The organism is Flavobacterium poyangense (assembly GCF_011751075.1).
Taxonomy (GTDB): Bacteria; Bacteroidota; Bacteroidia; order Flavobacteriales; family Flavobacteriaceae; genus Flavobacterium; species Flavobacterium poyangense.
On sequence record NZ_JAALLN010000026.1, the window covers coordinates 1 to 55,093 of the forward strand.

At 33.7% G+C, this 55,093-nt stretch carries 53 protein-coding genes, 4 tRNA genes and 1 pseudogene; 33 read left to right on the plus strand and 25 right to left on the minus strand.

Annotation, left to right across the window (positions count from 1 at the left end):
• Positions 1–406 precede the first annotated feature (406 nt).
• From thrS to G3A47_RS21615, 10 genes are all read left to right on the plus strand, one after another.
• Positions 407–2,353 (plus strand): threonine--tRNA ligase, encoded by a 1,947-nt coding sequence (gene thrS / locus G3A47_RS21570; protein WP_166926224.1) that lies wholly within the window; start codon positions 407–409, stop codon positions 2,351–2,353.
• Positions 2,354–2,375: 22 nt separating this feature from the next.
• Complete coding sequence (infC, locus tag G3A47_RS21575) at positions 2,376–2,927, plus strand: translation initiation factor IF-3 (protein ID WP_072974136.1); 552 nt, start codon at positions 2,376–2,378, stop codon at positions 2,925–2,927.
• 98 nt (positions 2,928–3,025) lie between these two features.
• Positions 3,026–3,223: a 50S ribosomal protein L35 gene (gene rpmI, locus G3A47_RS21580; RefSeq protein ID WP_007810722.1), complete on the plus strand. Its 198-nt coding sequence runs from the start codon at positions 3,026–3,028 to the stop codon at positions 3,221–3,223.
• Positions 3,224–3,402: 179 nt separating this feature from the next.
• A complete protein-coding gene (gene rplT / locus G3A47_RS21585) occupies positions 3,403–3,747 on the plus strand; it encodes a 50S ribosomal protein L20 (RefSeq protein WP_007810721.1) in 345 nt (114 codons plus the stop codon).
• Positions 3,748–3,897: 150 nt separating this feature from the next.
• Positions 3,898–4,470, plus strand: coding sequence for a Crp/Fnr family transcriptional regulator (locus tag G3A47_RS21590; RefSeq protein ID WP_166926226.1), 573 nt, complete (start codon positions 3,898–3,900; stop codon positions 4,468–4,470).
• Positions 4,471–4,549: 79 nt separating this feature from the next.
• Complete coding sequence (locus G3A47_RS21595) at positions 4,550–4,984, plus strand: carboxymuconolactone decarboxylase family protein (RefSeq protein ID WP_166926228.1); 435 nt, start codon at positions 4,550–4,552, stop codon at positions 4,982–4,984.
• A gap of 166 nt (positions 4,985–5,150) precedes the next feature.
• Complete coding sequence (locus G3A47_RS21600) at positions 5,151–6,878, plus strand: tetratricopeptide repeat-containing sensor histidine kinase (RefSeq protein ID WP_243860540.1); 1,728 nt, start codon at positions 5,151–5,153, stop codon at positions 6,876–6,878.
• Between the two features lie 7 nt (positions 6,879–6,885).
• The gene (locus tag G3A47_RS21605; protein ID WP_166926229.1) at positions 6,886–8,646 is read left to right on the plus strand and encodes a tetratricopeptide repeat-containing sensor histidine kinase; all 1,761 of its coding nucleotides are present in this window, start codon (positions 6,886–6,888) and stop codon (positions 8,644–8,646) included.
• Between the two features lie 12 nt (positions 8,647–8,658).
• Positions 8,659–9,327: a response regulator transcription factor gene (locus G3A47_RS21610; protein ID WP_166926231.1), complete on the plus strand. Its 669-nt coding sequence runs from the start codon at positions 8,659–8,661 to the stop codon at positions 9,325–9,327.
• A gap of 291 nt (positions 9,328–9,618) precedes the next feature.
• On the plus strand, positions 9,619–10,422 hold the full coding sequence (locus G3A47_RS21615) for an endonuclease/exonuclease/phosphatase family protein (RefSeq protein ID WP_166926233.1): 804 nt from the start codon (positions 9,619–9,621) through the stop codon (positions 10,420–10,422).
• Positions 10,423–10,425: 3 nt separating this feature from the next.
• Here G3A47_RS21615 and G3A47_RS21620 read toward each other — a convergent pair whose 3' ends face one another.
• From G3A47_RS21620 to tgt, 11 genes are all read right to left on the minus strand, one after another.
• Positions 10,426–11,685: an asparagine synthetase B gene (locus tag G3A47_RS21620; protein ID WP_166926235.1), complete on the minus strand. Its 1,260-nt coding sequence runs from the start codon at positions 11,683–11,685 to the stop codon at positions 10,426–10,428.
• 332 nt (positions 11,686–12,017) lie between these two features.
• Positions 12,018–12,683 (minus strand): response regulator transcription factor, encoded by a 666-nt coding sequence (locus G3A47_RS21625; protein ID WP_166926236.1) that lies wholly within the window; start codon positions 12,681–12,683, stop codon positions 12,018–12,020.
• Positions 12,684–12,796: 113 nt separating this feature from the next.
• Positions 12,797–13,621 (minus strand): sensor histidine kinase, encoded by an 825-nt coding sequence (locus tag G3A47_RS21630; RefSeq protein ID WP_243860542.1) that lies wholly within the window; start codon positions 13,619–13,621, stop codon positions 12,797–12,799.
• 614 nt (positions 13,622–14,235) lie between these two features.
• Positions 14,236–15,006 carry a hypothetical protein gene (locus tag G3A47_RS21635; RefSeq protein ID WP_166926238.1) on the minus strand — a complete coding sequence of 257 codons (771 nt, stop codon included), beginning with the start codon at positions 15,004–15,006 and terminating at the stop codon, positions 14,236–14,238.
• A gap of 584 nt (positions 15,007–15,590) precedes the next feature.
• A complete protein-coding gene (locus tag G3A47_RS21640; RefSeq protein WP_166926316.1) occupies positions 15,591–16,079 on the minus strand; it encodes a hypothetical protein in 489 nt (162 codons plus the stop codon).
• A 164-nt stretch (positions 16,080–16,243) separates the two neighbouring features.
• Complete coding sequence (locus G3A47_RS21645) at positions 16,244–16,597, minus strand: hypothetical protein (RefSeq protein ID WP_166926239.1); 354 nt, start codon at positions 16,595–16,597, stop codon at positions 16,244–16,246.
• Between the two features lie 197 nt (positions 16,598–16,794).
• Complete coding sequence (gene dnaB, locus G3A47_RS21650; RefSeq protein WP_166926241.1) at positions 16,795–18,339, minus strand: replicative DNA helicase; 1,545 nt, start codon at positions 18,337–18,339, stop codon at positions 16,795–16,797.
• 140 nt (positions 18,340–18,479) lie between these two features.
• Positions 18,480–19,433: an acetyl-CoA carboxylase carboxyltransferase subunit alpha gene (locus G3A47_RS21655; protein WP_166926242.1), complete on the minus strand. Its 954-nt coding sequence runs from the start codon at positions 19,431–19,433 to the stop codon at positions 18,480–18,482.
• Positions 19,434–19,545: 112 nt separating this feature from the next.
• Positions 19,546–20,433 (minus strand): DMT family transporter, encoded by an 888-nt coding sequence (locus tag G3A47_RS21660; RefSeq protein ID WP_166926244.1) that lies wholly within the window; start codon positions 20,431–20,433, stop codon positions 19,546–19,548.
• Positions 20,420–21,508, minus strand: a complete 1,089-nt coding sequence (locus G3A47_RS21665; RefSeq protein WP_166926245.1) for an LptF/LptG family permease — start codon at positions 21,506–21,508, stop codon at positions 20,420–20,422. Before G3A47_RS21665 ends, G3A47_RS21660 begins: the two co-directional genes overlap by 14 nt.
• Before the next feature lie 99 nt (positions 21,509–21,607).
• Positions 21,608–22,738, minus strand: coding sequence for a tRNA guanosine(34) transglycosylase Tgt (gene tgt, locus G3A47_RS21670; protein WP_166926247.1), 1,131 nt, complete (start codon positions 22,736–22,738; stop codon positions 21,608–21,610).
• A gap of 895 nt (positions 22,739–23,633) precedes the next feature.
• Between tgt and G3A47_RS21675 the strand changes: the two genes are divergently transcribed.
• From G3A47_RS21675 to G3A47_RS21685, 3 genes are all read left to right on the plus strand, one after another.
• On the plus strand, positions 23,634–24,494 hold the full coding sequence (locus G3A47_RS21675) for a polysaccharide deacetylase family protein (protein WP_166926249.1): 861 nt from the start codon (positions 23,634–23,636) through the stop codon (positions 24,492–24,494).
• A gap of 431 nt (positions 24,495–24,925) precedes the next feature.
• The gene (locus G3A47_RS21680) at positions 24,926–25,774 is read left to right on the plus strand and encodes a transketolase (protein WP_166926250.1); all 849 of its coding nucleotides are present in this window, start codon (positions 24,926–24,928) and stop codon (positions 25,772–25,774) included.
• Between the two features lie 75 nt (positions 25,775–25,849).
• Positions 25,850–26,803, plus strand: a complete 954-nt coding sequence (locus tag G3A47_RS21685; RefSeq protein ID WP_166926252.1) for a transketolase family protein — start codon at positions 25,850–25,852, stop codon at positions 26,801–26,803.
• Positions 26,804–26,904: 101 nt separating this feature from the next.
• On the opposite strand, the gene G3A47_RS21690 is transcribed toward G3A47_RS21685, so the two are convergent.
• Positions 26,905–28,011: an FKBP-type peptidyl-prolyl cis-trans isomerase gene (locus G3A47_RS21690; protein WP_166926254.1), complete on the minus strand. Its 1,107-nt coding sequence runs from the start codon at positions 28,009–28,011 to the stop codon at positions 26,905–26,907.
• Between the two features lie 79 nt (positions 28,012–28,090).
• On the opposite strand from G3A47_RS21690, the gene G3A47_RS21695 reads away from it, so the two are divergent.
• Entirely contained in the window at positions 28,091–28,483 is a 393-nt protein-coding gene (locus G3A47_RS21695) for an RNA-binding S4 domain-containing protein (protein WP_166926255.1), read from the plus strand.
• Between the two features lie 122 nt (positions 28,484–28,605).
• Entirely contained in the window at positions 28,606–29,106 is a 501-nt protein-coding gene (locus G3A47_RS21700) for a phosphoribosyltransferase family protein (RefSeq protein ID WP_166926257.1), read from the plus strand.
• On the opposite strand, the gene G3A47_RS21705 is transcribed toward G3A47_RS21700, so the two are convergent.
• Positions 29,098–29,616 carry a shikimate kinase gene (locus G3A47_RS21705; RefSeq protein WP_166926258.1) on the minus strand — a complete coding sequence of 173 codons (519 nt, stop codon included), beginning with the start codon at positions 29,614–29,616 and terminating at the stop codon, positions 29,098–29,100. The genes G3A47_RS21700 and G3A47_RS21705 overlap by 9 nt on opposite strands.
• A 126-nt stretch (positions 29,617–29,742) precedes the next feature.
• Here G3A47_RS21705 and G3A47_RS21710 point away from each other — a divergent pair.
• The 3 genes from G3A47_RS21710 to G3A47_RS21720 all read left to right on the plus strand — a co-directional run bounded on the left by G3A47_RS21710 (position 29,743) and on the right by G3A47_RS21720 (position 30,051).
• A tRNA-Lys gene (locus tag G3A47_RS21710) sits at positions 29,743–29,815 on the plus strand.
• Positions 29,816–29,855: 40 nt separating this feature from the next.
• A tRNA-Lys gene (locus tag G3A47_RS21715) sits at positions 29,856–29,928 on the plus strand.
• Positions 29,929–29,968: 40 nt separating this feature from the next.
• Positions 29,969–30,051 (plus strand) — tRNA-Leu (locus G3A47_RS21720).
• A gap of 730 nt (positions 30,052–30,781) precedes the next feature.
• On the opposite strand, the pseudogene G3A47_RS23910 reads toward G3A47_RS21720, so the two are convergent.
• The 5 genes and pseudogenes from G3A47_RS23910 to G3A47_RS21745 all read right to left on the minus strand — a co-directional run.
• Positions 30,782–31,567, minus strand: a pseudogene (locus G3A47_RS23910) (recombinase family protein); the annotation flags it as partial.
• The gene (locus G3A47_RS21730) at positions 31,464–31,736 is read right to left on the minus strand and encodes a hypothetical protein (protein WP_166926260.1); all 273 of its coding nucleotides are present in this window, start codon (positions 31,734–31,736) and stop codon (positions 31,464–31,466) included. The gene G3A47_RS21730 and the pseudogene G3A47_RS23910, both read right to left, overlap by 104 nt.
• A gap of 293 nt (positions 31,737–32,029) precedes the next feature.
• The gene (locus G3A47_RS21735; RefSeq protein ID WP_166926262.1) at positions 32,030–32,347 is read right to left on the minus strand and encodes a hypothetical protein; all 318 of its coding nucleotides are present in this window, start codon (positions 32,345–32,347) and stop codon (positions 32,030–32,032) included.
• A 29-nt stretch (positions 32,348–32,376) separates the two neighbouring features.
• Positions 32,377–32,715, minus strand: coding sequence for a hypothetical protein (locus G3A47_RS21740; protein WP_166926263.1), 339 nt, complete (start codon positions 32,713–32,715; stop codon positions 32,377–32,379).
• Between the two features lie 11 nt (positions 32,716–32,726).
• The gene (locus tag G3A47_RS21745; protein ID WP_243860544.1) at positions 32,727–33,581 is read right to left on the minus strand and encodes a hypothetical protein; all 855 of its coding nucleotides are present in this window, start codon (positions 33,579–33,581) and stop codon (positions 32,727–32,729) included.
• A 173-nt stretch (positions 33,582–33,754) separates the two neighbouring features.
• Between G3A47_RS21745 and G3A47_RS21750 the strand changes: the two genes are divergently transcribed.
• The 4 genes from G3A47_RS21750 (at position 33,755) to G3A47_RS21765 (ending at position 38,116) form a co-directional block, all read left to right on the plus strand.
• Positions 33,755–34,162 (plus strand): helix-turn-helix domain-containing protein, encoded by a 408-nt coding sequence (locus tag G3A47_RS21750; protein ID WP_166926272.1) that lies wholly within the window; start codon positions 33,755–33,757, stop codon positions 34,160–34,162.
• A 74-nt stretch (positions 34,163–34,236) separates the two neighbouring features.
• Positions 34,237–36,039: an ATP-dependent nuclease gene (locus G3A47_RS21755; protein WP_166926274.1), complete on the plus strand. Its 1,803-nt coding sequence runs from the start codon at positions 34,237–34,239 to the stop codon at positions 36,037–36,039.
• A 455-nt stretch (positions 36,040–36,494) separates the two neighbouring features.
• Positions 36,495–36,884 (plus strand): plasmid mobilization protein, encoded by a 390-nt coding sequence (locus G3A47_RS21760; RefSeq protein WP_166926276.1) that lies wholly within the window; start codon positions 36,495–36,497, stop codon positions 36,882–36,884.
• Positions 36,872–38,116: a relaxase/mobilization nuclease domain-containing protein gene (locus tag G3A47_RS21765; protein WP_166926278.1), complete on the plus strand. Its 1,245-nt coding sequence runs from the start codon at positions 36,872–36,874 to the stop codon at positions 38,114–38,116. The genes G3A47_RS21760 and G3A47_RS21765 overlap by 13 nt, the downstream gene beginning before the upstream one ends.
• 106 nt (positions 38,117–38,222) lie before the next feature.
• On the opposite strand, the gene G3A47_RS21770 is transcribed toward G3A47_RS21765, so the two are convergent.
• From G3A47_RS21770 to G3A47_RS21795, 6 genes are all read right to left on the minus strand, one after another.
• A complete protein-coding gene (locus G3A47_RS21770; protein ID WP_166926280.1) occupies positions 38,223–38,942 on the minus strand; it encodes a hypothetical protein in 720 nt (239 codons plus the stop codon).
• A gap of 17 nt (positions 38,943–38,959) precedes the next feature.
• Positions 38,960–39,574 carry a hypothetical protein gene (locus G3A47_RS21775; RefSeq protein WP_166926282.1) on the minus strand — a complete coding sequence of 205 codons (615 nt, stop codon included), beginning with the start codon at positions 39,572–39,574 and terminating at the stop codon, positions 38,960–38,962.
• A 52-nt stretch (positions 39,575–39,626) separates the two neighbouring features.
• On the minus strand, positions 39,627–40,967 hold the full coding sequence (locus tag G3A47_RS21780; RefSeq protein ID WP_166926284.1) for a hypothetical protein: 1,341 nt from the start codon (positions 40,965–40,967) through the stop codon (positions 39,627–39,629).
• Positions 40,968–41,099: 132 nt separating this feature from the next.
• Positions 41,100–41,594 (minus strand): hypothetical protein, encoded by a 495-nt coding sequence (locus G3A47_RS21785; protein ID WP_166926286.1) that lies wholly within the window; start codon positions 41,592–41,594, stop codon positions 41,100–41,102.
• A gap of 282 nt (positions 41,595–41,876) precedes the next feature.
• Entirely contained in the window at positions 41,877–42,347 is a 471-nt protein-coding gene (locus G3A47_RS21790; RefSeq protein WP_166926288.1) for a hypothetical protein, read from the minus strand.
• Positions 42,348–42,368: 21 nt separating this feature from the next.
• Complete coding sequence (locus G3A47_RS21795) at positions 42,369–42,938, minus strand: hypothetical protein (RefSeq protein WP_166926290.1); 570 nt, start codon at positions 42,936–42,938, stop codon at positions 42,369–42,371.
• Positions 42,939–43,519: 581 nt separating this feature from the next.
• On the opposite strand from G3A47_RS21795, the gene G3A47_RS21800 reads away from it, so the two are divergent.
• Both G3A47_RS21800 and G3A47_RS21805 read left to right on the plus strand, forming a co-directional pair.
• Positions 43,520–44,437 (plus strand): hypothetical protein, encoded by a 918-nt coding sequence (locus tag G3A47_RS21800; RefSeq protein WP_166926292.1) that lies wholly within the window; start codon positions 43,520–43,522, stop codon positions 44,435–44,437.
• A 385-nt stretch (positions 44,438–44,822) separates the two neighbouring features.
• Positions 44,823–45,764 (plus strand): AraC family transcriptional regulator, encoded by a 942-nt coding sequence (locus G3A47_RS21805; RefSeq protein ID WP_166926294.1) that lies wholly within the window; start codon positions 44,823–44,825, stop codon positions 45,762–45,764.
• Here G3A47_RS21805 and G3A47_RS21810 read toward each other — a convergent pair.
• A complete protein-coding gene (locus tag G3A47_RS21810; RefSeq protein WP_166926296.1) occupies positions 45,730–46,152 on the minus strand; it encodes a hypothetical protein in 423 nt (140 codons plus the stop codon). The genes G3A47_RS21805 and G3A47_RS21810 overlap by 35 nt on opposite strands.
• Before the next feature lie 374 nt (positions 46,153–46,526).
• On the opposite strand from G3A47_RS21810, the gene G3A47_RS21815 reads away from it, so the two are divergent.
• The 9 genes from G3A47_RS21815 to G3A47_RS21855 all read left to right on the plus strand — a co-directional run bounded on the left by G3A47_RS21815 (position 46,527) and on the right by G3A47_RS21855 (position 54,945).
• A tRNA-Lys gene (locus tag G3A47_RS21815) sits at positions 46,527–46,599 on the plus strand.
• Positions 46,600–47,222: 623 nt separating this feature from the next.
• On the plus strand, positions 47,223–47,723 hold the full coding sequence (locus tag G3A47_RS21820; protein WP_243860546.1) for a tetratricopeptide repeat protein: 501 nt from the start codon (positions 47,223–47,225) through the stop codon (positions 47,721–47,723).
• A 450-nt stretch (positions 47,724–48,173) separates the two neighbouring features.
• Positions 48,174–49,136, plus strand: coding sequence for an ion channel (locus G3A47_RS21825; protein WP_166926298.1), 963 nt, complete (start codon positions 48,174–48,176; stop codon positions 49,134–49,136).
• Between the two features lie 72 nt (positions 49,137–49,208).
• Positions 49,209–50,108 (plus strand): MerR family transcriptional regulator, encoded by a 900-nt coding sequence (locus G3A47_RS21830; protein WP_166926300.1) that lies wholly within the window; start codon positions 49,209–49,211, stop codon positions 50,106–50,108.
• Between the two features lie 37 nt (positions 50,109–50,145).
• Positions 50,146–51,612: a phytoene desaturase family protein gene (locus G3A47_RS21835; protein ID WP_166926302.1), complete on the plus strand. Its 1,467-nt coding sequence runs from the start codon at positions 50,146–50,148 to the stop codon at positions 51,610–51,612.
• 5 nt (positions 51,613–51,617) lie between these two features.
• Complete coding sequence (locus G3A47_RS21840) at positions 51,618–52,457, plus strand: phytoene/squalene synthase family protein (RefSeq protein ID WP_166926304.1); 840 nt, start codon at positions 51,618–51,620, stop codon at positions 52,455–52,457.
• Positions 52,458–52,515: 58 nt separating this feature from the next.
• The gene (locus G3A47_RS21845) at positions 52,516–52,956 is read left to right on the plus strand and encodes a sterol desaturase family protein (RefSeq protein WP_166926306.1); all 441 of its coding nucleotides are present in this window, start codon (positions 52,516–52,518) and stop codon (positions 52,954–52,956) included.
• Between the two features lie 232 nt (positions 52,957–53,188).
• Entirely contained in the window at positions 53,189–53,656 is a 468-nt protein-coding gene (locus G3A47_RS21850) for an SRPBCC family protein (protein WP_166926308.1), read from the plus strand.
• On the plus strand, positions 53,653–54,945 hold the full coding sequence (locus G3A47_RS21855) for a cryptochrome/photolyase family protein (protein ID WP_166926310.1): 1,293 nt from the start codon (positions 53,653–53,655) through the stop codon (positions 54,943–54,945). The genes G3A47_RS21850 and G3A47_RS21855 overlap by 4 nt, the downstream gene beginning before the upstream one ends.
• Positions 54,946–55,093: the final 148 nt, after the last annotated feature.

Genomic DNA, 55,093 nt, shown 5'->3' on the forward strand with positions numbered 1-55,093 from the left:
GCATTACTTTTTTTAGAACTTTCCTTTCTGTTGACATAATTAATTGGATTGTAGTCAACCTTTTTCAGGACAAGACATATATACAACAAACCCAACAGGTTTTGAAAACCTGTCGGGTTATCGTTGATTAATAAAAGAATCTAACGATAAACCTATTCCACACCTACAACAGAAAGAGATCGGAATTAAATCTTTCATCCCAAAACACCCATAGCCTACCGGATATACACAAACAAAGAAACCACAACAGCTAAACAAGGATCACATTAATCAAAACTATCACCCATCCTTACTACTATATTAAAATCCCAAAATCTTATCTACTCATATATACATATAAAGTTCTACTTACATATTGTAAGTGTTTTTGTAATGCGCTATATTTGCATTCACAAAATTATAAACAATGATTAAGATTACTTTACCCGACGGGTCAATTAGAGAGTTTGCCTCAGGCGTAACTCCGATGGAGGTTGCTAAGAGCATTAGTGAAGGATTTGCAAGAAACGTGATTTCTGCGTCTTTTAATGGTACAACAATAGAAACCGAAACTCCATTGACGACCGACGGTAGTCTTATTTTATATACCTGGAATGATGCGGAAGGAAAAAAAGCTTTCTGGCATTCGACTTCTCACGTAATGGCACAAGCGCTTGAGGAACTTTACCCTGGAATTAAACTAACTCTTGGGCCAGCGATCTCAAACGGGTTTTACTATGATGTAGATTTTGAAGACCAAAAGATAACTGATGCTGATTTCAAAAAAATTGAAGATCGCGTTCTTGAAATTTCAAGAGGAAAACATGAATTCAAAATGCGCCCGGTTAGTAAAGCCGATGCGTTAGAAATGTATAAAGACAACGTTTACAAAACAGAATTGATTTCTAACCTTGAAGACGGGACTATTACATTCTGTGACCATTCTACATTTACTGATTTATGCCGTGGTGGACATATTCCAAATACCGGAATTATAAAAGCGATGAAAATCATGAGCGTTGCAGGTGCTTACTGGCGTGGTGACGAGAAGAACAAACAGTTGACTCGTGTTTACGGAACTTCTTTCCCTAAACAAAAAGACTTAACTGAGTATCTTGAACTTCTGGAAGAAGCCAAACGTCGTGACCACCGTAAACTTGGTAAAGAGCTTGAATTGTTTGCTTTCTCACAGAAAGTCGGACAAGGTTTGCCTTTATGGTTACCAAAAGGCGCAGCACTTAGAGATCGTTTAGAGCAATTTTTAAAGAAAGCCCAAAAGAAAGCCGGATACGAACAAGTAGTAACTCCACATATTGGACAAAAAGAGCTTTATGTTACTTCCGGTCACTATGCGAAATATGGTGCAGATAGTTTTCAGCCAATCAATACTCCTGCCGAAGGGGAAGAGTTTTTATTGAAGCCTATGAACTGTCCTCACCACTGTGAGATTTATAATGTAAGACCTTGGTCATATAAAGATCTTCCTAAGCGTTATGCTGAATTTGGTACTGTATATAGATATGAGCAATCCGGTGAATTACACGGATTGACTCGTGTAAGAGGGTTTACTCAGGACGATGCTCATATTTTCTGTACTCCGGAACAATTGGACGAAGAGTTTAAAAAAGTAATTGACTTAGTATTGTACGTATTTGGTTCATTAGGCTTTGAGAACTTCACAGCTCAAATTTCATTGAGAGATCAGGAAAACAGAGAGAAATACATTGGTTCTGACGAAAACTGGGAGAAAGCCGAAAATGCGATTATCAACGCTGCAGCAGACAAAGGATTGAATACCGTAGTAGAATATGGCGAGGCTGCTTTTTATGGTCCGAAGCTTGACTTTATGGTAAAAGATGCTTTAGGCAGACAATGGCAATTGGGTACTATTCAGGTGGATTACAACTTACCTGAGCGTTTTGAATTGACTTACAAAGGCGCTGATAACGAATTACATAGACCTGTAATGATTCACAGAGCTCCTTTCGGATCTATGGAACGTTTCATAGCTATTTTACTAGAGCATACTGCAGGAAATTTCCCACTATGGCTAATGCCTGAGCAGGCTATTATCTTGTCTTTGAGCGAGAAATACGAAAAATATGCTAAAAAAGTTTTAGATTTGCTAGAAAATCACGAAATTCGCGCCCTAATTGACAACCGAAGCGAGACTATTGGTAAGAAAATCAGAGATGCAGAAATGCAAAAAATACCGTTTATGCTTATTGTAGGTGAGGAAGAGGAGAAAAACGGAACGATTTCTATTCGTCGCCACGGTCAAGAAGGAAAAGGAAATAGTACAGTTACAATTGATGAATTTGTCGCTATTGTAAACGAAGAAATAAAAAAGACATTAAAAGTTTTTACAGTTTAACTTAAATTATAAAGTCATAGCAATAAGAAGCAACAGAGGTTACCAACCTCGAGTAGAAAAAAAAGATGCACACAGAATAAACAATAACATTCGTGGTGTGCAAGAAGTAAGGTTAGTAGGCGAGAACATCGAACCAGGTGTATTTAAGCTTGCTGAAGCTTTACGTTTAGCGGATCAATTCGAATTGGATTTGGTTGAAATTTCACCAAATGCTGAGCCGCCGGTTTGTAAAATCATGGATTACAAGAAATTTGTTTACGAACAAAAGAAACGTGATAAGGTTTTAAAAGCTAAGTCAACGCAAGTTGTAGTAAAAGAAATTAGATTTGGTCCTCAAACGGATGAGCATGATTACGAATTTAAAAGAAAGAATGCGGAGAAGTTCCTAAAAGAAGGAGCAAAACTAAAAGCATTCGTTTTCTTTAAAGGTCGTTCTATCATCTATAAAGATCAAGGTCAGATTTTATTATTGCGTTTGGCAACCGATTTAGAAGAACATGGTAAAGTAGAAGCGATGCCTGTTTTAGAAGGAAAGAGAATGATCATGTTCATTGCTCCGAAGAAGAAGAAATAGTTTTCAGTTTTGAGTCTCAGTAAACAGTTCAATACTGAGACTTTAAACCTGAAACTAAAAATATAAGTAAGTAAGAATAAATTAAAACACTAGGAAAAATGCCTAAAATGAAAACAAAATCTAGCGCCAAGAAACGTTTCAAAGTTACTGGTTCTGGAAAGATTAAAAGAAAGCATGCTTTTAAAAGTCACATCTTGACTAAAAAATCTAAAAAACGTAAATTAGCTTTGACACACTCAGCGCTAGTTCACTCAACAGATATGAAAAGCATTAAACAACAATTAAGAATTATCTAATAATTGTAAAATGTAAAATGTATGTCGTAAAATGTTTTTAACATTGTACAGTATACAAACTACAATATACAATATAAAGATTTTCTTTCGGTTAAAAATTATTTATATAACCTTGGAGTATGGCCATTAAGTTCCTTTGATTTAATTCAGGACGCCTGCTACAAAAACACATTAAAATTATGCCAAGATCGGTAAATTCAGTTGCTAAAAGAGCAAGAAGAAAAAAAATAATGAAGCAAGCCAAAGGTTTCTTTGGTAGACGTAAAAACGTTTGGACAGTTGCTAAGAATGCGGTAGAGAAAGCAATGTGCTACGCTTACCGTGACAGAAAACAGAATAAAAGAAATTTCCGTGCTTTATGGATTCAACGTATCAACGCTGGAGCTAGATTAGAAGGAATGTCTTATTCTCAATTCATGGGTAAAGTTAAAGCTAACGGAATCGAATTGAACCGTAAAGTTCTTGCAGATTTAGCTATGAACCACCCTGAAGCTTTCAAAGCAATACTTAACAAAGTAAAATAAACGTTTTATAAACTCAATTTAGATTTACTTACTTATCATAGAAAAACCAGTCAATTGACTGGTTTTTTGTTTTAATACAGATCTCAAAAAATCTCTCTTTCACAAACTAAAATTAAGAAGTACATTTATACAAAAGAAAAATAAAGCAGCATGTCCCAACCTCTTCTTGACCATATAGCAAAATTTATAACATTAGAACCTTCAGAGATCGATACTCTGGAATCTTGCTTAAGTATGTCTAAAATAAAGAAGAAAGAACATCTATTGCAAGAAGGTCAGGTTTGCAACACTAGCTACTTCATTGTAAAAGGATGCATGCGACAATACATTATTAACTCAAAAGGAACTGAACAAACGCTGCAATTTGGAATTGAAAACTGGTGGCTTACTGATTATTTAAGTTATCATAGTCAGATTCCATCACATTTTTATATTCAGGCGGTTGAAAATTGTGAAATCATTGCAATTGAAAAACCCGTACTTGAATCACTATTCATTCAGATACCTAAACTGGAACGGTACTTTAGAATCGTTTCTCAGAAATCTTTCGGAGCGGCACAGATGCGTATCAAGTTTTTATTTACCATGTCGGCCGAAGAAAGGTATCATCATTTCAACAACCTGTTTCCCGAATTTGTACAACGTGTCCCTCAGTATATGCTTGCCTCCTATCTGGATTTCTCTGCTGAGTTTATGAGTAAAATCAGAGCCGGAAAAATCTAATCACCCTTTCTTGAACTACTTCAAGTTTTTTAAAGCAGTTATAATCGAACTTTGTATCAAACTTTAAAAAACAAGTACAATGAAACCAAGAATCGTTATTCCCAAAGCAGCTCCGGAAGCTTATCAGGCCATGTTAGGTTTAGAAAAATACATCGCTTCAACATCACTTACTCCGATTCACAAAGAATTAATCAAAATTAGGGCCTCCCAAATCAATGGCTGTGCATACTGCATCAATATGCACACCACGGATGCCCGTAAACTTGGACTTAGCGAACAGCGTATTTATTTACTAAGTGCATGGCGTGAGGCTGATGTTTACTCCGAAGAAGAACAAGCTATCTTAGCATTAACAGAGGAAGTCACTCTAATAAGCAATCATGTTTCTGAAGAAGTATATCAAAATGCTGCAAAGTTTTTTGATGAAAAATATCTTGCCGAAATTATAATGATGATCATCACTATCAATGCCTGGAACAGGATTGGAATTACTACAGGTCTGAGAGCTGTATAATTTTAAAGATAATTTTTACAAAAAAATACTAATGCAAACCCTCACCACTGAGGGTTTGTTTGTATCTAACTGTATATGAGAAATCAATTTCACGCATTTGAAAAAAAACACAAAATACCGTATTTATACGTGTTGTCATTTTATAGAATTTTCTATTTTTGGCGCAATGATACCACAAAGAATACAAACTTACCTCACTCTATTCCTTACCCTGCTTGTTTTCTCTTCTTGTCAAAAGAAGTCGGTTGTCATCTCAAAAAAAGCTAAAACCGAAACTGAAGTTCGACCACTTATTACAACAGCTGATCAATTTAAGACAAACAAGCAACTTGACAGTGCCTTCTTCTATTATAATAAAGCCAAAATTAATTGCAATCCGGCTGTGCATAGTAACGATTATGCCTATTGCGTAATGAACATGGCCGAAATACAACAAACTTTGGGCGATTATCTCGGGAGTGAAACTACCATAACCAAAGCACTGCCTCTTTTAAAAAATCTAAAGAATCCTGATTCTCTCTGGAAAATCTATACTATACTTGGTACCAGCTATAGCAACATTTACAATTACGATGATGCTCTTTCGTACTTTTATAAAGCGTTACATTTAAAGACTGACTTCATAAAAAAGCTAGCTACAAAAAACAATATTGGAGCCGTTCTGATAAAACAGAAAAAATATGATGCCGCCTTGCAAATTTTAGTGCCATTAAGTATAACCAAAACCACTCTCGAAAATCGGGAGTATTATTCTAAAATACTTGACAACATTGGTTTTTGTCATTTTAAACTTGGAAAAGATGATGCGTTGCTGTATTATACTAAAAGTCTGGAACTAAAGTCTGAAATAAACGACAGTTATCAATTGAGCAAAATCTATTATCATCTTGCTGAATACTATCAAAAACGCAATCTGCCTTTATCAATAAAATATGCCCAATTAAGTTACGCTAAATACAGTGCTTCAGATTGTACAGATAATACACTAAAAGCCCTTGCCTTTCTTATAAAAAACGATTCCGGTAAAGAACTAGAGCAGAATGCCATTACCTATGTAACATTGACAGACAGTATTTCTGAAATAAAACAGAAGGCAAAAAACTTATTTGCAAGAATTAAATACGATTCTAAAAAAGAAAAAGATGAAAACTTAAAGCTCAAAGTCGAAAAAATCAAAAATGAGCTTCAACTGGAAGAGCAAGAAACAAAAAATAATATCTCTTACATCATCATTTTGCTGACTTTGGTTCTTATCCTTATTTTGTATTTCTACCTGAGTTCAAGAACCAATCGAGAAAAACTAAAAGCCACTTATCACAGCGAAACCCGCATTTCAAAAAAATTACATGACGAACTTGCTAATGATGTTTATCATGCCATGGCTTTTGCAGAAAACAGAGATCTTTCAATAACAGAAAACAGAAACAATTTAATAAATAACCTTACTGATATCTATTCCCGAACCACGGATATTTCAAAAGAGGACTGCCCAATCTTAACCGATATCAATTACATCTTTTCGCTAAAAAATATGATTTCGGGATTTAACACTTCAAATGTAACCCTTGTCCTAAATGGTTTAGATACCATTCTGTGGGACGAAATTGACAAGACAACAAAAATAGCAATCTACAGAATCCTACAAGAGTTGCTCGTTAATATGAAAAAACACAGTAAGGCAACCTTAATTGACATTACAATAAAAAAGACAGCTGATACTATCCTAATTAATTACGGCGATAATGGACAGGGTATTGATCTCAAAAAAATAGGATTTAAAAATGGACTGCAAAATATAGAAAATAGAATTTCTACTGTAAAAGGAAGTGTTACTTTCAACTCCAACCCAAAAGAAGGCTTTAAAGTTTTTATTAAACTCCCATTACACCACTAATAAAAACATGAATATTTCTACAAAAGGATGTCCGTTAAAGCATCTTCTATTAAAAATAATTATTCTGGTATCGGTTAGTCTAACTGTACAATCCTGCAAGAGAGAGGACCGTGTTAGTCCCAAAAAAGACTCTCATATTACTCAGATCAGGAAAATTATGGACACTGCAGATGTTTTATTAGACACTAAAAAAAGAGAAAGTGCCTACTATTACTTCAATAAGGTCCTGCCTTTGATTGATCCCAAAAAAAATCCGGACGAATTTGTTTACACCTTGATGTGTATGGCAGAAATACAGCAGTTTGAAGGTAATTCCTTTAAAAGCGAGTTTTATCTAACTAAGACTATGCCTTACTTAGAACAAACAACAGATCGCGAATACAAATGGTCGGTGTATACGATTATGGCTAAAAACTATCATACTACTTATGACTTAAAAAATGCTCTTTTGTATCATAAAAAAGCATTGAGCCACACCTCCACTACTTCAAAAAGGAATCAAACCTTACACAATATAGCATTGGTATATTGTGATCAGAAAGAATACGATACTGCGATAAAAATATATTTACCACTACTTGCAAAAGACAATACAAATACAGAAAATTTAGATCTCAGTAAAAAAAATTATGCCATGCGATTAAACGATCTTGGGCATTGTTACTACAAAACTCAAAATCCTAAAGCATTAGACTGTTTTAATGAAAGCTTAAAAATTAACCGGCAAATTAAAAATCAGGAAGGAACAATGTTCAATCATTGGTTTATTTCTCTTTATTATTTCGAAAGCAATCCAGAATACGCTTACAAACATATTAAGCAGGCTTATGCTATCTCTTGCCAAAATAATTACACAACAAAAAGAATCAAATATTTAAGCGCTCTTGTAAAATGCAGCCACGGATCTGAACAAAAAAAGTACACTCTCGCTTATATACATCTATCAGATAGCATTAAGGAGATGAGATTACGAACAAAAAATCAATTTTCTCAAATTAAATATAATTCGAAACTTGATAAAGCAGAAAATTTACAACTCAAAACTCAAAAGGCAGAAAACCAATTGCAACTCGAACGAGAGAAAAACCGCAATATAATTTCCTATATCCTTATCTTATTCATTCTGATTCTTATATTATTTCTTTCTCTTTATTTAATTATAAAAGGGAGGAGAGAAAAAAGCGATGCCATTTATGATAGCGAAATGCGCATCTCAGCAAAATTAAAAAATGAGCTTTCCAACAACATTTACAATGTGATTTTATTTGTAAGCAATGAAAATCTGGAAATCGAGGAGAACAAAGAACAGTTACTAAACCATTTAGAAGTTATCTATTCCCGCACCAGAAACATTTCAAAGGAAAACAGCAGTATTTTAACCAATGAGAATTATACTTTCGTTTTAAAAGAAATGATTTCTGAATTTAAAACGCAGGACATTAACATTTTTGTCAGTGGTTTAGATACCATTCCGTGGAAACAAATAGACAAAAACAAGAAAATAATTCTCTACAGGGTGCTTCAAGAGTTATTTGCCACTATGAAAACCCATAGCAAAGCCACTCTGGCCAGTTTAACTTTTAAAATAAAAGATAAAAAATTAATCGTAACTTACGCAAATAATAGCGTTGGGACTACAAAAAACAACACCGCTCTAAAAAATAGACTACAAAATATGGAAAGCCGTATAAAAACTATCAACGGAACTCTTATTTTTGACGCTTATTCTCAAAGCGGGTTTAAATTAAGTTTTACCTTTCATTTATAAAAAATAGAAATTATGTTTAAAAAAGTTTTAGTTGCCGAAGATTTAGACAGCATAAGCATAACAGTTATTAAGGTTTTGGAAGATTTAAATATCCCGATCATTGATCATGTAAAATATTGTGATGATGCCCTATTAAAAATAAAAAAAGGGATAGCCGAAAAAGCACCATATGATTTAATTATAAGCGATTTATCTTTTAAGTCCGATCACAGGAAAGTAAAATTATCTTCCGGAGAAGAACTTATAGTTGCCATAAATAAAGTACAGCCTACGATAAAGAAAATTATATTCTCAATAGAAGACAAATCGTATCGCATACAATCTCTTTTTAAAGATCTAGCCATTAATGCTTATATCTCAAAGGGAAGAAATAGTATTGACGAACTAAAAAAGGCAATTGAAAGAACTTTCAAAAATGAAGAAAATATAGTATCGTCTAATTTATCTATCAGTTTTAATGACAAAGCGGTCATTGAAATAGAAGTTTATGACATTTCGATTCTAAAACTTCTGGCAAAAGGTTTTACTTTAGAAAACATTTCAAACGAATTCAAAAACCTGTCGATTACTCCGAACGGCACTAGCAGCATTGAGAAAAGAATCAATAAATTAAAAACATTCTTTAAAGCCAACAACAATGTGCATTTAATCGCTATTGCAAAGGATCTTGGTTTAATATAATTTCCATTTTATTTACGGCTTTCCTTATCCCAAAATAAGACTATCAAAGGACAGCTCTATTTTTTACTTATAGTTTATTTCGCCTTTTTATCAGAGAAAGCAGTGCGACTAAAAGTACAATAGAACATCATTTTTATCCCTATTCTTTTTGTTCTATAAACAATAGTTATAGCTTGAGCATTAAAAAACAGATTTACAAGACATTAAAAAAACTTATCTATGGTATTTTTTTTTCTCTTTTTAACAAAGTGACAAATTATAGAATACTATATTTGATGCTTTCCCTTCCTCATGAAAAATATTCTCAGCCTTCTTGTTCTGTTCGTCACTTTTCAGTCCTTTTCTCAGATAAAAATTCTATCGTGGAATATAGAGAACTTTGGAAAATCAAAAACAGCATCTCAATTAGATTTTATTGCCAATACAGTTCGTGACTATGATATTATCGCCGTTCAGGAAGTTGTAGCGGGTTATGGGGGTGCGCAGGCGGTAGCCAAATTAGCCGGTGTCCTGAATAAAAAAGGTTCAAAATGGGATTATCGCATTAGTGATCCTACGAGTGGTAACAGTTATAAAAAAGAGCGCTATGCTTTTATCTGGAAACTCAATAAAGTTCAATTGAAAGGAAATGCCTGGCTTGAAAAAAAATACGGTCCGCAAATTGATCGTGAGCCCTATTTTGCCAGTTTTGAAATTAACAAAAAAACAATCACAGTAGTAAACTTTCATGCCATTACCAAAAGTAAACAACCAGAAACAGAAATAAAATATTTTAAATTTTTACCGGAACAGTACCCCAATCTAAACTTAATTTTTGCCGGTGACTATAATTGCCCACAGTCGCATACTGTTTTTAATCCTTTAAAAAAAATGGGGTATGCTCCTGTTTTTCAAAATCAAAAAACCACTTTAAAACAAAAGTGCAAGGGAGAAACCTGCTTAGCATCAGAATTTGATAATATATTTTATAGCACCAATACCTTATCACACCACAATTCGGGAGTGATTTTGTTTTACAAAAGATTTAATTCCTTAAAAGAGGCTCGAAAAATATCGGATCACATTCCTGTCTGGATGGAATTCTCCGTCAAATAAATTTTATGTTTTCAACTTTTTCTTTCTCGCAGCAGGAAAAAGCACATTATTTAAAATCAATCGGTAACCCGGAGAATTGGGGTGCAGGTCCAGAACGGTTGGCGGATCTCCAACCTGATGCTGAAAATCCTCAGGATCATGGCCTCCAAAAAAGGTAAACATTCCTTTTCCTTTCTCGCCGTGAATGTATCTTGACTCCCCGTTAAGTTCACAAACCCCCATCACTAAAACGTTCGATTTTATTAAAGCGGAATCAAAAGAAGTAGTCTGTCCCATGAACCCTTTTACCAATTGCGTATGATTCTGACATAACATACTCGGAATTGGATCCCACTTTGCAGAAAATTCCATCAGTGAGAAGTAATCTTTTTCCATTGGAACCCTACGCTTGGAGGTCATGTCAATATCTGAAAACTCATATACTTCAGGTTTTCTTTCTAATGTAAAATTTTTAAAGGCAAATGAATTTGAATAATTCAGTTTTGACTGATAATTGGGTTCGCTGGCATCACCATCAAACATTGCTTCACAAATATCAACTCCGTCTGCAGAAAGCGCAATATCAAAACTATCGGTTGCCGAACACATGGCAAACATAAACCCTCCGCCTATCACAAAATCACGTATTTTTTTTGCAACAGCTCCTTTTTCCTGTGATACTTTGGGGTAACCTAATTTAGCCGCCAATGCTTCTGCATCACTTTTTTGATCAATGTACCAGGGTGTATTTTTATAAGCAGCATAAAATTTACCGTACTGACCTGTAAAATCTTCATGATGCAAATGCAACCAATCATAAAGAAGCAATTGATCACTCAAAACTTCCTCATCGTAAATTGGTGTAAAAGGTATTTCGGCATACGTTAAAACTAAGGTTACGGCATCGTCCCAAGGTTGTTTTCCTTTTGGCGTATACACCGCAATTTTTGGTGCTTTCTCCAACACAACCGATTCCATATTTTGTGATGGACTCGAAATCTCGTTTAAAATTGAAGCTTCTTCGGCATCTGAAATTATTTCAAAACTAACTCCTCTAATTTTACATTCTTTGCGTATTTCCTCTGCATCGGGCAATAAAAAAGAACCTCCGCGATAATTCAGTAACCAGCTGGCCTTGTAATCTTTACTCAGACACCAGTAGGTAATTCCGTAAGCTTTCAGATGATTTTGTTGTGTAGATTCATCCATCGGCAATAGGATAAACGAAGCCTTAGCAGTTAATGAAAACAGAAGTACAACAATATAAACTAAGCTTTTATTCATCAGAAAATTATTTTAGTAAAGATATAAAGGAAGCAGTAAAAAACACAATTGCCTAACCAATTTATTCCGCTCCCCACGCAAAATCAGGAAACTGTAAAAAGAATAACAAAATCACGTAAAAACACCTGTATTTTAACAATTCTTTCTATTTAAATTTGTTCACCAAAATAACCATTTTTTACTATATCGATGAAGCTTTTAACTATGAAATCCAATGAAGGTAACAATAAGCAAAAGAAAATAAATATAATACGAAGAATAGGTATTTGTGCTCTTATTCTAACTATAATTCTATATTACGTTTTATCTATTCAGTTTTTAGCAAGCTAAACTTAAATGGTTAAAACTGCAATTTCATTTTGAATTGCATATACTACTAATCCGGCAATATTTCTGGATTCTGTTTTTAGCAATAAATTATTGCGGTGTCCTTCTACAGTTCTTGGACTTAAAAAAAGTTGATCTGCAATTTCAGAAGTTGTTTTTTGCAGACAAATAAGTTGTAGAATTTCTATTTCCCTAGGTGACAAAAACCCGGTTTCTAAGTTAGATTTATTATTTTTTGAAGAAATGATAGTATCCTGAATAGTCCTTAAAACAGTCTGACTGTAGTAAAACCCTTTTCGCGCTACTTCATTAATAGTATGGATTAAATCCTTTGGTGTGGTATTTTTTATGAGGTATGCAACGGCGCCCACCTGTATCATATTAGCGATAAATGATTTTGTATCATAGCTCGTTAAAGCAATTATCTTAATCTCCGGATAGGTTTTGCGAATAATTTTGGTGGCTTCAACCCCATTTAAAACAGGCATTTTCAGATCCATGACAATAATATCGGGTCTTACCTCATTGTCTTCTAAGCAAAAAATCAGATCTTCTCCATTTGAAGCTTCGAAAATAATTTCAATATTATCCTCCTTTTGCAGTAAAAAAGAAATTCCTTTCCGAAATAAAACTTCATCATCGACTAAAGCAATTTTAATAGCGTTACTCATTTTTTACTAGATTTGGGCGTTTTTAGTATACCGAAATTACAAAATATGCTTTGAAAAACAGCGAAAAGCCTGTACTTATTGGAAAAAAAATGCTTTTTATTTCAAAATAGACATTAAAAAGTAAAGATTACCGCAATACCACTGCCAATTTGAGAGTCAATTTTGATTGTTCCGTTAAGAAAAGACACCCGACTGTCGATGTTTTTCATACCAAGTCCATTTTGATTTTCTAATTTCCCGATATCAAAACCGACTCCATTATCTTCATAATGGCAAACATACATCTCATTTTCAATTTTAAAAGCAATTTTTATTTCATTGGCCTTTCCATGTCGCAGCGAATTATTCATTAATTCCTGCAAAATTCGAAAAACATGTAAATGGCGATCCATATCATTATGATCAAACTCAATTTCATTTTGATAACATACCTTAACAACTTTACAGCTTTCGAATTCTTCACACAATTCTTCAACTGCTGCATGAAGTCCAAATTTTTCGAAAACCGGTGGCAGTAAATTATGCGCAATCTTTCTTGAATTCTCTAAGGCCTTTGTCGTTAGATTGATAATATTTCCGGTAATTTCTAAAGTTTCTTTTTCTGTTAAATTGGGAGCCCTTAATAAATGGCTGTTTAAAGATACTATATTCAGTTTAGAACTAATATCATCATGCAAATCCAGTGCTATTCGTTTACGCTCTTCTTCCTGAGTAAGGATTACAGCAAGCAATTGTTCTTTTTGATAATGAATTTCTAAGTTTTTCTTTTCTACTTCTTCTTCTATGATTTTTTTCCTTGAAAAATAGAAAAATACGACCAAAGCGATTGCCATCAACATCAAAAAAAGCGATGTGTACAATATTATGATCACAATCTCTTTTTCAGGAATTGAAATTATACTTCCGGAAACCATTAAAATTTCATTTTTTTGAATCATTTATTTTGTACTCTACGAATCAAATGTATTGCATTTTACTTAATTTCAGACAGAACATCTCAAAAACTTAAAATAAAAATCTCTGTCAGATTTTTACCCTGACAGAGATTTTGTTTCCTGATTAAACTTCTTTATCACTCATTATCCACAGGATCAGAAAGATCACCCGATCGAAGACATGATTGCAAAAAACATAAATATCAGCTACTAGTCTTGACGTGTGTATTGTTTTTTAAATAACATTGCTTTGTCTAAACCTTTATTTTGAATCTTAAAATTAAGTAAAATGTATACTGTGAGATGTAAAATGTAAGATGTGAGATGTGAGATGTAAAAAGTAATGAGTTTTGCTCAGCTGATTACTATCTTACCTTATACAAACATATAGTTATGTCAGATCACTGAAATAGAGTAACCATATACCTAAATTCTAGTGATTTGCTTAATCTGCTATTAAAACATACGCCCTTTCAGACTAGCATATCACACTATACATTTTACATTTTACATTTTACATTTTACATCTTACAATATACATTTTACAGTATACATTTTACAGTATACATTTTACAGTATACATTTTACAGTATACATTTCACAACCAGCAACTTAAATTAATTAGAGGATTTACAATCTCCGTAGGGAGGACATGGGCGGACACCATCAAAAATGCTAACTGCAATATGAATATCGGCTCTTATTCCCTCTGTAAGCTCTCTTACGGCATTATTCTTGTCAAGCCCAATTAAAATAGTAGTCACCTTTCCTTTTGGATTAAGTCCAAAAAACAAACCAATGTTTGCTATATTTTCGTTCTCGACCATAGCCGCTATGACCTCCGCTTCTAAGCTAAAATGATAAAAACGTGCCCCTTCATAAGAAGTAACTTCGTCCAGATCAGTGACCGAATTTAATTTTTCCTGCCAGGCTTCTATACCTGCAAAAGCATCTTTGGGAAACAGTAAATGCTCCTCCACTACTTCTGATCTTCTCTCAGTTGTACTAACAGACAATTCAGTAAGTCTACTTAGCTTTTCTTCATAACCCGGTTCTTTTAACAGATTAGAATTAACAAATCCTAATTCTTTTCCGGACTTATCGACCCCGACTATACTAATCTGAATCGTATGGTCTTCATAGCCGAGAATAAATCGAACTTCGCTTATATTTGGTGTTTTTACCAACGCTCTCATTTCATCAATTGGGAACAAATAAGCGGTAACCTTCTTTTGGGAACTGGCAAATTTTGCATCGAGTTTTGCCGTTAACCAATTTTCCTTCTGTTCTGCAGACATGGACTTGTTTTCTTCCTGAACGTTTTCTTTTTGACATGAAGTCATAAAAAACAGTGCTAGCAGAGTAGCGCATAAAGTAATTTTTTTCATGGTTGATTTAGTTTTAAATGGGTTAAAATTTATAATAAAAACAACCCGTTGGGCGAAATTCAGATTTTGCTTTGTATTTTGAAATACGAAAGAAGTACTTGCTCAACGCTGATTAGACGTATTTACTTCTTAAAGCAGCAGGTATAAACTGATTTTTCTTTTGTTAACGTAATTGTAGCATTCCTTTTACCCGTTTTTAAGTAAACTGAATGTCTTATCTAGCTTGCAAAATCAGGTTTTTACTCGCTAAAACAATTTCATCCAATGGGGCACTAAAACATTTATTTCCTTTAAAAATATTACTAACTCTAAAAAAACAATTAAACAATATTTTCCAATACTGCCATCTCGGCTGTAGAAAACAAATAGGTAGTTCCCTACTTTTATGAACTGGCAAACTTAACATCCGGATTTACTGTTAGCCCATTTTCATTTTGTTCTGTTGACACAGCCTTGTTGTCTTCCTGAGCACTTTCTTTTTGGCATCAAGTCATAAAAAACAGCACCATCGTAGTGGTGCATAAAATATATTTTTTCATAGTTATTTTTTGTTTGTTAGTTAATAACAGAAATTCATTCCGTTTTCAGGGGTGTTCTTTTTTACAAAAACTCACTTTGCATTCGTACAAGTACAATAATTGCTGTACTACAACCAGTAAGGCATTCAACTGCCACGAAACATATTTAAAATCGTCGCTTAAATTCTCAGTCAAATTCCCTATTAAGTACAGAACAGTACTTGGTAGCATATAAATTATGATCCCTATTGTTATAAAATAATATATTTTTTGAGTCGCCAATTGATTATACAGATGCATCAACGCATAACAAACCAGTAAAAGTGAGGTAAGCGAAATGGCAAACAAGTTAAAATCAAACAACAAATTGTAATCATACACATACTGACAAGCGATTAAAAACAAAGCCAAGTACATACTAAACTGTACATATTTTATTTGTTTTTTGTTTGTAAAAAGTGATTTAAAAAACAATCCCAGTAAAATAAACTGTATTATAAAAAAGGTATTTACTATTATTAAATTATGAATGGCCAGTCTGTACAAGACTTCCATAGAAAATTGCATAATGCAGCTGGACACTATATACGCTACAAAAAAAGCATTAACTTTTTTCTTTCGAAAAAAGCTAATGCTGTAAAAAATGAGATTTAAAAATAGAACTACATAAACTAAGTATATTAAAAAATCATCCATATTTTTACATACTCTATTTAAAATCAATAAGGAGGGCTAGGACGAACACCGTCATAAACAACATCTCCGGTCGAGTCAAGACCTTTATTTGCCGTCGTTGGTGGTCCGTAAACATCTATGTATTTTCCGGTTTTTTCATCCAGTTTTGCTCCAACAAAAAGTAAAGTTTTTTCTTTTTGATCATTAATCCCGATATAAGCGCGAACCGCTTCGGCATCAAGTTGCAGAACCAATTCTAAACTTTCTCTCGGGATCAGAAAAGATTTTACTTTTTTGTCGTTGTCTTCAATGGTTTTGTCATCCTCGTATCTTTTCTCCCAAGCTTCAGCTGTAGCTAAAGGAATTTGAATAGGATTCGGAAAGGTTTCTTCATTCATAGTTTACAAATTAAAAATTAGTTAATAGTATTAGATTTGTTAAATGGTACTGCTAAACTACCGAATTAATTCTTATATAAGAAATATATTCGTATTAAATTGCGGTTGATAATTAGGTAACTATGAATTAAAAAAAAATCCTTACAAGTTGCTGAAACTCGTAAAGATTTTTTTACAATTTATTGATTTTGAACTAACTAAAACGGAACATCACTATCGTCATCATCCTCATTCAGGTTACTTCCAAATGCTTCATTAGGCGATGGCAGACTTTTAGTAGCGAACGGATTATCATCGTGATTCATCTTAGAAGGCAAATCATCATAACCTCCTGTAAAGTCTTCGAGGTTGTCAAACTTACCTAAATGTCCAAGGAATTTTAATCGTATATTTTCAAGTCCACCGTTACGGTGTTTGGCTATAATAAACTCAGCCTGACCAGCTGTAGAAGACTGTTCATCATCATCCCACTCCTCAATTTTATAATATTCCGGACGATAGATAAACGAAACGATATCCGCATCCTGCTCAATTGCTCCGGATTCACGAAGATCCGATAGTAAAGGTCTTTTACTGGAACCACGCGTTTCAACGGCACGGGATAACTGCGAAAGTGCAATTACAGGAACGTTCAACTCTTTTGCCAGTGCTTTTAAGTTTCGGGAAATAGTCGAGATTTCCTGCTCACGGCTTCCTCCGCCTTTTCCGTTTCCTCCTGCAGTCATTAACTGCAAATAATCAACGATGATTAATTTAATTCCATGTTGTGAGGCCAAACGACGGCATTTTGCACGTAAATCAAAAATAGATAACGAAGGTGTGTCATCAATAAACAACGGGGCCTTTTCTAAATCTTTTACTTTAGTACTCAATTGCTCCCATTCGTGTTTCTCTAGTTTACCTGTTCTTAATTTCTCGGAAGACAATCCTGTTTCTGACGAAATCAACCTGGTAATCAACTGTACCGACGCCATCTCCAGAGAGAATACAGCAACACCGTATCCGAAATCAATTGCCACGTTACGTGCCATAGAAAGTACAAACGCGGTTTTACCCATACCCGGACGAGCGGCTATAATAATTAAATCACTTGGCTGCCATCCCGATGTTACCTGATCTAATTTCTCAAAACCGGTCGCAACACCACTCAATCCTTCTTTTCCTGCAATTTCTTCAATACGTTTCTTGGCTTGTAAAACTAAACTCTGAGCCGTTTCGGAGCTTCGTTTAATATTCCCCTGCGTTACTTCGTATAATTTTGATTCTGCTTTATCCAGCAAGTCAAATACATCGGTCGTTTCATCATACGATTCTTCGATAATCTCAGAAGAAATGCGAATCAAACTTCTTTGAATAAATTTTTGAAGGATAATACGTGAGTGAAATTCAATATGCGCCGAAGAGGCAATTTTTTGCGTAAGCTGAATTAAATAAAAATCTCCTCCCGCTAAATCTAATTTTCCATTCTTTTTGAGCTGAGTCGAAACCGTTAATAAGTCAATCGGTTGTGTTTCAGTAAAAAGCTGCACAATAGCTTCAAAAATAAATTTATGCGCATCTTTATAAAAAGCATCAGCCTGTAAAATATCAATTACATCATCAACCCCTTTCTTATCAATCATCATCGCACCAAGAACAGCTTCCTCTAAATCAATAACTTGCGGAGGAAGTTTTCCTTTCTCTAAATTAATAATTGCGGTTTTATCTGCCTTTGCAGGGTATACATTTTTGAAATTTTCCATAAAGCGAAAATAGCAAAATTTAAAAAAAACAATGCTATTGAGTTATAACTATTAATTGTTTATAAATAAGTTTTTTTGTTGATAACCAAAAAAAAATCCGAAACGACAAGGCTTCGGATTTTAAATAATTTTGTAAGAATTTACTCCTTGAACTCCCCCATTTGACTATATTTGTCCATTCTTTGGGCAATTAAGTCGGCTGTTGATAAGTCTTTCAATTCATTATATCCTTTTGTAATATATTCTGCTACAGTTTTAAAAGTAGTTTCACGATCATAATGTGCACCTCCTAATGGTTCAGGGATCACATCGTCAACTAATTTTTGTTTTTTCATGTCTGATGAAGTCAATTTTAACGCATCAGCTGCACGCTCTTTGTATTCCCAGCTTTTCCATAAAATAGAAGAACATGATTCCGGAGAAATTACAGAATACCACGTATTTTCCAACATATATACCTTATCACCAACACCTATTCCTAAAGCTCCTCCAGAAGCACCTTCACCCACGATAATAGTGATAATTGGCACTTTTAAGCGAACCATTTCGAAAATATTTCTGGCGATAGCTTCTCCCTGACCTCTTTCTTCCGCTTCTAATCCAGGATAAGCACCCGGAGTATCTACCAAGGTTAAAACCGGAATACCAAATTTCTCTGCCATTTTCATCAAACGCAAAGCTTTACGATATCCTTCCGGGTTTGCCATACCAAAATTACGGTACTGACGTGTTTTAGTATTAAAACCTTTTTGCTGACCGATAATCATGAAAGATTGTCCATTAATCTTACCTAAACCGCCCACCATGGCTTTGTCATCTTTAAAATTTCTGTCTCCATGAAGTTCTAAAAAAGTTTCGCCACAGATTGCTCTGATATAATCTAAAGTATACGGTCTGTTCGGATGTCTCGACAATTGTACACGTTGCCAAGCCGTAAGGTTTTTGTATATTTCTTTCTTAGTTTGTTCTAGTTTCTTGTTGATTTCCTTACAAGTTGGCGTAACATCAACGTCAGATTCTTTTCCAATTATAACGCACTTTTCTAACTGTTCTTCAAGTTCTTTTATTGGAAGCTCAAAATCTAAATATTCCATGGATTTTTGAATTTTGTTTGTAAATCGAACCGCAAATATAAAAATATTATATCATTGGAAGAATTAAATATTGTTTAATGTATAAAAATGTAATTTAAAAATAAGTAAAATATTACTCTTCTTTCTTATTTTGATAGTGTTTAAAGACGCCATTTAAAATAACTGTAATCACAATTATTATGGCTCCGATATAAAATTCAGTACTCATTTTTTCTTTTCCTCCAAGAATAAAATAAGCCAGGATAATTCCGTAAACAGGCTCTAAGTTAGTAGTCAGCATCACGGTATATGGCGTTAATCGCTGCATTACTTTTACAGAAGCAGTAAAAGCATAAGCTGTGCATACGGATGCTAAAACGAGTATTAAAATCCAGTTGTTGAATGACATTGAAAAAAAATCGGCATTAAATTTTCCAGTACATAAAAAATAAACGGAAATAAAGAAAACACCAGCTCCAAATTCATAAAAAGTAATTACTGAAGGCTCATGATCGGCAATTAATTTACCGTTCATCAACGTAAACAATACGCCCAGAATTATAGACGCGAGAGCATAATAGACTCCGTGTAAATATTTGATTTCTACCTGTAAAATCAAAGCCAATCCACCAATGATTATAAGTCCGAAAAAAACTTCATACCATAATATCTTACGACCGAAAAAGATGGGTTCCAGTAAAGAGGCAAAAAAAGCTCCAAGAGAAAATATAGATAGCGTGATCGAAACATTGGAAATATGAATCGCTTTAAAAAAGAAGATCCAATGCAGGGCGATCAAAAGTCCGACAAAAATTAGTTTAAAAAACTCTTTTACCGGAACCTGAAAAGATTGTTTTTTATAAGCAATAAAAAAACCTAGAAAAACACCGGCAAGAAGCATTCTGTACCAAACCAAATTCTCGGCATCAATGGTAATTAAAGCACCTAAAATGGCTGTAAAGCCCCAGATAAAAACAATTAAATGTAAATTTAAGTAACTTTTTAAATTATCGTTTCGCATTACGTAATAGGTAAACCGCCAGAATTCCGAAAACTATATTCGGGAACCAGACAGCAAATAAAGGTGAGAAAGTAGATTTTTCGGCCAGGGTTCCGAATATTTTATCAAAAAACACGAAAGAAAACGCAATTGCAATTCCAATAGCCAGATTGGTTCCCATCCCTCCACGACGTTTCATCGAAGAAACCGCCACGGCAATAATGGTTAAAATAAAGGCCGATACCGGAACACTGTATTTTTTATAAAGTACTACTAAATACGTATTTATATTCCCGGAACCACGTTTTTTCTCTTTGTCAATAAATTGGTAAAGTTTGCCCAGACTTAATGTTTCTGCGATATAAACTACAGGCGTTAAATCCTCTAACTCAAATTTGAAGGCTACATTTTTCTCAGGGACTTTTTCAATAACATCATTTAATTCGCCTACCGTCCTTTTAGTGTAATCGTACAAAGTATAAATTTTCTTTTTCGGATCCCATTTGATACGACTTGCCGTAATTTTATACGTCAGCATATCTTTATCAAAATGCTCTAATGTAAAATTAAACGCTGTTTTAGACTCTTCATTAAAACTATTGACATAGATAAAATCATTATCATTAATTTGTCTGAATACGTTCGTATTTTCTCCACGCATCAGCTGTTTTCCATTTCCTTTGAGATAGGTATATCTAAAATTATTAAACCCTTCACTGGCCGCAGGAACAATAAAAAAACCCATCAATAACACAAAAACAGACACTATACTGGCGCCGATAATATACGGCCTCAAGAATCGGCTAAACGAAATACCCGAACTCAAAATAGCAATAATCTCGGTATTATTTGCCAATTTTGAGGTAAACCAGATCACCGATAAAAACAAAAATATCGGGAATAGTGAATTAGCAAAATAGACGGTAAAATTGTAGTAATAGATTGCAATATCCGTAAACGGAACTTTGTTCTCCAACATTTTATTTACCTTTTCAGAAACGTCAATTACGATTCCGATTGGGATAAATAAGAGTATCATCACCGAAAAAGTGGCTAAATATCTTTTTAAAATATACTTGTCTATTATCGTCAGCATATATTTTTTTTAGTTTGAAAGATTTTTGCTTCAGGTTTCAAGTTTCAGGTTACTTTAAGAAGACCTGAAACTTGAAACCAAAAAAACTTGAAACTCTTTTTAAAGTCTTTGACTCATATTTTTAACCATCATTTCTTTCCAAGGTCTGAAATCTCTGGCTAAGATATGTTTTCTGGCTTCACGAACCAACCACATATAAAAACCAAGATTATGAATCGTTGCAATTTGTTTCCCTAAATATTCGTTAGCAGCGAACAAGTGACGTAAATAGGCCTTTGTATACTCTGTATCTACAAAAGTATGTCCCATCTCATCGATTGGAGAAAAATCAGCTTCCCATTTTTTATTTTTGATATTGATCGTTCCGTTTGCTGTAAACAACATTCCGTTTCTTGCATTACGCGTTGGCATCACACAATCGAACATATCAATTCCTAATGCGATATTCTCTAAAATATTAATCGGAGTTCCCACTCCCATTAAATAACGCGGTTTGTCTTCCGGAAGGATTTCACAAACTACTTCTGTCATCGCATACATTTCTTCAGCAGGTTCTCCTACTGACAATCCGCCAATAGCATTTCCTTGTTGCCCGGCATTTGCAATATATTCTGCAGATTGACGACGCAAATCTTTATAAGTACTTCCCTGAACAATCGGAAAAAACGTTTGTTCGTACCCGTATTTATAAGGAACTTTATCTAAATGGTTGATGCAACGATCTAACCAACGGTGCGTCATGTGCATCGAACGTTGTGCGTATCTGTAATCGCAAGGATATGGCGTACATTCATCAAAAGCCATAATGATATCGGCTCCAATGCTACGTTGAATTTCCATTACACTTTCCGGTGAAAAAAAGTGATAACTTCCGTCAATATGTGATTTAAACTTTACTCCTTCTTCTTTGATCTTTCTGTTATTAGAAAGCGAGTACACCTGATATCCTCCGGAATCAGTCAAAATATTACGATCCCAATTCATAAATTTGTGCAATCCACCTGCTTTTTCAAGAATTTCAGTCTGTGGACGTAAATATAAATGGTACGTGTTTCCGAGAATAATATCGGGATTAATATCGTCTTTTAGCTCTCTTTGGTGCACACCTTTAACCGATGCAACAGTACCAACAGGCATAAAAATAGGAGTTTCAATAACTCCGTGATCTGTAGTAATACTTCCCGCTCTTGCTTTTGATTGCGGATCTCTTTGTAATAAATCAAACTTCATATAGGCGTTTTTCAGTCGGCAAAGATAGGCTAATTTGAGGAAAATTTAATCACAAAACAGAATATCCTTTTTTGAGGTGTATAAAACGGATTTGCTTTGTACAAACACTTATAAAAGTTGGCTATATTTCATTCTTTTGTTCTTCAAAAATTCATCTGATAGAATAACTGACTACCTGAAGCAGTTTATTGGATGTGGTGCGTAAAAATCATATTTAACACATAGAAACATAGATTTTACTTAAAAAAAGAAGAGGTTCACTAAATTTGTTTTGCGAATCAATGCATAAGATTAGGAAATCTTTTTATATGAATTAGCCTAAAGAGGGTATGTCTTTTTTTTGAATTTTTGATTGGCCTGTATCAATTGCCTCCAGTTTTTAACTGGAGGTAAAGAATTGATTAATAACAAAGAGGCTTTAGCCAAACTCTTTGAAGGTTCGGCTAAAGCCTTTATCCCCTTCTTAATAAACAACCTCCAGTTAAAAACTGGAGGCAATTCAAATAAAACTTACATTATTCGCATTCGAATTACAAGTAAATAAAGTGATCAACTAGCAACTTGAATTAATTAGTGAAACGCCTTTTTATAAATTCCTACAAACTATGTTCCTATGTGTTAAAAATTAAGCATAACTAACGCGGGTTGCTTTATTTTCTTAAACATTCTCACTACAAGTCCCTCTAAACAAGCGCAACAAAACAGCTCAACAGCAAGACTACTACCATCAAGGAATTATTATTCTGCGAAAAAAAAATCAAAATCTAGTAGAAAAATTAAATTTCAAAAGCAATTCATCCTAAAAAAATCAGGAATTCGTTATAATTTAAACTTTAACAATCTTGCGCGAAAAATCGACTAAATTTGAAACACAAAATTGAACATAACTACCACAATGAACTTATCGCAAAAACTAGGATATCCGCCAGACACTAAATTATTACTAATACATGCGGACGATGCCGGATTAGCACATTCTGAAAATCGTGCTACTATACAAGCACTTGAAGCAGGAATAGTCAATTCTTGCAGCATCATGATCCCTTGCCCGTGGTCTTTTGAAATGGTTAACTATGCCAAAAACAATCCTCAATTCGATTATGGAGTTCACCTGACTCTCACCTGTGAATGGGAAGACTACAAGTTTGGCCCCGTTGCTCCTCTTTCAGAAGTTTCCTCATTGACAGACCAAAACGGTCACTTTTACAAAACCAGAGCTGATTTTTTCAACAATGCAAAAGCGGAAGAAGTAGAAAAAGAACTTCGTGCTCAAATCGAGAGAGCATTACATTTTGGTTTACAACCTACACATCTCGACTCTCATATGTGCAGCGTTGGCGTATCTCCTGAGTTTTTAGAACTATACAAAAGCCTTGGTAAAGAATACAACTTGCCCGTTTTACTGAATAAAACTTTTATCGAATCTGTCAACTTAACAAAAGAAAGTTTCGATTTTGAAAATGATATACTGGCAGAGCATCTTCATATTGGCCATTTTGATTATTTTATAAAAAACGAACAAAAAAATTATTACAGTTCTGCTCTGGACACTATGCCATCAGGATTCAATATTATTCTGATACACCCGGCTTTTGATGATACTGAAATGCAGGCTATAACCAAAAACCATCCCAATTTTGGTTCTGAGTGGAGACAAATAGACTTTGACTATTTTACCAGTGAAGAATGCAGAACTAAACTTAAAGAAAACAACATACAACTAATCACCTGGAAAGAAATACAAAAAATTATTTGATTTTCTAATTGAAGAATAATTCCATTCGTTGAGCACAATTGCTTCGTCAATTCGCTTTATTCGGGTCGCAAAAAATATAATTAACACATAGAAACATAGATTTTCTTTCCGCAAAAAAGAGCGCAAAAAGAGAAACACATTTCTGTCACATAGCTAAAGTATGAGGTCTTCGACTTCGCTCAGACTGACAATTGAGATTTTAAGCAAGTCAAGCACCTTTCATTTTTAAAACTATGCCTCTATTTGGTAAAAAATTGCACCCAACAGATTTAAACCTTACTCCATTACGCTTTTATATCATTTAAAGCATTGAAATACAGGTTTCGGATTACTCAAACAGCTATCAATCTATTATCATATTTCCTTAAAAATCATTTGTCTTACCGCAAAATAAAAATTACTTTTGCAACAGTTTAACTTTTACATATAAAATGAAGCCTAACACACAACAATTAAGCGATTTAACTATCCAAGTAAGAAGAGATATTCTTCGTATGGTACATGCTGTCAACTCTGGTCACCCAGGCGGATCACTAGGTTGTACTGAATTTTTGGTTACTTTATACCAAAATATTATGGACCGTAAAGAAGGTTTTGATATGGACGGAATTGGAGAAGATCTTTTCTTCCTTTCAAACGGGCATATTTCTCCAGTTTTTTATAGCGTTTTAGCTCGTAGCGGTTATTTCCCAGTTTCGGAATTAGCTACATTTAGACTATTAAATTCTCGTTTACAAGGACATCCAACGACTCACGAAGGATTACCGGGTGTTCGTATTGCTTCCGGTTCATTAGGACAAGGTTTATCTGTAGCTCTTGGAGCGGCTCAGGCGAAAAAATTAAATAACGACAATCATATCATTTACAGTTTGCATGGTGATGGTGAATTGCAAGAGGGTCAAAACTGGGAGGCTATCATGTATGCATCTGCTAAGAAAGTAGACAACATCATTGCCACTATCGACCTTAACGGAAAACAAATTGACGGAACAACAGATGAAGTTTTAGCAATGGGAAGTCTTCGTGCTAAATTTGAAGCTTTTGACTGGGATGTTCTTGAAATTAAAGAAGGAAACAACATCGATGCAATCCTTGCAGGTCTGAATGACGCAAAATCAAGAACTGGAAAAGGAAAACCGGTTTGTATTTTATTGCACACTGAGATGGGTAACGGAGTTGATTTTATGATGCACACTCACGCTTGGCACGGAAAAGCACCAAACAATGATCAATTGGCAAGTGCTTTAGCTCAAAACACATCAACTTTAGCAGACTATTAAAAAAAAGCTATAAGCATGAAGCAATACGTCTTACGCCTATTGCCTGCAGCTTATTGCGTTTAGCAAAAAACAAAAATGAAAAAATACACAAATACAGGAAGTAAAGATACTCGTTCGGGTTTTGGAGCGGGAATGACAGAACTAGGTCAGAAAAACGAAAATGTTGTGGCATTATGTGCCGATTTAATTGGATCATTAAAATTTGATGATTTCAAGAAAAACCACCCGGAGCGTTTTTTCCAAATCGGTATCGCAGAAGCGAATATGATTGGAATTGCAGCCGGTTTAACAATTGGAGGAAAAATTCCATTTACAGGAACTTTCGCCAACTTCTCAACAGGAAGAGTTTACGATCAAATTCGTCAGTCCGTTGCTTATTCTGATAAAAATGTAAAAATCTGTGCTTCTCACGCCGGTTTAACACTTGGTGAAGATGGAGCAACACACCAAATTCTTGAAGATATTGGTTTAATGAAAATGTTACCTGGAATGACTGTAATTAATACTTGTGATTACAATCAAACCAAAGCGGCTACTATTGCACTAGCAGACCACCACGGACCTGCTTATTTACGTTTTGGACGTCCGGTAGTGGCTAACTTCACCCCTGCTGATGAGCCTTTCGTAATTGGAAAAGCTATTTTATTAAACGAAGGTACTGATGTTACGATTATAGCAACCGGGCATCTAGTTTGGGAAGCTCTTATCGCTGCCGAGGCTTTAGAAGCTAAAGGAATTTCTACTGAAGTAATCAACATACACACGATTAAACCACTTGACGAAGAAGCGATTCTAAAATCTTTGGCTAAAACAAAATGTGTGGTTACAGCAGAAGAGCACAACATCCTTGGAGGATTAGGAGAAAGCGTTTCAAGAGTATTGGCTTTAAACAATCCGGCTCCGCAAGAATTTGTAGCTGTAAACGATAGTTTTGGTGAATCAGGAACTCCTGAGCAATTGATGGAGAAATACAAACTAAACAATCAGGCTATTGTTGAGGCTGTAGAAAGAGTTATTAAAAGAAAATAAACTCAGATTTAGATTTTAGATTTTAGATTTTAGATTTTAGATTTTGCATAAAAAAACCTCGAAATTGCTTTCGAGGTTTTTTTGTATCTATTTAGTGATCCTTATGGTTTAGGCTTATGATGCGCTTTATCAAGATGAATCCTTAACCTGGTCGGAGTTGTATAATCCGGTTCTCCCGTTGCTGCAAACGCAGGAATACCTCTAGGCTCTGTTTCATCTACATTTGGCGTTTCAGGATTATCTAAAACAGGCGCATGGAAAGGATAAGTTTTACTTATCCCAAAATTAAAGAAACTGCCATCTGGTTGTTTAACTATACCAACCTGATCAGCCGGTTTGGTAATTTCCAGAAATGTACTAAAACCATCTCCATCATCATCTACATCTATAAAATCAGCAAGGCCATCCTTATCTGTATCATCTTCTAACCACTCCTTAGGTGGATTTGGGTATTTCGTTGTATTTCTAACATCATACAAATAACCATCTCCATTTATATCTTCATCAACATCTAAAATACCATCAAAATCATGATCCAATCTTTGAACACCAACTAGTTTAAAACTAAACACCAGACAAGAATAAGCCGGAATACTAGTTTGTCCCGAACCATAGTAAGCCAATCCTGAAGGCAGAAACATTACACCGGCTCCAAAATCTTCATACTTTATCGTACCACTACCATCAGTTGCCTTTGTAACAGTACCCATCTTAAACTGCGGGAAAATTTCTGACCAGCCTTCTATCACAGAACCCAATAAATAAGGCTCTAAACTAAAATCTCTGGGCACATTATGAGAGGTATCAAAAACTTTTCCGTTTAAAGTATTCCCTGAATAAGACGCAGAGATTTTATCATAATTAGTAGGAGATATACCTGTTCCTTTTCTTAGAGACAAATAATATACTACATAATCAACACCATTACTGTAAACTTTTCTCTCTTGCAAAGGATATACTTTCTGGTCCCATATTGAAACCTGCGTACCTCCTGCCGGAATTTTTGATATCTTAATATCAAAATCAGCACTAACACTTTCAATATAATTCGTTTTTAAATATTTCATAATTGAATCCGTGTCAGCCTTATATTGTACATTATAGTCTCTTAAAGGAACCGTCTCCACATCATTATCATCATTTTTATTACAAGAAACGATAGCAACACCGGCAAGTAATAAAATAAAATAATATTTAATTTTAGTCATTATTCTTAAATTTTTAAGTGCGCAAGATACAATATTGATTTATTTTTGTAAAGAATTTAACTTCTATTTTAGAAAAATTATGAGAATAGATAAATACCTGTGGTGCGTACGTTATTACAAGACCAGAAACATGGTTACTGAGGCCTGCAAAAAGAACCATATTACTGTAAATGGGCAGGTTGCAAAACCATCAAAAGAAGTTTTCCCAACGGACAGGATCACCTTTAGAAAAGACCAGATTACACAAATCATAACCGTACTTGATATTCCGGAAAATCGTGTCGGAGCAAAACTTGTTGACATCTATCGCAAAAACGAAACACCGGCCGAAGCTTATGCCCACTTAGAATTACTAAAGTTATCTAAAGAACACTATCGCAAAAGCGGAACCGGAAGACCTACTAAAAAGGACAGAAGAGATATTGATGAATACGGGAATGAGATTTTTGATGATGAAGAAGATGATCATTAAATTCCAATTTTCTAAAATTCCAAATTCCAAACCTCAGCATTGGAATTTGGAATTTTAGAAAATTGGAATTTGATTATTTTTCACATTGTAATTTAAACTGTATTTTAGCAAAAAATTAAATCATGGACAAGAACATCATCTTAACGAATCAGGAAATCGAACATAAAATAAAACGTATCGCCTATCAAATTTATGAGACTTTTGTTGACGAAGACGAAGTTGTGATAGCCGGAATCGCTTCCAATGGATCTGTTTTTGCTCAAAAACTGGCAGTAGTCTTAGAGAATATATCCAATTTAAAAGTTTCTCTTTGCGAAGTTAAAATCGACAAACTAAATCCTCAATCGCCAATACAAACCTCGCTATCGGCCAGCGAGTACTCTAATAAAGGATTAGTACTTGTTGATGATGTTTTAAATTCCGGTACTACTTTAATATATGCAGTTCGTCATTTCTTAGACGTTCCGCTTAAGAAATTCAAAACTGCAGTACTTGTAGACCGAAACCATAAAAAATACCCGGTGAAAGCTGATTTTAAAGGAATCTCTCTTTCAACCTCTTTATTAGAGCACGTTCAGGTTGTTTTTGACGAAAACGGAGACAATTATGCTTTTTTAAGCTAGAACAGCTATAATATCCTGAACCGTTTCTTCGATCGACTTATCATCAACCGTGACTTTATATTGTGCCTGGTTGTAATAAAAGCTTCGGTCGAATAAATGTTTCGCAATAAACTCTCTCATTTCTTCTTCATTCATATCAGCAATCAAGGGACGCTTGCTCTTGTTATGAACTAACCTATTATATAAGGTCTCTATGGAAGCCTTTAAATAAATTGACGTTACATCCTCTCTCTTCAATAATTCATGGTTATTTGCATAACATGGTGTTCCTCCACCCAAACCAATTATACTATTTTCCGGAGATTGGAGTAATTCTATAAAAATTTCGCGCTCTAATTTCCTAAAATAGATCTCACCATGTTGCTCAAAAATTTCATTTATCGATAAATTCACTCTATTTTCGATACATTTATCCAAATCTAAAAACGGAATATTTGTAATTTTTGACAAATTTTGGGCAATTGTTGACTTTCCGCACCCCATATAACCTAATAACACAATTTTTTTCATATCAATAAAACCTTAAAAACTAACACATTGAAAACTTTTCTAAAAAAAAGGCAAATTTATAACAAAAATGCTTGGAAACTTCGAAAATAACTCCTTATATTTGCACCCGCATTCAAGGAATTAAATGACTCGATAGCTCAGTCGGTAGAGCACATCACTTTTAATGATGGGGTCCTGGGTTCGAGCCCCAGTCGGGTCACAAATTTTGTGATTAACAAATTAGATTCCTTGAAAGCAATGACTCGATAGCTCAGTCGGTAGAGCACATCACTTTTAATGATGGGGTCCTGGGTTCGAGCCCCAGTCGGGTCACAAAAGGTTGAGTAATATAAATTACTTGACCTTTTTTTTTGGCCACGTGGAGAAACGGTAGACTCGCCATCTTGAGGGGGTGGTGCTCGTAAGGGCGTGTGGGTTCAAATCCCACCGTGGTCACTTGACGGGACAAAGAAGACTTTTTCTTCTTTGTCCCGTTATTCTTTGGGTCTAATTCCTCATTAATTAAGTAAACTATCTGAACAACCTCATTTATTCTTGCGGTTCGAAACTGCTTTTCTTCGATTGTGAATTTTTCAGGATATATTGAACCAATAATGTTTCGAAAATGAGTTAAATCCGCTTCGCTACAGCATTCGTTAAGTTTCATCAAATTTTTAATTCCTGTTTTTAATAAATCAGAAATACTAATATTCTCTCCAGCTAGATCTGCTAATTTAATTTCAAGACGATGAATTTTATTATCATAATCCGTTTTCATTTCTGTGTAATCTTTAACTTCAATCTTTCTTGAAGCAAGCAAATCTCTGATATAGGAAATCTTCTGTTCAAATTCTTTCAGCTGAGAAATTACTCTGTTCTTTTCTGCGATTGATTCCTTATTAAAATCATTAAAGTATTCTTTGACAGCTGTAATGTAAATCTTTTCTGTTTCAGGTTTTGGAATATACTTTCTCAGCTGATCATAGAAAATGCGGTTAACCTCACATGATCTAATTCTGTAATTACAGCCTTTATAGCAATGATAATATGAATAATGACTGTTTCTGCCTTTAGATATGCTTGCAGTTAAAATTTTATCGCATAAAGGGCATTTAAATAAGCCTCGAAGCGGAAACGGCTCGGAGGTTACCGACTTAGTCCTGAAATTTTTTCTTCGTCCGTCTAAAACATCCTGAACAAGATAAAAGAGCCCTTCAGAAATTAAAGGCTCATGCGATCCCATTACATATTTTGCTTCCTCATCCTTATATTTGGGAATTAATATTTTTCCGCAGTAAACAGGATTACGGATCTGTCTCCAAAAATTATTTTTACTTGTTTTAAGTCCTTTTCTTTTTGCCTGAAGAAAAATCTGTTCTGTATTAAAAATATCTTTTGCAATTTCTTCAAAACACCATTTTAATATGGATGCCTCAGGCTCGTCAAAAGTTATATACTTCTTACCATCCTCGGTTATTTTATTTATGTAACCTGAAGGAGCCAGTCCCATATATCGCCCCTCTTTTCTAGCTCTTCTCATACCGTGAAAAGTATTTAATGCCCGTCTGTCATTTTCTACTTCAGGAGCTGCCAGATAAAAAGCAAGCATCATTTTGTTTTCTGGAATAGACAAATCTAAAGGCTGTTCTATTGCTTGTGGCTCAACACCGACTCTTCGTAGAGTATTGATCATCTGGTATGCATCGCCAGCATTTCTGCTGAACCTATCCCATTTGGTAAATAAGATCAAATCCGTTTTATTTTTATACCTTTTAATTGTTGCCAGATAAAGTTTCCATTTGGGTCTATTAAACGTTTTTGCAGAATGGTCTTCATAAATAACATCCCTTACAGCAATAGAATTAATCTCACAGTACTTTTTTAGCATTTCCTCTTGATTTCTTTGTGAGTAACCTTTTTCCGCCTGTTCGTCTGTACTCACTCTCACATATAAATCCGCTGTCTTTTTCATCCCTCTTTTTCTTTAAATAATTCAAAACCGTTACTTTGGCAAGCAGTCGTAAAAAATCCAATACTTTACCTGCCTGTTCAAGCGTTACATCTACATTTTCATCTTTCAGCATTTTCATGGCTTGCTCTGCCGTCATTTTTCCTCTTTCATTCTCATCTTCATTTCTCATTTCACAATTCCTCTTCATTAAAAAAAGACCGAGCCTCGGTCTTTTTTGTTCCACAATCATTCATCGCTATAAAGTTATGACACTTTTTTCATTTTATCCTGATCAAAATATGGTGGGGATAATACAAATATAAAGCCTAATCCACTGAGGATCATAAGCAAAATTTACCGATCATCACTCAATCCATTTTCAGATTCTTCCCAAAGATAAATCGCTTTTCTGTCAATGTCATGGACATAATATGTACATGGCAATTGTTCTATCATTATTGATAGACTTATTTAGTTTAGTGTTCATTTATCTTCGCTCTTGTCATTCACCATTCTGTATATTTCATCCAGAACCTCTATTTCGGCACTTGGAATCAGCTGAAGTGCAAGCTCCAGAACAGAACCTAAATATATTTCCCTGTTATCAAGTTCATCCGAATAAACCACATTCAGGCACATTTTAATGAGATTCACTCCCAGACAAGTCATGTCTGTGTAACCATAAAATCTTATCTCACGTATTGATTCCCCATCTTTGTCCTGAGCGGGTTTCAGCAGTTTAAAATGATAGGATGCAAAATCTTTAAATTCTTCCAGTGTTTTTATTTTGTCAGTTTCCATAATTTTAAAATATTAAATCTTAATCTGTGCTATTCTGTTTCTTCATTATTTTCTGAAAACAGATCCGTAAGCTCATTTAAAAATTCAAATTCGTCAACTGGAAACAGCTGAAGTGCAATCCCCAGTATAAGCCCAACATCAATGTATTGATTTTCAATCGTGGGCGGAACTTCTGCGCTGTCATGATCTAAAGCAATAATACAGAGCTTCATCAGGTTTCTGATCACAGAACCGAGTTCGCAATAGCCATAAACCCTGATCTCTGCATTATACATCCCCTTTTTATCCTCTGCTTTTTTCAGGGCATTAAGCAGTTTTCCGCTTAACACCCTGATGTCTTCCAGTTTTTTGATTTTATCGGTTTCCATAACTTCTTTTTTTATGCTGATAAAGTCACATCCTGATGAATTTCCGCAAGTCTCTCCAATTCTTTCTGGATCATAACTTCTGCATCTTTCATAAAATCACGGCATCTGTCTTCCATTAGCTGATAGTACAGATAATCAGAGCTGTTTCTTCTGCTGAATCGAAGTGTGTTCGGATTCTTTTTCAGAAGTCTGAACATATTTTTTTCATCCCTGCTGTTTCGGGGGAAGTAATCAGAAGTTATACTTGTAAAGTATTCACACAGTTCAAATAAGTAGCCCATAGAAAAATGGTTAGGCGTGTACCCCAGAAACACCCTTATAAGTGAAAGGCAAATCTGCTCTACGATCTGATGAAGGGAACTCATTCTCACTTCATAGGAAAAATACTGGTCATTATTGTAAATAAGATCCCAGATTGATGCAGAAACACTGCTTCGGTCTCCAGCATATAATGTGGTGCTTTTTACATGGCGTATCCCAGAATCAATGTCAATTTTAGGATGCTTTTCGACATCAATAAACAGAGCCTGCGAGTTCTTAATAATATTGGATAAGAATAACTGCTGATCACCGTATAATTTCACAATATTTCGAAGGCTGTGCATGAGAATGGTGACAGTTATCAGACCTTTCGATCTGCCCTTTATCTTATCGGTAATGTCATTGGCAATGTTATCCTCGAACTCTTCCGCTATGACCAGCAGATAAAGATGTATATGCTTTTCTTTCTGGACGGGCTTTTGAAAAGGCTCATTAAAAGTATATTTGCTTTTCTTCTCTGCAAAACAGTAAATGCCTATCGGATCGATGTTTTGAGAAATAACTCGATAAATTAAATCGGATGCGGTGTTTTGAATTGCTTTCATAATTTTATTCATTTTAGTTAATACTTGTCTGAAAAATTGTATTTTTGTTTAACACACAGGCAAGTAAGCAATTACTTGTACCGTACCGTATCAAATTTTACCGTACCGTACATGAGATTTTTTGTATCATACATGAATCCCGCTTTTTTATTCTTAATTATTATCTTTGAGCTATGAGTACATTAACAAAACCAAACCACATGGGGCGCAAAATCAGCCGTATCCGTGAACTGAAAGACATGAAACAGGAAGCACTGGCACAGGCTATGGGAACAAACCAGCAGACTGTTTCGATATTAGAAAATAGTGAAGATATCGATGATGAAAAATTAGCAGAAGTGGCAAAAGCCTTGGGAGTAACTGTTGAAGCAATTAAAAATTTTTCTGATGAAGGTGTAATCAATTACTTCAATACTTTTGGTGATAACAGCTTTACAAATGGAGCCTTTAATGCTAGCCACTGTAATTTTAATCCTCTTGATAAATTAGTAGAAGTTTACGAAGAAAACAAAAAACTTTATGAGCGTCTTTTAGATGCTGAAAAAGAAAAAAATTCTTATTTGGAAAAACTAATTAAATAAAATACTTTTTTGTCAAACAATTATATTAAGACTGTTGCAATACAGTCTTTTTTTTATAGTAATTTTAATTCAATATGAAATTCAAAGAATTCAAGATCAATAATTTTAAGGGGATAAATAGTATAGTTGTAAGTTTAGACAAATCTCCAAATGCTAATGTATATACCTTAATTGGACTGAATGAAAGCGGTAAAACTAGTATATTGGAAGCTATCAATTTTTTTGATCAAAATAATGAAGCTTTGAGAGCGTTAGATTTGCCTGGATCAAAAATAGAAGATTATAATTCAATTATTCCGATAAGCAAAAGAGATAATTATACAGGAATATCATCTATAGAGGCAACAATAAAATTTGAATCTGATGATATTGATAAAATAAACAATTTTATAAGCGAAAATACTAAATACGAGAAAATATCTACAGTTGACGAGATAAGGATAACTAGAAATTACGAATTCAAGGATTCAACATTTGTGAAAACAAATAATAACTGGACTGGTATTGATTGTCTACAAAAAAATTCTACAGAGATATGCAAATTAAGTAAAGAAGAAAATAAGAAAATAGCTGATTTTTGTAAAGGATTAATTCCTAGTATACTTTATTTCCCAAATTTTTTATTTGATTTTCCGTCTAAAATTTACCTTGAAAGTAATGAAGATCTTACTGCTAAAGAAACATTTTATTTTGAGTTAATTCAAGACATTTTATTTTCTTTGGAGAATGACACTACTATTGAAACACATCTGATTGCAAGAATTAAAAGTGTTGATGAAAATGATAAGAGAAACTTAATGACTTTATTAAAAAAAATGAATAATAAAGTCACTGCTGTTGTTTTTGGAGCGTGGAATGAAATTTTTTCTAAAAGTTTAACTGGTACAAAAGTTCAAATTAGCTATGGAACAGATAAAAAAGGCAGTTTTCTTCAATTTGACATTGAAACTGGAGATGGCATCTATAAAATCAATGAAAGATCATTAGGATTTCGCTGGTTTTTTACTTTCTTACTATTTACACAGTTTAGACCATTCAGGAAAGACTCTACCCAAAACATAATATTCTTATTTGATGAACCGGCGTCAAATTTGCATTCAAATGCGCAAAAACAATTATTAAAAAGTTTTGAAAATTTAACCAAGAATAATAAAATTATTTATGCGACTCATAGTCATCATTTGGTAAACTCGAAATGGCTTGAAAGTACATACGTAGTAAAAAACGAGGGATTAAATTTAGAAAATATTGAGGATTTTAATATAAAACAAACAGACATTAAAATTATACCTTATCGAACTTTTGTTACGCATCATCCCCATAATACTGCTTACTTCCAACCTATTTTAGATGTGTTAGATTATGTTCCAAGTGATTTCGACAATATTAATAATGCAATTTTAATGGAAGGAAAAAATGATTTCTACACTTTGCAATATTTTAAAGACATCATATTAAATGATAACAATTGTTTTAGTATCATACCAAGTACTGGATCAGGAAATTTAGATACTCTAATTAGTTTGTATATTGGATGGGGAAAAAATTTCATCATTCTTCTTGATTCAGATAAAGAAGGTCATTTACAAAAGAATAGATATATTTCAGAGTATGGAATATACATAGAATCTAAAGTTTTTACCTTAGGCGACATTGATCCATCATGGAATAATTTTAACATGGAAGATTTATTTACTGCAAATGATAAAATAAATTTACAGTTATCTAAATATTTTGAAGCAAAGAAATATAAAAAAACTATATTCAATAGAACTATCCAAGAGTACTTAATAAATAAAGAATTCTACGAATTTGAAAATACTACAAATGAAAACTTTGCTAAAGTTTTAAATTTTTTTAGTACTAAACTATCATAAATAATATTATTTTTTTTGATTGAAAAATTTGATCAAGCATAGTTCCTTAATAGACTTCAACGCAAAAAAAGCAAAGCAAGGTATTGGACACAGCCAGAGAAGTGCGCATAACATTTTTCTTCGTTCCTCAAAAAATGCCCTTCGGGACTTATAGCACTTCACCTGTATGCTTGTCCAATTAAAGACTGCTTTCTTTTTTCCCTTTTTCTTTTTTTAAACATTTATTCATTGTAACAGCCTACAGCCATCATGCACATATTTTGCGCATGATACATATAGATATTTTCCTTAAATTAGAAGCCTGCTTTTAAAAATCTCCAAAGATTGCCACGTTCCTGCAATCAGCAAGATGAACGGTTGTTTAACAACCGCCTATCTTGCCACCCATTGCCTCGGAACTCGGCGGTGGAGAAACTTAAAAGATAAGAGTTTGATAATAATGAAAATGAAAGATTATGAAAAGAGAAAATTCAAACAGAACACGAATCGTGGGACTGCGATTCACTCCCATGGAGTATGCCGAACTGGAAAAAAGATTCAGAGCAAGCACCTGCCGAAAATTAAGTGATCACATCAGAAGCCACTTATTCAACAAACCAATTGTAGCCATTTACAGAAACCAGTCTTTAGACGAACTGATGGAAGAAACAGCTGTACTCACTTCCGAATTACGGGCAATAGGCAATAATATCAATCAAATTGCCAGAAAGATAAACACGCTCAAAACAATTCCCGATTTCAAAGGACACCTTTATCTATTCGAAATCCAAAGAGAAAGGCTTTTTGATAAAATGGAAGAAGTCTCAAGTCACACCCAGAAAATCGCAGAAAAATGGTTGCAGTAATAAAAACAAGCTCGTCCATAAGAGCCATTCTGAATTACAACGAAAATAAAGTTGAGATCGGAAAAGCGGAATGCATAAGTGCTGTGAATTATCCGCTTGAACTGGAAAAACTGAGTTTCACTTCAAAATTAAACCGCTTTCTAAAACTGGCAGAACTCAATACCAATGCGAAGCGGAATACGGTGCATATCTCTCTCAATTTTGATCCCGCCGAGAATCATTCGAAAGAAAAACTGGCTGAAATTGCGGATGTCTACATGGAAAAAATGGGCTTCGGCAGACAGCCTTATCTGGTGTATCAGCATTATGATGCAGGGCATCCGCACTGCCATATAGTGACAAACAACATTCAGAGAGACGGAAAAAGAATCGATCTGCATTTACTGGGAATCAGAAAATCAGAACCTGCCCGAAAAGAAATTGAAGAAATGTTCGGACTTATTAAAGCAGAAGGAAGAAAACAGAAAGAACAATTTTCGTTAAATCCGATAGATGTCGGCAGAGTCCAATACGGAAAAGCAGAGTCCAGAAAGGCTATCAATTCAGTTTTAAACAAGGTTTTATTTGACTATAAATATTCGAGCCTGCCTGAACTCAACGCAGTCTTAAATCTTTATAATATCCATGCTGACAGAGGAAGCGAGGAATCGAGAGTTTTTAAAAACAATGGACTGCTTTACAAGATACTTGACCAGAATTCAAAACCGATAGGCGTGCCGATAAAAGCCAGCGAATTCTACAGCAAACCTACCTTAAAATTTCTAGAAGCAAAGTTTAAGTCTAATGAAGCAGAGAAAGAGTCTTTTAAAAAATATGTAAAAAATGCGATAAAACTGGCTTTCTTTCGTGAAACCATAACTTCTCCCGAAATATTATCCAAAGTACTGGAAAGAGAAAGCATTCATACGATATTAAGAAAAAGCAGGGAAGGACAGCTTTACGGAATAACTTACGTTGACCATAAAACCAGATCCGTTTTCAACGGAAGCAGTCTTGGAAAAGAATTCAGTGCAAAAGGAATTCAGGAAAGTTGTGCAATAATCATTCTTGCACTTGAGAAAAAACACAAAAACTCTGTCTCAATAAGTTCTGAAAACTTCCAAAATCTTGAAGCGAAAGATTACATAAAAGAAAATCTGTTAGATATTCTACTTCGTGGAGAAAAAGTAGCTGATTATGTTTCGAAACAGTTTAAACAAAAAAAGAAAAAGAGACTTTATAAAGGGATTTAAATAATTAAGGGTGCAAAAATGCACCCTTAACTTTGTCTCCACTTTGTGTTAGCACATCCAAATTAAGCCTAATACCCAAATTGCTTGTAGAGTGTGTTAGGCACAGTTATTCTTCTTCTTCTACGTTTAATATTTTTCGAAATCTGTCTTCTATTTCATTTATTTTTAGTGGTAAATTTTCTTTTAGTTCTTTGGAGATTTTAGACCTTTCTTCTGAGTAATGTTTGAAATATTCTTCCGTTAATTGACCACTCTTTACTCTTTCTTGTCCATAGCCAAATTCCCAATTTTTATCCCAATATTCTTTAAAAACTTCGTCAATATAATTACAGAAAGCTTTTGAAAAGTAGAGTTTATTTATTAGATAAAAGTTTTTAAATTCATTTATTGCAATGTTTGCTCTGTTAGTTCTTTCTTGACTTTCTTTTTCTGCATCTTCTATGATTGGATGCATAAAATTTGTCCAATCAACCATTGCAGAATGAAGTTCAATTAGTTTTTTATAAAGCTCTAATATAATTTTAGCCCTTTCTTGGTGTAAGAAGCTGAACTGAATTTGGTGTGTAATATTTGCTTTTGCTAGATCTGACTTTAAAGGTTCAATTTTTAAAGTGAGTTCTTCACTTAATTTACTCTTATAAACTTCCATTTGTTCTTGAAAATCTTTTTTCACTTTTTCGGTCAAACGTGTAAGTTCTTCGGCAGTTGATAGTTTTGCAACTTCTTTTCCAAGTGATGCAAGCCAAGATTTGTAAAATATAAAATATGATGCAATTAAAAATAGAATTACCTCTATCACAATTTGAATTATTTGTTCTTTAGTCATAATTTTTGCTAAGTCAGTTATTTTTCCTTTTTAAGAGTGCTATTTAGTTTCAACATTTCTATTTCTTTTGCTTGATTGATATTTGTAGTTTTTTGTTGATTCAACTCATTCTCAATCTTAGTTTTATCATATTCCGCTTTGTATAAGCCAAAAAAATATGATAAGCCACAAGAAATTGTCAATATTGTCCAAAAGAGTGCAGATGAAAATATATCTTTTTCCTGAAATGGATTTGGTGTGTGTGATTTTGGTAAGGCCAATTTTTCAGTAAATTCATTTTCAATGAGTTCTAAAAGTATTAAAAATTTATTTTTATCTTCTAGCCAAGCCTCATTATTTCTATAATGGAACGAATTCCATAATCCTTCTTTAGGTCTAAAATTAATTTTTCCCAAAAGAGAATAATAATTACTATTATCTTCCAAATGGACAGCAAAAAAGCCTAATAACTTTCTTTTTATCTTTTGGGTTTCTTCTAATCGTTTAAATTGAAGATCAACAATTTTGTCTTTTTCTTCTTTGGAAGTTTCATTATTATAACTTGTAAATTCTTCGTTAGTATAGATTTCATTAGGAAGATCTTCAACTTCGTGCCTAAAATCTTTTATTCTGTTTAGTGTTTTTATATCCAATTTTTCGGTTTTTTGGTGTAATTGTGCCTAACGGCTGGTAACAGCCGTTTTTTTATTTATTAAAATCACTTTCTGAAATATTTTGCGAGTTAAATGAATTTGAAATACCACTTGAAACAACATCAAGGCTTAATTGATAACTTGGAATACTTCTTCCATTAGTATCTCGCTGAATATTAAAGTCTAAAATGTCTTCTCCTTTTTCATATAATGGGTTTTTAATGAATTTGCCAACACATTGTTCATTTTCAACTTTAGACAGCCAATCTTTTCCATATGCAATTTTTAAATAATATTTTCCTTCTGGAATATTTTCAATACTATAAGTTGTTCCGCTATTTATGAAAACATATCTTATACATTTTTCGGTTTCCATATTCATAAGCTTTATAGAAACGTCCGTTCCACCACCAACAATTACCTCTAAACGATTCTTTATTTTCCCTTTAGTTGGTTTGAAGTTGTAACAAGATGAAAGTTGCCCATTTTCAATTTCTTCTTCTTTCCAACCTTCTGAAATTAACTTTTCTTTCTCTTTTTTATATGTATCTTCACTTTGCTTTTTTAAAGTTTCTTGACCTACAAAAGTTTTATCTAAATCTCCATTTTTTGGTTTTTCAACAGTTTGATTTATTGTCTCTGATTTAATATTCTCATTCCATAAATCTGTAATATCTTCACTTAATATTTTTTCTCCCAACCATAATATTTCTTTTTGATTTAACGGTTTTGAAGTAAATATTCCAAAAGCTTTTACTGTTCCTGAATAAAATTCATTTGAATATTCAAGATTTAAAGTTTCTTTTGTCTTACCCATATTATTATAGTTGATGGAATTTTTTGCAGTAATATAATATTCTATTGTTACGTTTTTTGGAGTATGTATTTTTAGAATTTTTTTTTCGTATCTCGAAGAAAAATTAATTACATCATTTAAATTTAAGTCCAAGGTTTCATCTTTATTCCAAACTTTATTGTTTTCCAATAAAATATAAGGTTTTATATAGTTGAATGTTTTTTCGTTTTCAAAAGTATATTTTATCAAAATAGTTAATTTACATTTTTCTATTATTTGATTTGAATTGTTTTTAATGCTTATTTTGGATTGAATTCCTTTTAGTTTTTCTTTAAAAAACCTTTCTTTCAGGTCTTGAACTTCTTCATAACTTGGTGAGTCATATCTAGGGTATTGATATCTAGAGTCTAGATATCTAGAGTATTCATTTATAATAAAATTGTCAACTGCTTGTTGAGTGATTTTTAAGTTTGAAATATCATCATTTTTAATGAGCCTATTTTCGTTAGAAATAATTTCAAACTCGTTGTTTTTACAAGAGGAAAAAAGTAAAATAATTACGAGCAAATAAAAATAGTTATATAGTTTTTTTTTCATTTTGGTTGTTTTTGTTCTGGTACTACAGTGGGTTTGGGACTAAATTAAGCCCTATTTTCGGATTTGCCAAAACTTCCAAATACAAAACCATTTTTTCATTAAGCTCAATGCCCAAATCCGTTGTAGCGGCTGTTACCTGCTGGCTTTATTTATTGCTTCTTCAATATTCTCAATTGGATTCACTTTTGACTTTAACCAATTCTCTTTTGTAAAACCATTATCTATCATCCAATTTTTCATAAACTTTAGTTTCTCAATTTGATTGGAATTACTCTTGTTAATGAAAAAACTAAAATATGAAATATCAAATTTGTGGTTAATGTCGCTTAATGAAATAAATATGTCAAGTAAAAAGTTTCCAGCATTTGAAATTGATTTTTTATCAAGACTTGGAGTAAACATTCCATCAAACCCGAAAGCGATTGATTGTATGACGGTGTCAACATAGTCACTATTCCATTTAATAATTTCTATTTTAAAATCATTCCAATCTTCATCAAGAAATGTGTTTAGTATATTCTGGATTCCATTACTTCCACCACCTAATGACCAATAGTCACTATCAACAGATTCATTCTTTAGGATGAAATTATAGATTGATTTAACTTTATGATTTTCGCTTTGCATTATTTCCTAGTTCAGTTTAGATGGAACGTTCTTTAAGCTTGCAGGTAACGTTCTGGCGCTTGGCGAGGTTGGGGATTAAAGATGCGAGATTTTCGGTTAAACACAAATTTTCCAAATGCAAGACCAACTTTCCATTAAGCCCAAAACCCCAATCTCGCCAACGGCTGTTATGCCTTCGGTTCTTTATTTATTGTAATTTTCACGTTTCAATTTTCGGTTTAGTTTCTGCACCGTTTTAAAGTCAGAAACACTTTTAAAATTAATTATTATGTCAAATTTTTTTTAAGTTGGTTTTACGCAAAATAAAAAATTACTTGTATTGAAGTAAACACCAAAAAAATGCAGAATATTCAGAATGCTATCGATGGCAACAACAATTGCTCCAAAAACCATCCAACGATTTAACCGAACAAGGGAAGCAGACTGTTTCCTCTGTTCGTTCTTCAAATCGTCATACTCGTTTTCTTTTCTTTGGGCTTCCAACAGAGCCTGATGATAACCACCTTTTTTGATGAAAAATATACCTTCAAATGATATATTATATATGTTCCCGCTTAATGATCCAATTTTTTGAAGATCTTCATATACATAATCATCTTTGACTAATTTTAGTAAAGCAGAATAAAGTATTTTGTCATCAATATCTTTTAAAAATGTAGATTTATTTTTGACATCACTTTTTATGAATTGGAATGTATTATGTTTAGTATCTTTAAGATATGTTAAAAGAGCATCTAATATTTTAAGTTCCATAAAGATATATTTTTTTATTGTTTAGTAGTTTGAAGTATTCTCAAAAATAAAAATATCTTTATTTGTTAAATTTGTTACGGTTAATTTGCCATCATCCGTAAAGCCAAAAGTGAAGTATTCATCATAATTGTCTCCTTCTATTCTCTCATACTTAAAAAGTTCAACACCATTTTCTTTACCCAAGTATGTGTGCATTAGATATGGACTTCTACGATTTTCATTTTTAGATGTTGTAAATGCTAATATTAATGTATTTCGATTTTCTCCTTGAAAACTTACTGTTGCAATAGTATTTATCCATTTTCCTTTCATCCCTTTGGGTTTTATTAATACTTTATCGTAATGAAATATTTCATCTTTTTTGTCAGTATGATACATTCCGTCTGTAGTTTGTTCATTTGTAGTTGTTTCGGACTCTTCTATTGCTTGATTTCTGTTCGACATTACTGTGTCTGAAACTTCGTTTGAATATTGTTCTGAATTTGTGTCGTATTCGTAAGTTGGTTCTGGTGTTACGGTACTTGCTTCCTGTTTACCGCAAGAATAAAAGCAGAAGAGTAACATTAATGATGCTGTTGCTTTTTTAATCATCTTTAAATTTAAGTATTATGAAAAACGTTCTTTTTTCTGCGTAGGTTCTGATGAACTGAGGCATAACTTGTATATACTACTGACAACATCAGACTTATCATCCCAAAATTGGGTAGATAATCTGACAAGGGTCAGGGTTTATTTATTATCAAATATATAATAATAAACTTATAAATAATCAAAAGAACTTTTAATTCGTTGAATGCTTTTGGTAATGACAGTGTATAAAATTCAGTGGACTTGCTGTTTAATAGAATCAACGCTAACACGGTTTTTCAGTAGTAATATTAACGTCGAATCAAAAAATTAAACATCACTTAAAATTTTCAAATCTTGTATTAAATGGTTCGAATTCTGTACCGTCAAGGTCACTTTAAAATTTAAAAAGCCTGAGAATCTAGATTCTCAGGCTTTTTTATGATTCGAAAATGATTTTCAAAATTTTTGATTTTTTGTAATATCAGTATTTACAGCAAATTCCTGCTCGAACTCCAACACAGATCTAAGTTCCAGGATTACTATTTATTTGTACATCGAAAATAAAGCTACTAAACTCCCTTTATCTAATAACTTGAAACATTTTGAAACAAGAAGTAATAAAAAATATATCTACAGAAAACGGAGCAAATGAATTTCAAATTCGTTTGCTTAAAAATGAAGGTGTTGGACTTTTGACAACTAAAAATGAAGAAAACTACCTTATCCTTGACAGTATAGACTTCTGGTATGACTTAATACAAAGCGAGTATCCAAAAAAGAAAAAATGCAGTTGTAAAAGCGAGTGGTTTAATATTGCATTTAATTACATACCAAGAACAGGAACGAATGATTTTAGGGAAATACAAATTATAACAACTTGCGTCCTTTGCAATAAAATCTCTAAACCAGTTTCAATAGACATTGATTATTCTCCAACTGAAGAATTAATCGAAAATCCCATTACTTTTTGCCCGAAACCAAAGATTAAATATAAATTCCAAGAATTAAGTAGTTTTTGGTCAGGAGAAAATTTAAACGATCTTTTGAAGTTTATTTTCCACGACTTAAATCTTAATGTCTATTGTTGGTTTTCTCAACACCCAGAAAATAAAAACAGATTTGAGAAAGTATCATTTGAAAAGGCAATACAAATTATAACAGTTAATCACAGATACTTAAACTTCTATTTTTCGGAAAAGGAATTGGAAACCTCGAACTATATAAAGTTGATTAATGACAATGGAGTATATTTAAAAGAAGGGATCTGGCGGAGAGATGAAATAATACAACTAACTGCTCCCTTTGTAATTATGGGTTACGGCCTTTCGTATCACATAAATTTCTGTAATCAATATCTTGACAAAGGAAACGTAAAAGATAAGTCCAAACAATTTGAAACAGTAACAACTCAGCTTAAAAATTGGCTTACAGAAAAATTTATAACTAAGCGAGGACCAAATTGCTTTGACGGACAAGCAGCATATGAAAAGCTTATGGCAAAGAAAAATTTAAAAAGATAAAAATAGCCGCAAGTAATCCATAAACCTCAGACAAAATGTACAAAGTTTAGGCTAGGCAGGACTTGGAAGTACTGAGTCAAATAGACTTAAAAGTTGTTATTTAAAATCTTCTAACAAACGGCTCGAATTTTGTCCCGTCAAGGTCACAAAACAAGAAACCTATTTCAAGATGAAATAGGTTTTTTTATGCTAAATTTTTCCGCAATCTTGTCCTTTAGATATAAGAACAAAGTAATTCAATTCAAAACTTTGATTCACACTTCACTATTTTACTTCAAAAGATGATTTTACAAAATATAAAAAATTGGATCATTCATTCTTAACTTTGTCTCAATATTAGCTTACAAACAAAATTGAGTTAAGAAAACACGATAGATAAACAAACATGACAAAGGAAGAGTCAATTAAAGAATATTACTTTAGAATCAACAAAAGCATAGATTACATTAAAGAAAACCTTCATGAAGAACTTTCTTTAGAAAAGTTGGCTATTCTTTCTAATTTCTCAAAATTTCACTTCCATAGAATATTTAAGTCAGTAACAGGGACAACTATCAATGAGTTTATTAAAAATGCAAAGATAGAAAGAGCACTGTTTTTCTTAATGAACAATCCTTCAAAAACAATTAGTGAAATAGCCAATGATTGTGGTTTTTCAAATATTTCGTCTTTTTCAAGAAGTTTTCGTGAAATCAAACAGACAACACCAAGCGAATGGCGAAAGCAACATAAAAATAGCAATATTGGTATAACGGATAGCAATATTGGAAAAATTCAACCCAGAATCGAGAACTACCTTGCGCTCAAATTAAATAATTTAAAAAAAATTGAAATGAGCGAAATTGTAAAACTTGATTTTGAAATTAAAAAACTTGAGGCGTTTAATGTTATTTACATCAGAAATCTCAATATTCACAATCACGACAGTGAAACATTTGAAAAAATGTTCAAACAGCTTTTTAATTGGGCTTCTCCCAGAAATCTAATAAATTTTCCTGAAACCAAAGCATTAACTGTTTACAGAAGCAATGCCAACTTATCAGGAATGCTTCAAGCGGACGTCTGTTTATCTGTCCCTGAAAAAATAACAGGAGAAGGCATAATCGGTAACACAACAATAAGCGGTGGATTATACGCTATTTTTCACAAAGAAGCCCCAATGTCTGAGTGCTTTAAAACCTGGAATTATATTTACGATGTTTGGTTTGAAGAAAATGGCTATCAGCCTGACAACAGAAACTTCTTTTTAAGTCATTTAAACGACCCTAAAGCACATCCCGAAAAACTTCATATTATTGATATTTACATCCCAATAAAATTACTTTAACAATTGCAAAATTTATAAGCCTCAACAAAAACGAACTAAATTTAAATTCGATGAAATTATTATTTAGTGTCTCATTTTCTGTTGTACCATCCGGTTTAAGCTTGTACAACTCAATACTGGCCATAGCGATTTCATCTCTTACAAATAATAAAAAGGCTTTTTCAGGATCAGAATATCTTGAGAAATATCTTTTATAATCATCAATCATCTTATCACTGAAATCTATTCCCACATTAATCCCGTAATTGACTCCTATAAATTTTAACATATAAGTACCGGAACTTGTAACCATAGTGCCATAAACATCAATTGGAAATTGTTTGAGTTTAATAATTCGCAGATAAGATTGCGCAACGTAGACAAGACAACCAATTACCTCTATTTTCAAAAACAATAAAGGCTGATAGCTTACTAAAATTCGAAATTCTTAAGATTTTCGACTCTTTTCAAACTTAAAAACAATCCTTTTAATCGGTGAAATCTGTGGCAAACTAAAAAAAGTAACCTTTGATTTCACCATTTAAAAGTTTTTTTTGATTGGAAAGTATTATTCAACACCCCATTTTAGCCCCCATAGTAAGAAATAGCCCACGGAATTAGTTGATCCGAAATAAAAAATGAAAAAAAAAAACAGCCTCCAAACCGCACGTTTTCAGAAAAATAAAACCGTATTCGGGAATATAAAAATTTAAGTACGCCTAAACACTTGGAAACTTCAAAAAAAACTCCTTATATTTGCACCCGCATTGAAGAAGTCAATACGACTCGATAGCTCAGTCGGTAGAGCACATCACTTTTAATGATGGGGTCCTGGGTTCGAGCCCCAGTCGGGTCACAAAAGGTCAAGTAGAAATTACTTGACCTTTTTTTATGGTCAATCGGGAAAAATTCCAAGTTTTTTAAAAATTCCAACTTTTTTAGAAACGTTATCCCGGGGCGAAGTCTAATCTTCGCAAGCAGTGCATTTGTTAAAACGCAAGGTTCCCAATATAAAAAATAACAGTTTCGATAAAATCTTTGCGAACTCCTATGTTTGCAGTGAATTTTTTTCATGTAGATTTGCTTCGCCAGTTCGCTATCGCTCAGGTAGCAGATTTATTCAGATTGTTTTTATCTGAGCACAAAACAAATATCGGCTTAATCTGCAAAATCTGCGTGCAAAAGACTTTGCTTTATGTTAACACTTTGCGCACTTTGCGATCAACACAAACAAAAAAATCCTTGCGTACCTAGCGGTAAAAAAACACATAAAGTTTGCCGAAATTTTCGCTAACAGGTTTTCTTATTTATCCGGAATGTCCCCCTAAGCGAAGTCGAAGGGTCGAAGGGCTTTACAAACCACAATTACAAAACTTTTACATTTATTAATTATAATTTTACGGAAGTACTTCTCTTAATAATAAATCTTCCCTAAATTCGTTTCCTAAATAAATTAACCTACTAATCCCAAATTAGTCCATGAAAAAATTATTACTTCTATCATTTATGATGATTACGTTTTCGAGTTTCGCACAATCTGCAACCGGTTATTTTGACAAAGCCCTAAAGAAAGCCGAAGCCGGAAACACTAAAGGTGCCATTGCAGATTACACCAAAGCCATTAGCATGAATTCCAAATTTGTTGAAGCCTATCAAAACAGAGGAGTTGCCAAACTAAAACTGAATGATTTAAAAGGAGCTGCAGCCGATTTCAGTAAAACTATCGATTTAGACAGCATGAATGCGGATGCCTTTACAGGAAGAGCCAATGTAAATTACAAACTGCAAAATTACCAGGGTGCTATAGATGACTGTACCGCTTCTCTTGGTTTAAATCCAAAAGATTATATCGCTTACAATCTTAGAGGTCTGGCTTATAATAAAATCGGCGATAAAAAGAATTCTTGCAAAGATTTCGCAAAAGCGATAGAGTTAGGCAGCCAAAGCGCCATCAAGAACAAAGCCTCTTTTTGTAAATAAATACCAAGCGGTACTCTTACATACAACACACAAAGCAATCTGCAGTTAAAACAACCGCAGATTGCTTTTTCATTTTACAAAAACCTGTGGAAAAATAGAATTCTTAGCTTTATGTTGCTTAACCGCAATGTTCGCAAAGGTTTACGCAAAGTTCACAAAAGCCTATAATACAAATTTTAATGGATTAAACTGTTATTTTAGTTTTACACTTCCCGCAAAAATAACCTGAATAGATCCGCATATAAAAAAAACCGACAAACATAAGAACTTGCTAAACTAAAAAACACCTTTCTGATAAAGCTTTGCGAACTTTGCGATCAACACAAACAAAAAAAATCTTTGCACACTTAGCGGTTAAAACCACACATAAAATTAGATGTCTAGGTGTTAAAAAAACAATTACTCCCAATATGCCAGATATTATTACATTTGTGATCAAACAAAATAACAATGGTACTTCTTAAGAAAATAAACAGCAAAGCAAAAACAAATCAAAATTCCGGCTTTGGAACCAATGCAAACAGTTATGGCGGAAGGTTCGTAAACAAAAACGGGACGGCCAACATCGAAAAAAGAGGCATGCATTTGCTACGTAGAATCAGTTGGTACCATACTATGATCGAAATGCCAAATTGGAAATTCCTTTCGATTTTATTTGCTTTTTATATTGCAATCAATTTTATTTTTGCCCTGTTATATTACGCAATTGGCATAGAACATCTGGACGGAATAACAACCTCCGGCAGTGTACTTAACCAATTTGGTCAAGCTTACTTTTTTAGTGCGCAAACCTTCACTACCGTGGGTTACGGACATATTAGTCCAACCGGATTTTTAACAAGCGTCTTATCTTCGGCTGAAGCTTTAATTGGTTTGTTGTGTTTCGCCATTGCAACAGGTTTGTTCTTTGGAAGATTCAGCAAACCGACCGCCTTTTTAAAATTTTCACACCATGCACTAATCTCACCTTATGGACAAAGCAAAGCCTTAATGTTACGACTTGTCCCTTTTAAAAATACCAATTTTACCGACGCTACAGCAAAAATAGCCCTGGGGATGAGCATCGAAGAAAACGGCAAAATGATCAACAAGTTTTACAACCTCGAGTTGGAACTGGATCATATAAATGCACTCTCGTTAAGCTGGACATTAGTACATCCTATAACTGAAAACAGTCCGTTGTATAATTTTACAGAAGAGGATTTTAAAAAGATACATGGCGAAATCATGGTCTTCATTAGCACTTTTGATGATATGTTCAGCAATACTGTAGCAGCAAGTACTTCCTATACTTTTAATGAAATTGTTTACGGTGCCAAATTCGAAACCATGTACAACAGAAGCGAAGACAGTACTAAAACCATTCTACATTTAGACAAACTTAACCACTTTGAGGCAGTTAACCTGGCTTAATCTATCATTTTAGCATTGTTTTAAGCCAGTATCCCGGATTTTAGTTTATTTTTGTTTACTTAATCACCAAAAATGGTAAACAACATAAAAACTGTTTTCAGCATAAAAGATCTTGAGAACTTATCCGGAATAAAAGCACATACGATTCGTATCTGGGAAAAAAGATATAATATTCTTGAGCCCATGAGAACGGACACCAATATCAGACTTTATAATCTGCAAAATCTTCAGAAGCTTCTAAACATAACATTATTACACGAATACGGTTATAAGATTTCTAAAATCGCCACTTATCCTGATGAAAAGATTCCGCAGTTAGTTCGTGAAATCATCTCAAAAAAGAATTCACAAAACTATGCCATTACTTCCTTTAAAATGGCCATGATGAATTTTGATCAGGAACTATTCTTCAATACTTTTGATTGGCTAATTTCAGAAAAAACATTCAAAGAAGTTTTCAAAGAACATTTTCTTCCTTTATTAAAAGAATTAGGCTTTTTATGGCAATCAGAAACCATAACTCCTGCAAATGAGCACTTCATGAGTCATTTAATCAAGCAGAAAATACTAATTTATACCGAAAGCCTACAAATACAAAAGCCTACCAAAACCGATCGCATTTTTGTTCTTTCCCTACCCTTAAACGAAATTCATCAAATCGGATTGCTTTATCTTCAATATGAAATTCTCTCAAAAGGATACAAAACTATTTACTTAGGCGAAAGCATGCCAGTTGAAAACCTGCAGGATCTTACAAAACATTTTGACAATATCACTTTTATATCCTTCATGACTGTTCAGCCGGATCGCAGTGTTATCAACCAATATGTAAAATCAATGGGACAAAAATTACTCCTGAAAAACAACGAAATCTGGCTTATGGGAAAAATGGTTGAACACATAGACCAAAAAAATTTACCGGACAGAATCCGCATTTTCGATTCCATGGATGAAACAATAGAACGAATATAAATATTTTGTTTAAAGTTTTTGTACATTTGTTAAACAAATGAAAAAAAACATCATCATAATTGGGTCCGGCTTCTCTGCATTGGCAGCCTCCTGTTACCTTGCCCGGCAAGGAAACAGTGTAACTATTTATGAAAAAAATGAAACCATTGGCGGAAGAGCCAGACAGTTTAAAAAAGAAGGCTTTACTTTTGACATGGGGCCAAGTTGGTATTGGATGCCCGATGTTTTTGAACGTTTCTTTAATGATTTCGACAAAAAAACTTCCGATTATTACGAGCTTGTTAAATTAAATCCGGCTTACAGGGTTTACTTTGGTATTGAAGATTTTATAACTATTTGCGACAACCTGGAAGCCATACAAGCTACTTTTGAATCTATTGAGACCGGAAGCAGTAAAAAATTAGCCGCTTTTATCGAGAAAGCAAAAAGCAATTATGACATCGCCATTAAAGATTTGGTTTACCGTCCCGGCGTTTCTCCTTTAGAATTAATCACACCTCAGACCGCTTTAAAACTAAATCAGTTCTTTAGTACCGTCAGCATTGATGTCAGAAAGAATTTCAAGAACGAACGTTTAATTCAGATTTTAGAATTCCCGGTTTTATTTCTCGGAGCAAAACCAAGCAAAACTCCTTCTTTCTATAATTTTATGAACTACGCCGATTTCGGCTTGGGAACCTGGCATCCGAAAACCGGCATGTTTGATGTTGTACGCGGAATTGAAAAATTAGCGATCGAACTGGGTGTGACGATCAAAACCAATTCTTCCATTGAAAAAATAGTTATAACCAATAAAATAGCAACCGGAGTTCGCATCAATGGAGAATTAATTGAAGCTGATATTATTTTAAGTGGTGCTGATTATCAACATACCGAAACACTATTAGACCAACCACATCGCTCTTATCCTGAAAAGTATTGGGAAAGTCGTGTTTTTGCTCCTACTTCCCTTCTCTTCTTTGTGGGTTTTAACACAAAAATAGAAAATTGTACGCATCATGCGTTGTTCTTTGACGTTGATTTTAACCAACACGCCATCGACATTTACGACGAGCCGAAATGGCCTGATGCTCCGTTATTCTATGCTAATTTCCCTTCAAAAACAGATACAACTGCTGCGCCGGAAGGAATGGAAAGTGCCTTCTTTCTAATTCCGTTGGCTCCCGGAATTGAAGATACAGAAACGCTGAGAGAAGAATACTTTGAAAGAATAATCACTCGATTTGAGCAAATCACACAGCAAAAAATTAAAAATAATATTATATTTAAAAAGTCCTTTTGCAAAAATGATTTTGTAGCAGATTATAATGCCTACAAAGGAAATGCTTACGGAATGGCAAATACCCTATTACAAACCGCCTTCTTAAGACCCAAACTGAAAAGCAAAAAAGTAAAAAATTTATATTTCACAGGACAATTAACCGTTCCGGGACCGGGTGTTCCTCCTGCTTTAATATCAGGGAAACTAGTAGCAGAATTAATTCATAAATCTATTAGATCGTAAAAAAAATGAAATCATTATTTGACACTGTCTCTTATCGCTGCAGCAAATTGGTTACCAAAAACTACAGCACTTCTTTCTCCCTTGCTGTACATATGTTGGCACCGGGCATTAGAGAAGCCATTTACAGTATCTATGGTTTTGTTCGTTTTGCAGATGAAATTGTCGATTCTTTTCATGAATACGACAAAGAATATCTAATAAATGATTTTGAAAAAGAATATTACAAGGCAATGGAAATGGGCATTAGCTTAAATCCTATTTTAAATTCGTTCCAGCGCACCGTAAAACAATACAACATTACCGATGATCTGATTCAGGCGTTTTTAAAAAGCATGAAACTCGATCTCGTAAAATCTGTTTACCATACACAAACGGAATATGAAGATTATATTTATGGCTCTGCCGATGCCGTTGGCTTAATGTGTCTCAAGGTTTTTGTTGCAGGAAAAGATCAAAAATACGAGCAACTCAAGGCAGAAGCCATGCGTCTGGGTTCTGCCTTTCAAAAGGTAAACTTCCTGAGAGACTTAAAAGAGGACAATCTGATTTTAAATCGAAATTATTTCCCCGGAATCAACTTAAACTCTTTTGACGAAAATGCCAAAAATGCCATTATCAACGAAATCGAAGAAGACTTTAAAATTGCTTATCAAGGTATCATAAAATTACCCATTGAAGCTAAATTTGGAGTGTACACCGCTTTTATCTACTATAAAAAACTATTGCAAAAACTCAAAAACACCCCTTATCATGAAATTGGAAATTCAAGAATCCGGGTTTCAAATTATACAAAAGTCGGGCTCTTGGCGCAATCGTTCGTCACTTATAAATTAAAACTAGTCTGATACGTTAAGGATATTTATAACCATTTTATTGACAACTTTATTATATAAAAAACATAAGATGATCTCTTTTCTACTTTTTCTCGGTGTTTTTCTGTTTATGGAATGTGTTACCTGGTTGACGCACAAATACATTATGCACGGCTTAATGTGGTACTTTCACGCAGATCATCACCAACCAAAATACGAACATACTTTTGAGCGTAACGACATCTTTTTTGTCATTTTTGCTACTCCAAGTATCGCTCTTTTTTATTTTGGTGTTCAGGGCGGGTTTAACTATTTGTTTTTTATCGCTTGCGGTATTACTCTTTATGGTGTTTGCTATTTTTTAATACATGATGTACTAATTCATCAACGTTTTAAATGGTTTAAAAACACCAAAAACAAATACCTCATCGGCTTAAGAAAAGCCCATAAAGTGCATCATAAACATTTAGGAAAAGAAGGCGGAGAATGTTTCGGGATGTTATTCGTTCCTTTTAAATATTATAAAATGTAACCTATTTATTGGGTGTCCTTATTTTTTTAACACATAGAAACATAGTTTTAAGACGAAAAAAAGGCGTTTCACTTGTTTAAAATTTCAATTGACAGTCTAAGCGAAGTCGAAGACCTCATCGTTTAACCATCATCCAGAAATGTATTTCTTTTTTTAGACTCTTTTTTGAAGAAAAATCTATGTTTCTGTCTGTCAACTATACTTTTTATGAATTTGCGCAATACCAGATACTATGAAAATATATAAAATAGAAACTACACAACATATAAATGCAAGTATAGAGAAGTGTTGGGATTTCTTTTCCAGTCCTAAAAATCTTCAGACTATCACTTTAGACAGCATGCGTTTTGAGATTTTGGATTTCGACAACAAACGCATGTATCCCGGTCAAATTATCACCTATACCTTAAAACCTCTTCTGGGAATTAAAGTGTCATGGGTAACCGAAATTACCATCTCAAAAGAAAACCACTATTTTGTAGACATACAACTCGTTGGTCCCTATAAATTATGGCACCACAAACACTTCTTCGAAGCCACCGAAACAGGTGTAAAAATGACCGATGTTGTACATTACGCTTTGCCATTTGGCTTTTTAGGGCGTATTATTAATAAGCTGCTTGTAGCAAACAAACTAAAAACTATTTTCAAATACCGCCATAACAAAATCGAAGAGCTATTTAACACGAAAGTACAATGAAACAAAAAGTAACGATTTTCTGGTTCCGACGTGATTTACGGCTGGATGATAATATTGGTTTATTTCACGCATTACATTCCTCCTACCCGGTAATTCCTTTATTTATTTTTGATGAAGATATACTGGACAGTCTGCCAAAAAATGATGCCCGGGTAAGTTTTATATACGATTCACTTGAAAAGATAAACGCAGCTCTTCAATTAGTTGGGTCTTCTCTTTTAATTAAAAAAGGAAAAACCGCTGAAGTCTGGCAGTCTCTACTAACTGAATTTGATATCCAGGATGTTGTATGCAATAAAGATTACGAACCTTTTGCCATAAAACGCGATTTAGAAATCACCCATTTATTACAACAAAATAGCATTACTTTTTTGTCATATAAAGATCACGTGATTTTTGAAGAAAAAGAAATCACCAAATCAGACGGGCTTCCGTATACCATTTACACGCCTTATAAAAACAAATGGCTGGAGAAATATCATTTGTTAGGAACGGTGACTGAATGTGACACCAAACCACTGTTCTCTAATTTTGCTAAAAATCAATTTCAGTTTCCGGAATTGGCAAAAATAGGCTTTGAAACAAGTACCATAAAAGTACTTCCGCACAACTTAACCCAAATTAAAACGTATAAAGAAACCCGTGATTTTCCGGCTTTAGACAGCACGTCGTATCTTTCTCCTCATTTGCGTTTCGGAACTGTGAGTATTCGGAAATTAGTGAACTGGGCCAACAAAACCAATCAGACTTTTTTGAGTGAATTGATCTGGCGTGAATTTTTTATTCAGATCCTCTTTAGCTTTCCTAATGTGGTCAATCATAATTTTAAATCGGCTTATGATGGCATTCAATGGCGAAATAACGAAGCTGATTTTAAACGCTGGTGTTCGGGAACAACGGGTTATCCTATGGTCGACGCCGGAATGCGTCAGCTTAACGAGACCGGTTATATGCACAATCGGGTACGTATGGTCGTAGCGAGTTTTCTTTGCAAACATTTACTCATCAACTGGCAATGGGGAGAGGCTTACTTTGCCGAAAAACTATTAGATTTTGAACTGGCATCAAATGTAGGCAACTGGCAATGGGCTGCAGGAACAGGTTGTGACGCAGCACCATATTTCAGAGTTTTCAATCCCGAAATTCAACAAAAGAAATTTGACGATAAAGGAATCTACATCCGTCAATGGATTCCAGAATTTGATCTGGGTTACAACGAACCTATGGTAGATCATGCCTTTGCACGCGATCGGGCTATTGCCACTTATAAGGCGGGAATAATTAAATGAAAATTTCAATTTGTTTGGGCGTAGTTTTCCTTAGATTTATTCTCACCTCTGTCATTTCTGTAAAGGTTACTTATTTCGGTAACAAAATTTAATTTTAATAAATTTTGTTACGATGAGAAATAATAGTCAGGATTCCACTTTAGAGCGA

Bases quoted from the DNA above. Each gene is read 5' to 3' on its own strand.
- thrS (WP_166926224.1), top strand. From the start codon at position 407: ATGATTAAGATTACTTTACCCGACGGGTCAATTAGAGAGTTTGCCTCA.
- rpmI (WP_007810722.1), top strand. From the start codon at position 3,026: ATGCCTAAAATGAAAACAAAATCTAGCGCCAAGAAACGTTTCAAAGTT.
- rplT (WP_007810721.1), top strand. From the start codon at position 3,403: ATGCCAAGATCGGTAAATTCAGTTGCTAAAAGAGCAAGAAGAAAAAAA.
- G3A47_RS21590 (WP_166926226.1), top strand. From the start codon at position 3,898: ATGTCCCAACCTCTTCTTGACCATATAGCAAAATTTATAACATTAGAA.
- G3A47_RS21595 (WP_166926228.1), top strand. From the start codon at position 4,550: ATGAAACCAAGAATCGTTATTCCCAAAGCAGCTCCGGAAGCTTATCAG.
- G3A47_RS21600 (WP_243860540.1), top strand. From the start codon at position 5,151: ATGATACCACAAAGAATACAAACTTACCTCACTCTATTCCTTACCCTG.
- G3A47_RS21605 (WP_166926229.1), top strand. From the start codon at position 6,886: ATGAATATTTCTACAAAAGGATGTCCGTTAAAGCATCTTCTATTAAAA.
- G3A47_RS21610 (WP_166926231.1), top strand. From the start codon at position 8,659: ATGTTTAAAAAAGTTTTAGTTGCCGAAGATTTAGACAGCATAAGCATA.
- G3A47_RS21615 (WP_166926233.1), top strand. From the start codon at position 9,619: ATGAAAAATATTCTCAGCCTTCTTGTTCTGTTCGTCACTTTTCAGTCC.
- G3A47_RS21620 (WP_166926235.1), bottom strand. From the start codon at position 11,685: ATGAATAAAAGCTTAGTTTATATTGTTGTACTTCTGTTTTCATTAACT.
- G3A47_RS21625 (WP_166926236.1), bottom strand. From the start codon at position 12,683: ATGAGTAACGCTATTAAAATTGCTTTAGTCGATGATGAAGTTTTATTT.
- G3A47_RS21630 (WP_243860542.1), bottom strand. From the start codon at position 13,621: ATGATTCAAAAAAATGAAATTTTAATGGTTTCCGGAAGTATAATTTCA.
- G3A47_RS21635 (WP_166926238.1), bottom strand. From the start codon at position 15,006: ATGAAAAAAATTACTTTATGCGCTACTCTGCTAGCACTGTTTTTTATG.
- G3A47_RS21640 (WP_166926316.1), bottom strand. From the start codon at position 16,079: ATGGAAGTCTTGTACAGACTGGCCATTCATAATTTAATAATAGTAAAT.
- G3A47_RS21645 (WP_166926239.1), bottom strand. From the start codon at position 16,597: ATGAATGAAGAAACCTTTCCGAATCCTATTCAAATTCCTTTAGCTACA.
- dnaB (WP_166926241.1), bottom strand. From the start codon at position 18,339: ATGGAAAATTTCAAAAATGTATACCCTGCAAAGGCAGATAAAACCGCA.
- G3A47_RS21655 (WP_166926242.1), bottom strand. From the start codon at position 19,433: ATGGAATATTTAGATTTTGAGCTTCCAATAAAAGAACTTGAAGAACAG.
- G3A47_RS21660 (WP_166926244.1), bottom strand. From the start codon at position 20,433: ATGCGAAACGATAATTTAAAAAGTTACTTAAATTTACATTTAATTGTT.
- G3A47_RS21665 (WP_166926245.1), bottom strand. From the start codon at position 21,508: ATGCTGACGATAATAGACAAGTATATTTTAAAAAGATATTTAGCCACT.
- tgt (WP_166926247.1), bottom strand. From the start codon at position 22,738: ATGAAGTTTGATTTATTACAAAGAGATCCGCAATCAAAAGCAAGAGCG.
- G3A47_RS21675 (WP_166926249.1), top strand. From the start codon at position 23,634: ATGAACTTATCGCAAAAACTAGGATATCCGCCAGACACTAAATTATTA.
- G3A47_RS21680 (WP_166926250.1), top strand. From the start codon at position 24,926: ATGAAGCCTAACACACAACAATTAAGCGATTTAACTATCCAAGTAAGA.
- G3A47_RS21685 (WP_166926252.1), top strand. From the start codon at position 25,850: ATGAAAAAATACACAAATACAGGAAGTAAAGATACTCGTTCGGGTTTT.
- G3A47_RS21690 (WP_166926254.1), bottom strand. From the start codon at position 28,011: ATGACTAAAATTAAATATTATTTTATTTTATTACTTGCCGGTGTTGCT.
- G3A47_RS21695 (WP_166926255.1), top strand. From the start codon at position 28,091: ATGAGAATAGATAAATACCTGTGGTGCGTACGTTATTACAAGACCAGA.
- G3A47_RS21700 (WP_166926257.1), top strand. From the start codon at position 28,606: ATGGACAAGAACATCATCTTAACGAATCAGGAAATCGAACATAAAATA.
- G3A47_RS21705 (WP_166926258.1), bottom strand. From the start codon at position 29,616: ATGAAAAAAATTGTGTTATTAGGTTATATGGGGTGCGGAAAGTCAACA.
- G3A47_RS21730 (WP_166926260.1), bottom strand. From the start codon at position 31,736: ATGAGAAATGAAGATGAGAATGAAAGAGGAAAAATGACGGCAGAGCAA.
- G3A47_RS21735 (WP_166926262.1), bottom strand. From the start codon at position 32,347: ATGGAAACTGACAAAATAAAAACACTGGAAGAATTTAAAGATTTTGCA.
- G3A47_RS21740 (WP_166926263.1), bottom strand. From the start codon at position 32,715: ATGGAAACCGATAAAATCAAAAAACTGGAAGACATCAGGGTGTTAAGC.
- G3A47_RS21745 (WP_243860544.1), bottom strand. From the start codon at position 33,581: ATGAAAGCAATTCAAAACACCGCATCCGATTTAATTTATCGAGTTATT.
- G3A47_RS21750 (WP_166926272.1), top strand. From the start codon at position 33,755: ATGAGTACATTAACAAAACCAAACCACATGGGGCGCAAAATCAGCCGT.
- G3A47_RS21755 (WP_166926274.1), top strand. From the start codon at position 34,237: ATGAAATTCAAAGAATTCAAGATCAATAATTTTAAGGGGATAAATAGT.
- G3A47_RS21760 (WP_166926276.1), top strand. From the start codon at position 36,495: ATGAAAAGAGAAAATTCAAACAGAACACGAATCGTGGGACTGCGATTC.
- G3A47_RS21765 (WP_166926278.1), top strand. From the start codon at position 36,872: ATGGTTGCAGTAATAAAAACAAGCTCGTCCATAAGAGCCATTCTGAAT.
- G3A47_RS21770 (WP_166926280.1), bottom strand. From the start codon at position 38,942: ATGACTAAAGAACAAATAATTCAAATTGTGATAGAGGTAATTCTATTT.
- G3A47_RS21780 (WP_166926284.1), bottom strand. From the start codon at position 40,967: ATGAAAAAAAAACTATATAACTATTTTTATTTGCTCGTAATTATTTTA.
- G3A47_RS21785 (WP_166926286.1), bottom strand. From the start codon at position 41,594: ATGCAAAGCGAAAATCATAAAGTTAAATCAATCTATAATTTCATCCTA.
- G3A47_RS21790 (WP_166926288.1), bottom strand. From the start codon at position 42,347: ATGGAACTTAAAATATTAGATGCTCTTTTAACATATCTTAAAGATACT.
- G3A47_RS21795 (WP_166926290.1), bottom strand. From the start codon at position 42,938: ATGATTAAAAAAGCAACAGCATCATTAATGTTACTCTTCTGCTTTTAT.
- G3A47_RS21805 (WP_166926294.1), top strand. From the start codon at position 44,823: ATGACAAAGGAAGAGTCAATTAAAGAATATTACTTTAGAATCAACAAA.
- G3A47_RS21820 (WP_243860546.1), top strand. From the start codon at position 47,223: ATGAAAAAATTATTACTTCTATCATTTATGATGATTACGTTTTCGAGT.
- G3A47_RS21825 (WP_166926298.1), top strand. From the start codon at position 48,174: ATGGTACTTCTTAAGAAAATAAACAGCAAAGCAAAAACAAATCAAAAT.
- G3A47_RS21830 (WP_166926300.1), top strand. From the start codon at position 49,209: ATGGTAAACAACATAAAAACTGTTTTCAGCATAAAAGATCTTGAGAAC.
- G3A47_RS21835 (WP_166926302.1), top strand. From the start codon at position 50,146: ATGAAAAAAAACATCATCATAATTGGGTCCGGCTTCTCTGCATTGGCA.
- G3A47_RS21840 (WP_166926304.1), top strand. From the start codon at position 51,618: ATGAAATCATTATTTGACACTGTCTCTTATCGCTGCAGCAAATTGGTT.
- G3A47_RS21845 (WP_166926306.1), top strand. From the start codon at position 52,516: ATGATCTCTTTTCTACTTTTTCTCGGTGTTTTTCTGTTTATGGAATGT.
- G3A47_RS21850 (WP_166926308.1), top strand. From the start codon at position 53,189: ATGAAAATATATAAAATAGAAACTACACAACATATAAATGCAAGTATA.
- G3A47_RS21855 (WP_166926310.1), top strand. From the start codon at position 53,653: ATGAAACAAAAAGTAACGATTTTCTGGTTCCGACGTGATTTACGGCTG.